The following is a 57671-nucleotide window of genomic DNA, read 5'->3' as shown; positions in this document are numbered from 1 at the left end:
TGCCCGCTCTCAAGCGTTTCTGCCTGCGCTTCGTGCCCGGCAGCCGACGCGACCACACGGCGGCCCTGGTCGACGAGATCCTGCTGCGCACCGGGCGCTACATGCTGGCCAACGTCGCCACGTCGGTCATCGCGGGGCTGGCCACGTTCATCTGGCTGGTGATCTGGGGCGTCCCCTATCCGGCGGCACTGGGGGTGTTCGTCGCCCTGATGGACCTGATCCCCGTGGTCGGCTCCACCATCGGCGGCATCGTCGTGTCGCTGGTGGCCCTGGTCGTCTCGCTGCCGGTGGCGATCGCGACCGCCGTGTTCTACGTCGTCTTCCGGCTCGCCGAGGACTATCTGATCCTGCCCCACGCCATGAAGTTCGCCATTCAGGTCCACCCCCTGGTCACCGTCCTCGCCGTGCTGGCCGGCGGCACCCTCGAAGGCATCATCGGCGCGCTGCTCGCGATCCCCGTCGCGGTGGCCGTCGGCCTGGTCCTCGAAGACGCCGTCTTCCCTCGGATCACCCGCCGCTGACTGCTCGGGGACCACGGGTGTCGCTGTCGGCAGCGGTTCCTTTCCTGCTCTGTCTCCGCCGGACATCCGTTCACGTGCGGCCGGTCGGACCGCCCGGCTGCCTTCCGCATGCGGAGCAGAGGGGGTACGCCCCTCCCTCCGCCATGTCTCGAACGCCGGCCCGGCCCGGTATACGGCGGGACGGCCCCGATGGCGTAGGCCGGGCCCCGCGGGTTACCCGGACAGCATGGCGAGACCGCATCTTCCGGGACGGAAAGCACGTCACGACGACGACAGATCACGGGAACGCGAGGTCCCGGGGCCGCAGGAAGTCGGCCCGAGCCCGGATGTGGAGCGTGAGGCACCGGACCGGCCTTCGAAACTGCCCCGGCGGGCCTGGGGTGCCGTGGTCAGAGGCACCCTGCGGGAGTTCCGGGACGACGAGTTGAGCGACCGCGCGGCGGCGCTGACGTACTACGGGGTGCTGTCGCTGTTCCCGGCGCTGCTGGTCCTGGTGTCCCTGGTGGGCATCGCGGGGAAGTCGGTCACCGGCACGCTCCTCGACAACCTCCAGCAGCTCGCTCCGGGCTCCGCGAGGGACATCATCACCCAGGCGGTACAGCAGTTGCAGCGCGATGCCGGCGTCGGCTCGGTCATGGCGGTCGTCGGCATCGCGCTGGCGGTGTGGTCGGCCTCCGGCTACGTGGCCGCCTTCATCCGCGCGGCGAACGCCGTCTACGACATGCCCGAAGGCCGCCCGGTGTGGAAGATCCTCCCCGTCCGCGTCGCCCTGACGGTCGTACTGATGGTCCTCGCGGTGATCAGCGCGCTGATCGTGGTCTTCACCGGAGGCCTGGCCCGGCAGGCCGGCACTGCCCTCGGGGTCGGCGACGCCGCGCTGGCGGTGTGGTCGGTCGCCAAATGGCCCGTGCTGGTCGTCCTCGTCACGGTGATGATCGCGATCCTGTACTGGGCCAGTCCCAACGCGAAGGTGAAGGGCTTCCGGTGGATCACGCCCGGCAGCTTCACCGCCCTGGTGATCTGGCTGGCCGCCTCCGCCGGATTCGCCTTCTACGTCGCCAACTTCGCCTCCTACAACAGGACTTACGGCGCCATGGCCGGCGTCATCGTCTTCCTCGTCTGGCTGTGGATCACCAACCTGGCGCTCCTGCTGGGCCTGGAGATCGACGCCGAGACGGTACGCCAGCGGGCCGTCGCGGGTGGCCTGCCGCCGGAGGCCGAGCCGTACACGCAGCCCCGCTCCACGCACACGTGGGACGAGGCGGACGTACGCAGGCTGAACGAGGAATGACGCGGGCAGGCGGGCGCCAAGAGGTCTCGGCCGCGGACGAGGACGCCGAGCCGTAGCGCCCGAACCACCAGGCCGTTCCCTGCCCTGAACTCGCGCGTTCTGGGTACTCGCGCGTGAGTCGGACAAGTCGGGAGCATGACGCGGCCCGGCCCGCAGGCAACCCCCAGGGAGGGGAGATGACCACCGTGTCGAACACAGAGCAGCACGTCGCGGACTCCGGCCGCAGTACGGACCGCTCAGGCCAGGAGCCGATGAGTGAGCTGGTGCAGCGGGCCTCGCAGCAGTTGACCGAGCTGGTGCGGGGCGAACTGCGGCTGGCGCAGGCCGAGTTGAAGGAGAAGGGCCGGCGCTACGGCAAAGGCGGCGGGCTGTTCGGCGGCGCGGGCGTCGTCGGCTTCCTGACGCTCCAGGCGCTGGTCGCCACCGCGATCGCCGCGCTGGCGGTGCCCCTGCCGGTGTGGGCGGCGGCGCTGATCGTCGCGGCGGTGCTGGGTGTGATCGCCGGGGTGCTGGCCCTGGGCGGGAAGAAGCAGGTCGGCCGGGCCGCGCCGCCCGTGCCCGAGCAGACGATCGACAGTGTGAAGGCCGACGTGGCCGAGATCAAGGAGAGTGCCCAGCGATGACCAAGCCGTCTCCCAACGAATCCACCCCCGCCGGCTCCGAAGAACTGCGGGAGCAGGTCGAACAGGTCCGGACCGAACTCGGTCAGACGGTCGAGGCGCTGGCGGCCAAGGCCGACGTCAAGGCGCGCGCCAAGGAAGAGGTCGCCCAGGCGAAGGAACAGGCCGCCGCGAAAGCCGGCGAGCTCAAGGAGCAGGCCTCCCTCAAGGCCGGCGAGCTCAAGGAGCAGGCCGTCGGCAAGGCCGACGAGATCAAGGGCCAGGCCACCGTCAAGGCCCGGGAACTGAAGGCGAAGGGCACCGGCCTGGCCCACCAGGCGCAGGACAGGCTGCCCGGCCCGGTCAGGGACAAAGCGGCCCGGGCTTCCGGGCAGGCCCGCGCCACCGCGGCCCAGGCCGGTCGCGTATGGCAGGAGAAAGCACCGGAGCCGGTGCGGCAGAAGACGGCTCAGGGAGCGCGGCTGGCGCGGGACAACCGCACCGCACTGCTGGCCGCGGCCGGTGTCGCCGTAGTGGTGTGGCTGTCCTACCGCCGGAGGGGGTGAACCGGGGTGAAGGCATCGAAGATCGCCTACAAGCCGGTCGGCCTGGCCCTCGGCGCCGTCAGCGGCATGGCCGCCGGAGCCGCGTTCAAGCAGGCGTGGAAAGTGCTCGGCAACGACGAGGACGCCCCGGACGCCACCGACGAGGAACGCTCCTGGGGTGAGGTGCTGCTCGCCGCCGCGCTGCAGGGCGCGATCTTCGCCGCGGTCAAGGCAACCGTCGACCGCGCCGGCGCCGCCACCACCCGCCGCCTGACCGGAACCTGGCCCGGCTGACGCCCGGCAGAGGGGAGCGGGAGGGCCGTACGACACGAAGGCCGGCCCCCGCCCCCGGATCAGCTGCCTCGGGCCACGGGCCTCCCGGAGCCGTGCCTTCCGCGGCCGGGCTCCTGGACCGCGCCTCCGCCGTGCGGTGCTCCGGCCACCACATGGGCGGACAGGCACCGGAAGCCCTTGTGCCACCTCCCAGGCCGGCTTCTTCGCGGACGAACCCGGGTGAGAACCGACTGTCGGTCACTCCCCGTCGGCGAAGACGCTGGAGTCGAGGCGTCCGCGGAGCTCGGCGGGGTCCCGGTACACCGCGTGGGCGCCGGCCGTCTCCAGGTCCGCGCGGGGGATCCCGCCGGACAGCACCGCCACCGGGAGCACTCCGTCCCGTACGGCGGCCTTCATGTCCCAGACCGTGTCGCCGACGAACACGGCCCGTCCGCTCGGGACGTCCGCGAGTTCCCTGGCCTGTTGGACGGGGTCGGGGGCGGGTTTGCCGTCGGCGACGTCGTCGGCGCTGGCCGCGCCGAGGATGACGTCGTCCGCGTCGATCGCGCGGCGCAGCGCGGCCAGTTCCGGGCCGCTCGCCGAGGTCGCCAGGACGATCGTCCAGCCACGGCCGGCCAGGGCGCGCAGCAGGTCGCCCGCCGCGTCCAGGGCCGGCAGCCGGTCGAAGTAGGTGGCGTAGAGGGCGTGGTGGGCGGCGACGAGCTGTTCGTCGTCCTCGGGGTCGCGGTCCTTGCCGAGGAGGTGTTCGATCAGGTCGTCGCTGCCGAGGCCCACGGCGCGGTGGATCTCCCGCATGGGGACGCGGTGACCGCTCTGCCTGAACGCCTCCCACCAGGTGACGACGTGGAGGTGGTTGGTGTCGACGAGGGTTCCGTCGACGTCGAAGATCGCGGCGCGTCTCGTGCTCATCCCGGTGTCCTCCCGCTCACAGTTCACGCAGGGCGGGCAGCAGCTTCTGCTCGGCCCATTCCAGGTACGGCTCCTGGTGGTCGCCGCCGATCTGGACGAGCGCGACCTCGGTGAACCCGGCCTCGGCGTAAGGGCGTACGGCCTCGACGACCGCCTCCACGTCGTCGCCGCAGGGAATCGACTCGGCGACGTCCTCGGGCCGTACGAACTGGGTGGCGCCCTCGAACGCGGCGGGTCCGGGCAGTTCGGAGTTGACCGGCCAGCCGCCGCCGAACCAGCGGAACTGGTCGTGGGCGCGGGCGATCGCCGCGTCGCGGTCGGGGTCGTAACAGATGGGCAGTTGGCCGACCTTGGGCTTGCCCGCGCCGCCGTACCGGTCGAACGCGGAGGTCAACTCCGGCCTGGGTTCGGTGGCGATGAGCAAGTCGGCGAGGCGGCCCGCGAGTTCGCACGAGCTGTCGCCGGAGACGGCGATGCCGATCGGGAGGGGGGTGTCGGGCAGGTCCCACAACTTGGCGTTCTCCACGTCGAAGTGGGCGCCGTGGTGGTTGACGTTCTCCCCGGCGAGGAGTGCGCGGATGATCTCCACGGCCTCCTCCAGCTTCGCAAGACGGACGTGCGCGGCGGGCCAACCGCCGCCCACCACATGCTCGTTGAGGTTCTCCCCCGAGCCGAGACCGAGGCGGAAGCGTCCCTCGGAGAGGAGTTGCACGGTCGCGGCCTTCTGGGCGACGACCGCCGGGTGATAGCGGGTCGTCGGGCAGGTCACGTACGTCATCAGGGGGATGCGGTCCGTGGCCTGTGCGGCGGCGCCGAGCACGCTCCACGCGTAGGGGGAGTGACCCTGGGACTCCAGCCACGGGAAGTAGTGGTCGGACGTGACGGAGAAGTCGAAGCCGGCCCGCTCGGCGCCGGCCACATGGTCCACCAGCTCCCGTGGACCGGTCTGCTCGGTCATCATCGTGTACCCGATCTTCACCATGGCGCTCATCTCCTCGCAGGTCACCTACGCGCATACGATCTTCACCGGGGCGGGTACCCCCTCATGACCTCCCGCACGGCCGAAGTTCCCCGCGACACCGTCCAAGGGGTCAGGAGTCGGAGGCGGCTCCGCCGGGCCGCCTCGGCGGTTCGGACCTGCGGTGACTGGTGTCGCACCACGGGTAGGTGCGGCTGCGCCGGCAGGTGCACAGGGCGACGCAGAACCGGTCGGACGACACGGTGGTGCCGTCCTCCAGCGTGACGTCGACCGGCCCTTCCACCAGGAGCGGCCCCGCGCGCCGGGCCACGATGCGGCAGCGCCGTTCACCGGGGTCGTACGTCACGTCATCGAGGTCGTACGCCACGGATGACCACCAGCTCTTCCTTCTCGGCGTCGTCCTCGATCAGGCCGCGGTCGTGCAGCCAGCCGCTGCGGGAACGCAGGACGGGACCGAAGGCGACACCGCGGCGTTCCACGATGCCGGCGCGCAGACCCGCCGCCCGCAACCGCCGCAGCGATTCCTCCGGGGAGCTCAGCGCGGACTGGACCACGAGCAGCGCCCCGCCGGCCCTCAGGAGTCCGGGCGCGTCCTGGCAGATCCGGTCCAGTACGAGACGGCCGTCGTGCCCCGCGTCCCAGGCCCGGGCCACGCCCCGCCGGGGGCACGCGCCGGTGGGGGCCGGCACGTACGGCGGGTTGGACAGGATGAGGTCGAAGGAGCGGCCCGACACGGGAGCCAGCAGGTCGCCGCGTCTGACCCGGATCGGGAGCCGGGCCAGCACCGCGTTGACCTTGGCGTTGAGAGCCGCTCGCCAGGAGATGTCGATCGCCGTGACGCGGGCGCCGAGCCGGGCCGCCGCCAGAGCGACGGCACCCGTTCCCGTGCCGACGTCGAGGACATCGGCCCGCGGGGGAAGGCGTTCGTCGCGCAGGAGCCGGACGAGCAGGTCGGTGTCGTCCTGCGGGGTGTAGACACCGGGCAGAGTGACCGTGGTCATCGGGCCTCGTCTCCGGTTCTCGCGGGTACCGGAGAACCTGTTCGTGGTCGGAACGCCGGCCGGGCAGGTACGCGCAGCGACGACTCCCCCGCCCGCCACGCACCGAGAAGGCGTTCGGCGAGTCGGTCTTCGAGATGGGTGGTGGCGTCCGCGCCGAAGGCGACATCGCCGTCGAGGTGCGGTTCCGCTTCGAGCAGACCCGCTACGACGTCCCGGCGGACGACCTGTTCGTGCACGGCGTCGGCCTCGACGTGCTCGTCGTAGAAGTGCTCGGCGGCCGGTCCCGCGCCGGTGCGCCGCATGGCCTGGGCGAGGCGCCGTGAACCCGGCGACGAGGTGATCTCGACGGCGGCGAAGTGTCCCACCAGGGCGCCTCGCAGGGCGCGGTGCAGGCCGAGGAGGGACATCAGGTTCACGGTGGCGAGAGCCTCGGCACCGGTCGCGTCGAGATAGTGCCCGTACGCGGTGTCCAGGTCCAGGTCGGTCATCAGCTCGGCGAACAGGCGGGCGTGCACGCGATCCGCGCGGCCTCCGCCGAACTCGTCGAACTCCACGGCCGCCATGCCCGCCTTCGCCCGTCCCCACAAGCGGGGCAGCACCCACGCGTGCGGGTCGGCTTCCCTGAGGTGGTAGAGCGAGCGCTGAGCGGCGTACTCACGCACCTGCCACAGTTCTCCCTCGTCCCGGAGGAAGTGGCTGACGCCGCAACCGTCGACGGGTTCGACGAGCAGTGCGTCCAGTGCCTCGTCGGCGTGCCGGTGCACGGTCGCCGCGTCCCGGAGGGTGTCGAGAAACGGCTGTTCCAGTGCCGCCCGGACCTTGAGCAGGTCGGGGTCCCATTCGCGGTCGGCGTGGACATCGGCGAACCCCCGGTAGTGCAGCTCGTAGCAGATGTACAGGGCGAGCTGGAGATCGTCTCCGAGCGGGGCGGCGGCAGACATCGCCCCGTCGTCCGGAAGGGGTCCCGCATTCCGCAGATATTCGATGACCGCCGCCGAGATCCGGCCACGAGCGGACGGCAGGGTCGGCTCTCGCGATGTGACATTCCTCGGCATGACGTCCATGCGCGGCGAGTACCCGTGATCCAGAAGCTCTCACGTGAGCTGTCGTGGGGCGTTCGGGGTGCGAGTTCTCCGGCGGGTCGAGTGCTCACCTCAGGGATCGGGCGACCGACGAACGCCCGCCGCGCCCGCCACCACAACTGCCGACGGCTGCCTTGTGGTTGGGGGCCTGTGACGTCCGCCGGGGAAGTGACCCGTATCGAGAAGGAGATACCCGGCGTCCGGATCGACATCGTGCCTGACGAGGGGCAACGCCTCTCGGACGTCGACCAGCAGGACAGTTACAGCTACGAGGCGGCGCTGGACATCGTCGATCGCCGACGACTTCACCTCACCGGCCGGCGCGGCGACATGGACCACACTGACCTGCGACACCGAGGAGTTCCACGTCAACGCCACGCTGGACGCCTACGAGGACGGTCGCCGCGTCGCCTCGCGCACCTGGAACGAGTCCGTCCCCGGGGACGCGTTGCAGACCGTGCCCGACGTCACCGCCCACCGGCCCGCGGAAGGCATCGGTCGGCTTTCGCGGGGCACTCGTCCCGTCATCAGCACCGAGGACTCCCGCGCCGGCCCGGAGCGGAGCGGTCCCGTGCCACAGCCCGGGAGAATGAGGTACTCACCGTGGAAAGCCGAAACAACCCCGACGATGTCGCGCTGACGTCGCACGAACGCCTCGCCCTGTGGCGGATCGAAGCGGATCTCAGCGAGGACCGGCGTCTGGCCCGGCGGATGCGCCACCCGGTGGCCCGGCCGTGGCTGCCCCTGTCGGTGGCCGCTCTGACGTGTGCGTCGCTGCTCCTCCTCGTCGTGGGCATCCTCAGCTCCAACTCCGTCGTCCTGTGGTGCCTCGCCGCGCTGTGGCCGACCACCCTCCTGCTGGCTTTCCGCATGCTGCGCCGTCCGGCCGGTGCCGAGGGCCGCACCAGGTCCTGGCCGTGAACTCCCCGCCGCCGCACGGTGGTTCGGGGCGACGGGTCCGGTTGCGCGACAGCGACATCCACCGGCCGGGCATCACCCGGATCCGCTGCGGGCGAGGGTTCCGCTACGTCGGTCCCGGCGGCCGCCCCATCACCGACGGGGCCGAGCGGCAACGCCTGCGCGACCTGGCCGTACCGCCCGCGTGGACGGACGTGTGGATCTGCCCTGAGCCCAACGGACACATCCAGGCGACCGGCACCGACGCCGCGGGACGTCGCCAGTACCTCTACCACCCGCGGTTCCGGGAGCGGCAGGAGGCGGCCAAGCACGACCACGTCCTCGAAGTGGCCCCCGCCCTGCCCCTGTTGCGGAAGCACACGGCCGAGGACCTCAAGGCCCGGGGACTGTGCCGGGACCGTGTGCCGGCCTGCGCGGCACGCCTGCTCGACCTGGGGTTCTTCCGGATCGGCAACGAGTCGTACCGCCGCGACAACGAGACGCACGGTCTCACCACGCTGCTCCGCGAGCACGCCTCGTGCCGCCGCGGCGAGGTGCGGTTCGCCTATCCGGCCAAGGGCGCGAAGGACGTGTCGCAGGCGCTGGCCGAGGAGTCCGTGTGCCGGGCCCTGCGCGCGCTGCTGCGCCGCCGTGACACCGGCGAACGCCTCTTCGCCTACTGGCAGTCCGGCGCCTGGCACGACGTGCGCGCGGACGATCTCAACGCCTATCTGCGCGAGCGCACGGACACCGACCTCACGGCCAAGGACTTCCGCACCTGGCACGCCACCGTCCTCGCGGCCGTCGCCCTCGCCGTGGCGGAACCCGTCGCCGCGGCATCCCGCACCGCCCGCGGACGCGCGGTGACGCACGCCGTCCGTGAGGTGGCCGGCTACCTGGGAAACACGCCGGCGGTCTGCCGCGCCTCGTACATCAATCCCCGGGTCGTCGAACTCTTCGAGGAGGGCCGGACCATCGCCCCGGCCCTCGACGACCTGGGCGCGGGCGTCCGCTTCGGCGAACCGGCCACGCAGGGTGCCGTGGAGGAAGCGGTGCTGAGGCTCCTGACGTAGCTTCGCGTATCCCGTCGTCACAGGGGCACCCGGCCGTCATGAACGCCACGGCAGAAATCAAGGGATCGTACTGGCTGGAGACCGCACCACCCGGCGAGCCCGCTCCCCCGCCGTCCCATGACCTCTCCGTCGACGTCGCGGTGGTCGGCGGCGGCATCGCGGGGCTGAGCGCGGCCTGGGAACTGGCCTGGCAGGGACGCGAGGTGGCCGTACTGGAGGCCGGACGGCTCGCCGCCGGGGTCACCGGCCGCACGACGGCCAAACTGACCGCCCTGCACACGCTGGTCTACGACCGTCTCCGCCGCACCCGCGGCCCCGAGGGCGCCCGGCTGTACGCGCGCTCGCAGTCCGCCGCGATCCGCCACGCCGCCGAGATCGTCGAGGAGCTGGGCATCGACTGCGAGTGGGAGGAGGCGGCGGCCCTCACCTACGCCGAGGACCTCCAGGGCGTGGCGGAACTGCGGGCGGAGGCGGAGGCGGCGCGCGAGGCGGGGCTGCCGGCCGACTTCGTCACGGAGACCGATCTGCCCTTTCCGGTGGCCGGCGCGGTCCGGGTGACGGGGCAGGCCCAGTTCCATCCCCGGAAGTACCTGCTGGCGCTCGCGGACGACCTGCGACGGCGCGGCGGTGCCGTGTACGAGGACACGCGGGTCGTGGGTCTCAACGAGGGCGAACCCTGCGTGCTGACGACCGACGCCGGGGTGTCGGTCCGCGCCGGCGAGGTCGTGATCGCCACGCACTACCCCGTGTTCGACCGCGCCCTGCTCTTCACCAGGCTCTCCCCCAGGCGAGAACTGGTGGTGGCCGGCACCGTCGACGAGGCGATCGCCCCGCGCGGCATGTACATCACGCCCGAGCAGGCCACCCGGTCGGTGCGCAGCGCACCGTACGGCGACGGCAAGCGCCTGCTGATCGTCACCGGGGAGCACTTCACCCCCGGTGCCGCCGACGTCGAGGAACGCTTCGCGCGACTGTCCGCCTGGGCCCAGGACCGCTTCCCGGGTCTCACGCTCACGCGCCGCTGGGCCACCCAGGACAACGACTCCACCGACTCCGTGCCCCTCGTCGGTCCGCTCCATGTCGGCAGCCGCCACACCTATGTGGCCACCGGGTTCGGCGGCTGGGGACTGAGCGGCGGCATCATGGCGGGCGGCCTGATCGGGGACCTCGTCGGCGGACGCGCGTGCGAGTGGAGCGGCCTCTACGATCCGCGCCGCCTGGCCTCCGTGATCCGCGAGGGCGGGTCCTTCCTGAAGCACCAGGCGCGCGTGGCCCGGCACTTCGTCGGTGACCGGCTGCCCCCGCTGACGGGCCCCGCACCGGAGGACATCCCTCGCGGCGAGGGTGCCGTGGTACGGACGGGCGGCCGGCAGTGCGCCGTTCACCGCGACGAGACCGGCCAGCTCCACGCGGTCTCGGCCCGCTGCACCCACCTGGGCTGCATCGTGGCCTTCAACCGCGCTGAACAGGCATGGGAGTGCCCGTGTCACGGTTCCCGCTTCGCCCCGGACGGACAGATCCTCCAGGGGCCCGCCGTCCGGCCGTTGGAGAAGCGCGACATCTGAACGGCGTGGAGGCGGTGCCGACACCGCCGGCCCGCATGGTTGCCCCACCGTGGGGAACCCGGCCGCCATGGCTGCGAACCAGGCCGAGGCCCCGATTCTCGAAGCGCTCGCCCGCTACGCGGACGCGGACGAACTGGGATTCACTCCCCCGGGCCACAAACGGGCACGCGGCGCGGACCCCCGTGCCCGCGCGGTCCTGGGTGACGCCGTCTTCTACGGTGACGTCCTGGCCAACGGCGGCCTGGACGACCGGCTCACCCGGGGCCGCGTGCTGGAGCGGGCCGAGAACCTCATGGCCGACGCGGTGCACGCGGACCACACGTTCTTCTCGACCTGCGGCAGCTCCCTGTCGGTGAAGGCCGCCATGCTGGCGGTCACCTGCCCCGGCCACCGGCTCCTCGTCGGACGTGACGCCCACAAGTCGGTGGTGGCCGGGCTCATCCTCTCCGGTGTCGAGCCCGTGTGGGTGGAACCCCAGTGGGACACCTCCCGCCACCTCGCCCATCCCCCCTCGGCGGCGGCCTACGCCAAGGCGTTCGCGGAGCATCCGGACGCGGACGGTGCCCTGGTCACCAGCCCCACCCCGTACGGAGCCGCCGCCGACCTCACAGGCATCGCCGACGTCTGCCACCGGCTCGGCAAGCCCCTCGTCGTGGACGAGGCATGGGGAGCGCACCTCCCCTTCCACGACGACCTGCCGTCATGGGCCATGGACGCCGGCGCCGACATCTGTGTGACCAGCATCCACAAGATGGGCAGCGGCCTGGAACAGGGCTCGGTGTTCCACCTCCAGGGCGACCTCGTCGACCCCGCCGAACTGGCCTCGCGGGCCGACCTCCTCGGCACGACCAGTCCGAACGTCCTGATCTACGCCGGCATCGACGCCTGGCGCCGGCAGATGGTCCAGCACGGTCGTCAACTCCTCGGCCGGGCACTGGAGTTGGCGGCCCGCACCCGCACGGCCGTCGAAGCGATCGACGGCTTCCACGTCAACGACGCGAAGGACTTCCGCGGCCCCGGTCTCGCCCACGGCTTCGACCCGCTCCCGCTCGTCATGGACATCGGCGAACTGGGCACCACCGGCTACCGCGCCGCCGACTGGCTGCGGACCCACCACCACATCGACGCCCACCTGTTCGACCACCGCCGTATCAGCGCACAGCTCACCCACGCCGACGACGAGCAGACCACCGGCCGCCTCCTGACGGCCCTGCGCGACCTGGCCGGCCACGCCGCCGAACTGCGGGACGCACCCCGGGTCGCCGTCCCGTCACCCGCCGGACTGCGGATGGACCAGGCCCGTCCGCCCCGGGACGCCTACTTCGCCCGGCACGCGAAGGTCCCCGCGGCGGAAGCCGTCGGCAGGATCGCCGCCGAGATGATCACCCCCTACCCGCCCGGCATCCCCGTGGCCCTGCCCGGCGAACGCCTCACCGAGCCCGTACTGACCTACCTGGTCACCGGGGTCGAGGCCGGCATGTTCCTGCCGGACGCGGCCGACCAGCGGCTGAAGACCGTACGGGTCGTCGAGGCCTGACCCGCGCGCGGTTCAAGGACGAAAGGACCCGACACCCTTGCGTAGCGATGCCTCGTCCGGGGTACCCGGGCTCGGGCCAGAGTCCGGCCGAGAGAGGGAGAGCGCCGTGAGCGACCACCGTCCGGGGAGTCATGGGGACGGCGAAGCGCGGGAGACCCAGCCCGTGCCGAGGGACATGCCCGACCAGCAGGCGGGTGCCGACGGGGACCCCTGGGAGCCCGACGGCGACGCGCCGGAGCCGGCTGAGGGCGAGGGCCCGGAAGCCCCCGACGAAGAGATCCCCGACACGGACGAGGCCGGAACGGGCCGGCGCGGCTCTCCGCAGTCCGGCAGCCCCCGGCCGGAGCACCCGGTGCCCGACGAACCGTCCGGCTGACGCTCCGCGCGCCGTACCCGCCCCAGTGGGCGAATCTGGAAGTGACGACCACCACGCGACGCCGTAGACCCCAGCTGCCGGGAGGAGACGACCATGGGGGTACGCACCTGGATCAGTGACTGGCCCGCCTTCCGCCAACTGACCGGATCAGACCCGCTGGGCCGGGGCCGGGCCGCCATGTCGGCGCGCACCGAGCAGCTCAGGCCGCGCACGGACACCGCCGACCGGGTGGTCGGTTCCGTGTGCCCCTACTGCGCGGTGGGCTGCGGCCAGCAGCTCTACGTCAAGGACGACAAGGTCGTCCAGATCGAGGGCGACCCGGACTCGCCCGTCAGCCGTGGCCGCCTCTGCCCCAAGGGCTCCGCCACGCTCCAGCTCACCACCGGCCCGGCCCGCCGCCACGAGGTGCTGTACCGGCGGCCGTACGCCACCGACTGGGAGTCCCTCGACCTGGAGACCGCCATGGACATGGTGGCCGACCGGGTGGTCGAGACCCGGCGCCGGACCTGGGAGTGGGAGTCGGACGGGCTGCGCACCGCGCGCACCCTCGGCATCGCCAGCCTCGGCGGCGCGACGCTCGACAACGAGGAGAACTACCTCATCAAGAAGCTGCTGACCGGCCTCGGCGTGGTCCAGGTGGAGAACCAGGCCCGGGTCTGCCACAGCTCCACGGTCGCCGGGCTCGGCACCTCCTTCGGGCGGGGCGGTGCCACGACCTTCATGCAGGACCTCCAGCACGCCGACTGCATCGTCATCCAGGGCTCGAACTTCGCCGAGGCGCATCCCGTCGGCTTCCAGTGGGTGATGGAGGCGAAGGCGCGCGGCGCCCGGATCATCCACGTCGACCCGCGCTTCACCCGCACCAGCGCGCTGGCCGACCTGCACGTCCCGATCCGGGCCGGCAGCGACATCGCGTTCCTCGGCGGGATCATCAACCACGTCCTGACCGAGGAGAAGGACTTCCGCGAGTACGTCCTCGCCTACACCAACGCCGCCACCCTAGTGAGCGAGGACTTCCGCGACACCGAGGACCTCGACGGCGTCTTCTCCGGCCTGGACGAGGACAAGCACCACTACGACCCCTCCAGCTGGCAGTACGAGGGCGTCGATGTGCAGCAGCCCACCGGCGAGGTCGACGAGCAGTACGAGGAGCGCGTCCACAGCTCCGCCGGGCCCGAGGCACATGGCTCGGGCGGAGCGCGCACCGGACACCGGGCCCCCCGCGACGAGACGTTGCGGCACCCGCGCTGCGTCTACCAGATCCTCAAGCGCCACTACGCCCGTTACACCCCGGAGTTGGTGGAGGACGTCTGCGGGATACCGCGCGCGACGTTCCTCCAGGTGTGCGAGGCCCTGACCGCCAACTCGGGCCGCGAGCGGACGAGCGCGTTCGCGTACGCCGTCGGCTGGACCCAGCACTCGGTCGGCGCCCAGTACATCCGCGCCGCGAGCGTGCTCCAGCTGCTGCTCGGCAACATCGGCCGCCCCGGCGGCGGCATCCAGGCCCTGCGCGGCCACGCCTCCATCCAGGGCTCCAGCGACATCCCCACCCTCTTCAACCTGCTGCCCGGCTACCTCCCCATGCCGCACGCCCACGCACACGAGGACCTGGACGCCTTCATCGAGGCCAGCCGCACCGACAAGGGCTTCTGGGGCACCATGCGGGCCTACTTCGTGAGCCTCCTCAAGGCGTACTACGGCGACGCGGCCACCGCCGCCAACGACTTCTGCTTCGACCACCTGCCGCGCCTGACCGGCTCCCACTCCACGTACGACACGGTCATGGCCCAGCTGGACGGCGTGTGCAAGGGCTACTTCCTGATGGGCGAGAACCCCGCCGTCGGCTCCGCCAACACCCGGCTCCAGCGGCTCGGCATGGCCAACCTGGAGTGGCTCGTCGTCCGCGACTTCTCCCTCATCGAGTCGGCGACCTGGTGGCAGGACGGCCCGGAGATCGAGACCGGCGAGCTGCGCACCGAGGACATCGGCACCGAGGTGTTCTTCTTCCCGGCCGCCTCCCACACCGAGAAGAACGGCTCCTTCACCAACACCAACCGCTGGCTCCAGTGGCACCACGCGGCCGTCGAACCCGAGGGCGACGCCCGCAGCGACCTGTGGTTCATGTACCACCTGGGCCGCCGCATCAAGGAGCGGCTGGCCGCCTCGACCGACCCGATGGACCGGCCCGTACAGGACCTGACCTGGGACTACCCGGTGGACGGCCCGCTGCGCGAGCCGGTCGCCGCCGCCGTGCTCGCCGAGATCAACGGCCACGGCCCGGACGGGGCACCCCTCTCGGCGTACACCGAGCTCAAGGACGACGGCTCGACGCGGTGCGGCTGCTGGATCTACTGCGGGGTGTACGCGGACGGCGTCAACCAGGCCGCTCGCCGCAAGCCCGGCAGCGAACAGGACTGGGTGGCCGCCGAGTGGGCCTGGGCCTGGCCCGCCAACCGGCGCATCCTCTACAACCGGGCGTCGGCCGCCCCGGACGGCACACCGTGGAGCGAGCGCAAGGCCTACGTGTGGTGGGACGAGGCCGAGGGGAAGTGGACCGGCTACGACGTCCCGGACTTCGTGCCCGACCGCGCCCCCGGCTTCGTACCGGACGAGGACGCGACCGGGCCCGACGCGCTGCGCGGCGACGACCCGTTCATCATGCAGGCCGACGGCAAGGGCTGGCTGTACGCGCCCGCGGGACTGGAGGACGGCCCGCTCCCGACGCACTACGAACCGCAGGACTCGCCCTTCCCCAACGCCCTCCACCCCTCCACACCACGTTCTCCCGTACGCCAGTTGCTGCCCCGCGAGGGCAACCGCTACCACCCGAGCGGCGACGAGAAGGGCGCCGAGGTCTTCCCCTACGTCGTCACCACACACCGCCTCACCGAGCACTTCACGGCGGGCGGCATGAGCCGCTGGTCGCCCTATCTCTCCGAGCTCCAGCCGGAGTTCTTCTGCGAGGTCTCCCCTCAACTGGCCGCCGAACGCGGCCTGGAGCACATGGGCTGGGCCACGATCGTCACGGCCCGCAACGCGATCGAGGCCCGCGTCATGGTCACCGCGCGGATCACCCCGTTGACCGTGCACGGCCGGACGGTCCACCAGATCGGGCTGCCGTTCCACTGGGGTCCCAACGGCGTGGCCACCGGCGACGCGGCCAACGAACTCGTCGCCATCGCCCTCGATCCCAACGCCCACATCCAGGAGGACAAGGCGCTGACGGCCGACATCCGCCCGGGGCGCCGGCCGCGCGGCCCCGACCTGCCGAAGCTGGTCGCCGAGTACCGCGGGCGCGCGGGCATCACCGCCAACACGGGGACGGAGAGCCGGAAATGACGGAGCGTCACCTTCTGAGCGGTACGGAACCCGACCCCGCGCGCGACGCCGGGCACCCCGAACCCCCGCCCCGCGTCGGCTTCTTCACCGACACCTCCGTCTGCATCGGCTGCAAGGCCTGCGAGGTGGCGTGCAAGGAGTGGAACGCCATCCCGGAGGACGGCCTCTCCCTCACGGGCATGAGCTACGACAACACGCAGGGGCTCGGTGCCTCCACCTGGCGCCATGTCGCCTTCATCGAACAGCAGAAACCGCACGTCCCGGAGCCGGACGGGCGGACCCAACTCCACCTGGTGGAGGCCGAGTCCGAGACGCCCGCCGAGGCTGCCGAGCCCGGGGAACTGCGCTGGCTGATGTCGTCGGACGTGTGCAAGCACTGCACCCACGCGGCCTGCCTGGACGTCTGCCCCACCGGCTCCCTCTTCCGCACCGAGTTCGGCACGGTCGTCGTCCAGGAGGACATCTGCAACGGCTGCGGCTACTGCGTGCCCGCCTGCCCGTACGGCGTCATCGAGCAACGCCCCGACGACGGCCGGGCGTTCAAGTGCACGATGTGCTACGACCGGCTCGGCGCCGGGCAGGAACCCGCCTGCGCCAAGGCCTGCCCCACGGAGTCCATCCAGTTCGGCCCGCTGGACGAACTGCGCGAACGCGCCGCGTTGCGCGTGGACCAGTTGCACGAGGCGGGCGTGGAGGGCGCCCGGCTCTACGGCCACGAGCCCGACGACGGGGTCGGCGGCGACGGCGCGTTCTTCCTGCTCCTCGACGAACCCGAGGTCTACGGTCTGCCGCCGAACCCGGTCGTCACCACCCGCGACCTCCCCACCATGTGGAAACACGCCGGTGCCGCCGCCCTCTCGCTGGTCGGCGGCTTCGCCCTCTCCTTCGCACTGCCCGCCCTCCGGGGAAGGAAGGGACCACGATGACGGGAACCGAGCGGAACGAGCGGCGCCGTTCCCATGGGCGCGGTGGGCGTCGCGGTCGTCGCGGGGAGCAACTCATGGTCCCCCGCGCCGAGTTCGAGTCGTACTACGGCCGCCCGGTCATCAAGGCACCGTCCTGGGCCGCCCGGGACATCGCCGGGTACTTCTTCCTCGGCGGGCTGGCCGGTGCGGGGTCCGTGCTCGCGGCCGGGGCCCAGCTCACGGGACGTACGACCACCGCCACGGCGATGAAGGTGTCCTCGCTCGTCGCGGTCTCGCTGTCCGCCGCCGCGCTCGTGCACGACCTCGGGGTACCGAGCAGGTTCCCGAACATGCTGCGGGTCCTCAAGCCGACCTCGCCGATGAGCGTGGGCTCGTGGCTGCTCGCCGGCTACGGTCCGGCGGCCGGCGCGGCTGCCGTCAGCGCCGTCACCGGGCGGCTGCCCCGGGCGGGCGCGGCGGCGACCGCGGCGGCTGCCCTGCTGGGCCCGGCGGTGGCCTCGTACACGGCCGTCCTGGCGGCGGACACCGCCGTCCCGGCCTGGCACGGCGCACACCGCGAACTCCCCTACCTGTTCGCCGCGTCCGCGACGGCTGCCGCCTCCGGCATGGCCCTGGTCCTCGGCCCGTCACCCGAGTCGGGGCCCGCCCGCCGCGCCGCGGTGCTGGCCGCCGGGGCCGAGGAGGTGGCCACCCGGGCGGCCGAGCGGCGCCTGGGCATGGTCGCCGAGACCTACCACCAGGGCCGGGCCGGAACCCTGCTGCGGACCGCCCGCGTGCTCACCGCCTCGGGTGCCACGACCGCACTGCTCCTCGGCCGCCGCAGTCGCTCGGCGGCCGTCGTCGCAGGTCTCGCCCTTCTCGCGGGCTCGGCGTGCACGCGCTTCGGCATCTTCGCGGCCGGAGTCGCCTCGGCGGAGGACCCGACATACACCGTGGTGCCCCAACGGGCCGACGACCCGCCCGACAAGGGCTCTGGCACCGGCCCGCCCGAGTAGCAACCATGTACCTGAAGGACGACGACACAGGACCGGGATTCGTGACCTCGGAGAAAACGATGACTTCAGACACCCGTTCGGGACACGGTGGGCAACATGACGGCCCGACAGAGCCCTCCGTGCCCGCGGAGGCCATGGAAGAGATCGTGGAACTGCGGGAAGAGGTGGGCCAGTTGAAGGAGGCCGTCACCTCGCACGCCACGGTGGACCAGGCCATCGGCATGATGGTCGCCCTCGGCCGTGTCACGCCGGACGAGGGGTGGGCCGTGCTGCGCGAGGTCTCCCAGCTCACCAACATCAAGCTGCGCAACATCGCGGAACTGATCCTCATCTGGGGGCGCAACGGGGACCTCCCGTCCGACGTCCGGGTTCCGCTGGAAGAGGCCCTCGACAGGTACGGGCCCACCCAGATTCCCGGAACTCCGCCCCCACCGTGATCCGCGGTCGCTGTTTGCGGCGGGCCCAGCCCGGTAGTCGGAAGAGAGGCGGACACCTGTCCAACCGCTCCCGGGAGGGTTCGGCAGTGAGCCCGCCACCGGCCGCCCTCGGGAGAAGTCCCACAGGGCGGCCGGCCCTTCAGGGGCGCGGGGCTGTGACATCAGCGGCTCCGCCGCGGGGCGCGACCAGCCACGACGGCGCCGCAGCCGAACAACAACCCATCCCGGCACTCCAGCGGAGCGCCTACGCGACGTCGGCCAGCACGCGTTCGCGCACCTGGGCGCAGGAGGTGCTGATCAGCCGCGAGACGTGCATCTGGGAGACACCCAGCTGCTCCGCTATGCGGCTCTGCGTCATGCCCCGGAAGAAGCGGAGGTAGAGGATGGTCCGCTCACGCTCGGGCAGCGTCCGCAGGGCGGGCTTGACCCCCTCGCGGTCGACGACCAGGTCGAACCCGGTGTCCCGCTCCCCGAGCACGCCCGCGAGCGTCATGCCGGGGTCCTCCCCCGGCGTCTCGGCGTCCAGGGAGAGCGCGGCGAAGCTGTCCAGCGCTTCCAGACCTGCGCGTACGTCCTCCTCGCTCAGCTGCGTGTACTCGGCGATCTCCGCGATGCCCGGGCGCCGGTCGGGGCCCGTCGCGGACAGGTCCCGCAGGGCGACGCGCACCCTGTTGCGGAGTTCCTGGACCCGGCGCGGGACGTGCAGGGCCCACATGTGGTCGCGGAAGTGGCGCTTGATCTCGCCGGTGACGGTCGGCACGGCGTAACTCTCAAAGGCGTGGCCGCGCTCGGGGTCGTAGCCGTCGACGGCCTTGACGAGGCCGAGTGCGGCGACCTGGCACAGGTCCTCGAAGTCCTCGCCCTTTCCCCGGTAGCGGCCGGCGATGCGTTCCGCCATGGGCAGCCACGCCCGGACGATCTCGTCGCGCACCACGTCCCGTTCGGGTCCGTCGGGCAGGTGCGAGAGGCGGGCGAAGGCGGCCCCGGTGTGCGGAGCGTCGTCGTGCGGATGGCGCTTCCTGGTGACGGTGTCCATGGTGCTCACAACTCCCTCACGGGGGTTCGACTGGACGGTCCCCATGGGAGCGAGCACGTGCTGGACAGGTGGAACACACCCGCAATCCGGCGTAGGCCGGCTCCCACGGACGTGCCTCCTGTCCGAAGCACTCCTATGCCGCCTTCCCGCACAGAGGCCCCCGAAACAGGTTCACGCACACGATCACACGGAGCCAGAAAAGGCCGACAAATCGTGACGAAAGGCGTGATGGCGACGGTCGGGAAGCTGAGGTTCGGCCGCGCGGCACGCCGGAGCGGACGGGACGCCGGAGCGGGCGGGACGCCGGAGCGGGCGGGCCCGTGGGGCTGCGGATCGCTTCTCGCCGTATCGGGCGGGGCAGGCTCCGCAGCCCCACTCCCCTTGACCACCCAGCACCGGCCGGGTCCCCCTTGCCACACGCTTCAAACGCGGCGCGCGATCAAGTCCCCGCAGTCACCTGGCGGATTCGGAATCACGCTCACGCGGCCGTACGGTCCGCGACCGCTGCGGCTGCCCGTCACGCTGGTCGTCGTGCCGCGCGAGGGCGGACAGCAGCGCTTCGACCGTCATCCCCGCCTCGGCCGGATGCCGCAGGATGGTCCCCGGCTGGATCCGATACGCGTTGGTCCGGCCCTCCCGCGTATGGGTCAGGTAGCCGTCCTCCTCCAGATCCGAAATGATCTTCTGGACGGCCCTCTCGGTGAGCCTGCAGCGCGCGGCGATGTCACGGATGCGGATGCGGTGATCCTCGGCGATCGTGGCCAGCACCCGGGCATGGCTGGTGAGAAACGTCCATCCTGTGTGCGTCTCGGATACTTCACCCATGAACCCCAGCCTAGGGCGTAGCATTCGCGTATTCAAAGGCGCGAAATAGATTTCCTGCATCTCTTGACGTGTTTCACGCGTCGGACAAAACTTGTAGCGGCAGAGGACAGGCGAACGCTTCGGGAGCGACTGCCATGTCAGAACACGACTTCTCCGCTCCACCCATGAGCAGCGGCCGGACTGCCTGCGCAACGACGCGTGCCCTGGCCGCGGTTGCCCCGTCGGCCTTCCTGGAGATCGTGACGCACCCGGCCGGAACCCGGCCGGTCGTGACGGTCTCCGGAGAGATCGACATCGACACGGAACAGACCCTGCATCAGGCCCTCCGCCGGGCACTGGCCCGGTCGCCCGCAGGCGTGGACCTCGACCTGACCGGAGTCGGTTTCTGCGACTGTTCCGGCCTCAACGTCCTGCTGCGCGCCCGCCGCACCGCCCTGGCGGACGGCAAGACACTCGGCGTGCGGGCTCTCAGTCCGTGGGTCGAGAGACTGCTCGCCCTCACCGACACGTCGTCGCTGTTCACCCACGCGCGTGCGCCCGTCAACGGGGTGGTCAACGGCTGGCACGGACATCGCGAACGTTCCGCCGCGACGCACGACCTGATGGAGGAGAACGGCGTGTCCGACGAGGCCGAGGAGCTGCGCACCGAAGTCGTGCAGCTCAAGCGCGCGATGCTCACCCGGCCGGTCATCGACCTGGCCCGCGGCGTCCTGATGGCCTCCTTCGGCATCGGCCCCGAGGACGCCTGGAACGTCCTGGTCGACGTCTCCCAGCACACCAACACCAAACTCCACCAGCTCGCCGAGGAACTCGTCGACTCGGTCAACGGGCCGCCGCTGCCCGACCGCCTGCACCAGCGGATCACCACGGCGATCGCCGAGATGTCACGCCCGGCGTAGGACGCGGCGCAGGACGGACGTTTCCCGCCACGTTCCACGGCCACCCGGAGGACGGACGATCCACCAGCCGTGAGGAGAGCGCCATGACGGAGTTCGGTTACTTCCTGTCCTGTGAGGAACACGGTCCCGCCGCGTTGGTGGAACAGGCCAGGATGGCGGAACAGGCCGGGTTCACGTCGTTGTGGATCTCGGACCACTACCACCCCTGGAACGACGCCCAGGGGCAGAGCCCGTTCGTCTGGTCGGTGATCGGCGCCCTCTCGCAGGCCGTCTCCCTGCCCGTGCAGACCGCCGTGACCTGCCCCCTCATCCGTATGCACCCGGCCGTCGTCGCCCAGGCCGCGGCCACCAGCGCCGTACAGCTGGACGGCCGCTTCCGGCTGGGCATCGGCAGCGGCGAGGCGCTCAACGAGCACATCCTCGGTGACGCCTGGCCCGAGGCCGACGTACGCCTGGAGATGCTGGAGGAAGCCGTCCACGTGATGCGGGAGCTGTTCACCGGGGAACAGATCAGCCACCGCGGCAAGCACTACACGGTGGAGAACGCCCGCCTGTACACGGTCCCCGGCCAACCGGTGCCCATCGACGTCTCCGCCTTCGGCCCGCACGCCGCCGAGGTCGCCGGCCGCATCGGGGACGGATTCATCACCATGGCACCGGAGGCCCCCGCCATCGAACGGTTCCGGCGCAGCGGCGGCGGCACCAAGCCCGTCTCCGCGGGACTCAAGGTCTGCTGGGCGACCGACAAGGACGAAGCCGTCCGTACGGCACACCACCTCTGGGCCAACGAACAGCTCCCCGGCGAACTCGCCCAACTCCTGCCCACCCCACGCCACTTCGAGCAGGCCTCGCAGCTCGTCGGCCCCGAGCGCATCGAAGCGAGTCTCGCCTGCGGCGACGACCCGGACGCCCACGTGGAGGCGGTCAAGGAGTACGTCGACGCCGGCTTCGACACCGTCTACGTCAACCAGATCGGACCGGACCAGCAGGGCTTCTTCGACTTCTACCGCACCAAGGTGCTGCCCCGGCTCGGCGACTGACGAGCCTCTGCGAGCACGTTACGGGGCCTCGTGAAAGGGAACCCGTGGATCGATTCAGGAGAGGAGCGACGCGATGCCGGCAGGATCGAGCAAGAAGAGGGAACGACAGTACGAGCACGTGAAGGAGAGCGCCGAGCAGCGGGGCGAGTCCACCCGCCGGGCGAAGGAGATCGCGGCCCGTACGGTGAACAAGGAGCGCGCCCGCTCCGGAGAGTCGAAGACCGCGAGCAAGACCTCCACGCGTGACCCGAAGTCCGCCTCCCAGCGCGGCGGGCAGCGCTCGCACAGCGGCGCTGAAGGGCCCACGAAGGACCAGCTCTACGCCGAGGCGAAGAAGCGCAACATCCACGGCCGCTCCTCCATGGACAAGGGGCAGTTGCGGAAGGCCCTCGGCCGCTGATCACGACGCCCGGCCAGCGGCGACGTCTCCCGGCGGCGTCCCCGCCCCTCTCCACAGGGCGCGCGGACGCCGTCGCCGACGCAGGGTGGAAGGCATGGCACAGAGCGCACTCATCGTCATCGACATGATCAACACGTACGACCACGACGACGCCGCCCTGCTGATCCCCTCGGTGGAAGAGTCCCTGCCCGCCGTGACCAGGCTGCTGCACCGCGCGCGCGAACTCGACGCCCCCGTCATCTACGTCAACGACAACTTCGGGCAGTGGCGGTCCCACCACGGCGAACTCCTGGAGACGGCCCTGAAGGGACCGCACGCCGACCTCGTCCGGCCCGTCGCACCCGACGACGCCTCGCTCTTCGTCGTCAAGGCACGGCACTCCGCCTTCTACGAGACGCCGCTCGGCTATCTGCTGACCCAGCAGGGTGTCGACCACATCGTGCTGTGCGGGCAGGTCGCCGAGCAGTGTGTGCTGTACTCGGCGCTCGACGCCCACATCCGGCATCTGAGGGTGACGGTGGCCCGCGACGCCGTGGCCCATATCCACCCGGATCTGGCCGAGGCCGCCCTGCGGATGATGGAACGCAACATGGGGGCGCGTATCTCCACCGCGGAGGACGTCCGGTTCTGATCCGCGCCGCCTCGTAGGCGCCCTACCGGAGCCCCCTGCGCCGTAGCACCGCTCCCACCCCCATCGTCACCGCTCCCGTCACGCCGGCCAGCACGAGCCCGGGGTGTCGTGCGAGGGCCGCCTGGGCCGAGCGGGGGTGGGACCTCTCGTCGAAGGTGCCGTGTGCTCCGTAGTCGTGTTCCGGGGCTTCGTCCGCCGGGTGCCAGAGGTTGGGCTCGCGGGTGCCGGGTGCGCCGGCGTCGGTCTGTTGTGACGCGTAGCCGGTGCGGGCGAGGTAGCGGTCCAGCAGGGCGGGTGCCAGTTTGTTGGTGAGGACAGTCGCGGCGGTGGACGCGCCCACGTAGTACTGCTTGCGGCGCGGATGGTCCGCCGCGTTGACCACGGCCCGGGCGGCCACCTCCGGCTGGTAGATGGGCGGTACGGGCTGGGGGTGCTTCGGCAGCCGGGACAACACCCAGGAGAACTGCGGGGTGTTGACGGCCGGCATCTGCACCACGGTGATGTGCACGTGACTGTGCCGGTGCATGAGTTCCGTGCGCACGCTCGACGTGAAGCCGTTGACGGCGTGCTTGGCACCGCAGTAGGCGGACTGAAGCGGGATGGCCCGGTCACCGAGGGCCGAGCCGACCTGCACGATCACGCCGGCGTCCCGGGGGATCATGCGCCGGAGCGCGACCCGGGTGCCGTTCACGAAGCCCAGATAGCTGACCTCGGTGATCCGCTTGTACTCGTCGGGCTCGATCTCCGTGAACGGCGCGAACACCGACGTGAAGGCGTTGTTGACCCAGACGTCGATCGGCCCGAAGGCCTCCTCGGCGGCCACGGCCGCGGCCTCGACCTGTGCCGGGTCGGCCACGTCGGTCGGCACCGCGAGGGCGAGGCCGCCCCTGTCCTCCACGTCGGCCACGGCCGCGTCGAGTCCCGCCCTGCCCCGTGCGAGGAGCACGACGTTGGCGCCCCGCTCGGCGAAGAGCCGTGCGGTGGCCCGGCCGATGCCGGCGCTGGCGCCGGTGATGACGACGGTCTGCTGGTTCATGCTCGTCCTGTTCGTCTCGGAGGTCGTGAGGGGAAGACTGGACTTCACTGGCCTTCACTGGGCTTCAGACGGGTGGGGCATGGGCGAGGGTGGCCGCGGATTCGAGCAGGAGGGCGTGGACGAAGGCCTGCGGAAGATTGCCGCGGAGTTGCCGTTGGGCGATGTCGTACTCCTCGGAGTACAGGCCCGCCGCCCCGCACGCGTGCCGGTTGCGTTCGAACCAGCGGTAGGCCTCCACCTCGCGTCCCTGGTGGTGTTCGGCCAGTGCCGTCACGAAGCCGCAGAGCAGGAAGGCGCCTTCCGCCTCTTCCAGTGGGCGTTCGTCGTGCCGGAAGCGGTAGGCGTAGTGGTCGCGGGTGAGGTTCTCGGTGTAGGCGTGGAGGGTGGCACGGGTGCGCGGGTCGTCGGCCGGGAGCAGTCCGCGTACCGGGGGCAGCAGCAGGGCCGCGTCCAATCCCGGGTCGTCCGGGGCGCGTTGCCAGTGTCCGCCGGAGTGCGTCGCGTGTGCCGTGGTGTGCGTGAGGATGGTGTCGGCCAGCCCGTTCCACTCGCTCTCGCGGGCGGCGTCCGGTGCCACGTCGGCGATCCGCCGCAGCCCAGCGGCGCAGATCAGACGGCTGTGTGTCCAGGCACGGTCGTCCAACTCCCAGATGCCCGCGTCCGGTTCGCTCCAGCGGGCCGCGATGGCGGCCACGGCGATCCCGGCGGCCCGCAGGCCGTCCCGGTCGAGCCGGTCACGGCGCGCGGCGGCGGCGAACAGCAGCAACGCCTCGCCGAATACGTCGAGTTGGAACTGGCGGTTGACGTGGTTCCCGATCCGGTCGAAGCCGCCGGGATAGCCCGGCAGTTCGAGCGTGCGCTGGTCGGGAACAGGCCCGCCGTCGACCGTGTACGCCGGTCTCAGTTTGGGCCCGTCCTCGTGCAGACGGGCGCCGACGAAGCGAACTGCCTCGTCCAGCAAGGGGTGTTGACCGGCCGCGGCCACCGCCTGGCCCGCGAAGCACTGGTCGCGGATCCACGCGTAGCGATAGTCGTAGTTGCGCCCTTCCTCGGAACGCTCCGGGAGACTGGTCGTCGCCGCGGCGACCATGCCTCCGTCGCCGCTGGTCATGCCGCGCAGGACGGCATACGCCTGCCGTGCGTCGCGGGCGGCGACGGTGTCGTCCAGGGCGGGCACGGCGTCGGACCAGGCGTGTTCGGTCCTGGACCACAGGTCGGACGGCTCGGGGAGGTCGTCGCCCGGCAGCCGAGGCGCGCCGAGTTCGAGGACCAGGTCGTGCTGTTGTCCCTCGTCCAACGCCAGGTCGAGGGTGAACCGCGCGCCCGTGGAGCCGACTTCGGAGAGTGCGGCGTCGCCGCCGCCGGTCCAGCGCAGGTGCGGGTCGCCCACCCGTGCCGTCCACACACCACCGTCGTCGCGTCGCGCCTCACGCAGGGGCCGCGTGCCGTACCCGGCCAGCGGGTGCAGGACCACCCGGACCCGGGCCGGTCCCTCCGTCGCCCGCACGCGGCGCAGCAGGACCAGCCGCCCCGGCTCCCCCGGAAAGGCCAGCGCCTCGCGGCACTCCACGATCCCGTCCTCGGTGATCCAGCGGCTGCGCCAGATCAGGGAGCCCTCTTCGTAGTGTCCACCGGGCACGAAGCGGCCCCTCGGTGTGACGGCGTAGAGACCGGCTCCGCCGATCAGGGTGGAGAAGACCGCGTCGCTGTGCCAGCGGGGTGCGCACAGCCAGCAGATCTCCCCGCGCGGGCCGACCAGCGCCCCGCGCTCGCCGTCGGCGAGGAAGGCGTAGTCATGCAGCGCCTGCGGCGGATACGCGTCGTGCTCGACGGATTCCGGTGTGTTCGGCGTCCTCGGCGTCCTCGGCGTGCTCATCGTGGCTCCGTTCCTGTCCCGGCCTATCCGGTCCGGTACTTCTCCGCCCGCTCGACGCGGAGGGTCAGACCGTGGCCGGGTGCGCCGTCGGCACCCGGGTGGATGCTGCCGCCCCGGGGGTCGAGGGTGCCGTCGAAGAAGAGGTCCTCGATGCTGGTGTGGTCGTGGAACCACTCCAGATGGCGCAGGTTGGGGATCGCGGCAGCCGCGTGGGCGTGGACGTGCGGGGCGCAGTGGCCGGAGAGTTCCAGTCCGGCGGCTTCCGCGAGGGCCGCCGCGCGCAGCCAGACGGTGATTCCGCCGCAGCGGGTGGCGTCGGCCTGGAGGCAGTCCACGGCTCCGGCGCCGAGCAGGTGGCCGAAGTAGGCGAGGGTGTAGCCGTACTCCCCGGCGGTCACCTCTGCCCCGACGGCGGTCCGGATCTGTGCCAGCCCGGCCAAGTCGTCGGAGGAGACGGGCTCTTCGAACCACGTCACGCCCTGCTCGTCGAGGTGCCGGGCCATCCTGACCGCCTGTTTGCGGGTGTAGCCGCCGTTGGCGTCGACGTAGAGTTCCGGCGCGTCGCCGATGCTCCGGCGGGCCCGCGCGATCCGTTCCCGGTCCCGCCGCTCGGCCCGGCCCCAGGACTCCCCGATCTTGATCTTTACCCGGGGGATGTCCAACTCCTCGGTCCAGCCGCGCAGTTGACGGTCCAACTGGTGCTCGTCGTACGTCGTGAAGCCGCCGCTGCCGTAGACGGGCACGTCGGTGCGGCTCGCGCCGAGCAGTCGGGTCAGGGGCAGGTCGAGGAGGCGCGCCTTCAGGTCCCACAGGGCGATGTCGACGGCCGAGACGGCGCCGGCGATCAGACCGGGGCGGCCGGCGTTGCGGACGGTCCGGTTCATCGCCTCGTTGGCGGCGGGCACGTCCCAGACACTCAACCCCGTTACGACGTCGGCGAGTTGCTCCTCGACGGCATGGGCGGTCGCCGCCGCGCCGTATGTGTACCCGAGCCCCGTGGCGCCGCCCCCGCCGACCTGGACCACGATCATGGTGGTCGAGTCCCAGGCCAGCGTGCCGTCGCCCTCGGGCGCGTCGGTGGGGACGGTGTAGACGGCGGTCTCGACGCGGTCCACGAGGGGATCGTCACCACCGCCGGCGGTGTGCGAGGCCGTGTGCGGGGTCATCACTCCTCCGGCTTGTCCTGGCGCTGTTTGCCGCCGGGGAGCATCTCCTGCACCTTCGCCTTCAGGCCCTGGCGGATCATGCCGGTCCGGTCGCTGTCGCCCTTGATGACGGCGGAGGCCGCGGCCTCGATCTGGTCGAGACTGGCGTGCGGCGGGATCGGCGGTACGGCGGGATCGGTCCGGAAGTCGATGACGAACGGCCGGTCGGCGCCGAGCGCCCGCTGCCAGGCCTCCTCCACCTCCCCCGGCTTCTCCACCCGCACCCCGCCGAGGCCGATCGAGCGGGCGAAGTCGGCGTACGGCACGTCCGGGATCGCCTGGGAGGGCAGGAACTGCGGGGCGCCGGACATGGCGCGCATCTCCCACGTCACCTGGTTGAGGTCCTGGTTGTTGAGGACGGCGATGATCAGCCGCGGGTCCTCCCACTCGGGCCAGTACTTGGCGGCGGTGATGAGTTCGGCCATGCCGTTCATCTGCATCGCCCCGTCCCCGACGATCGCCAGCGCCGGGCGGCCGGGGTGGGCGAACTTGGCACCGATGACGTACGGCACCCCGGGCCCCATGGTGGCGAGCGTGCCGGAGAGCGAGCCGCGCATGTTTCCGCGCATCCGCAGGTGCCGTGCGTACCAGTTGGCGGCGGAGCCGGAGTCGGCGGCCAGGATCACGTCGTCGGGCAGCAGGGCGTCCAGGCTGTGCACGACGTACTCGGGGTTGATCGGGTCCGCGTCGACGGCCGCGCGCCGTTCCATGACCTCCCACCAGCGGGCCGTGTTCTTCTCGATCTCCTGGCGCCACTTGCCGTGCTTCTTCCGGTTCAGCCGCGGCAGCAGGGCCTTGAGCGTCTCCTTCGCGTCACCGACGAGGTTGACCTCGAAGGGATAGCGCAGCCCGATCATGAACGGGTCGATGTCGATCTGGACGGCGCGGGCCTTGCCGAACTCCGGCAGGAACTGGGTGTACGGGAAGCTGGAGCCGATGACGAGCAGCGTGTCGCACTCCCGCATCAGTTCGTAGGACGGCCGGGTACCGAGCAGGCCGATCGAGCCGGTCACGTACGGCAGATCGTCCGGCAGGGCGTCCTTGCCCAGCAGCGCCTTGGCCACCCCGGCGCCGAGCACGTCGGCGATCTCCTCCACCTCCGCCCGGGCACCGCGCGCGCCCTGACCGACCAGGATCGCGACCTTCTCGCCCGCGTCGAGGATCTCGGCGGCGCGCGCGAGGTCCGGAGCCGCCGGGACCGGCGCGGAGTGCGTCAGGCCGAGGCTGGACGGCACCATCTTGAAGGCGTGGGTCGGTGCCGAGTAGTCGAGTTCCTGTACGTCGGCGGGGATGATGACGGCGGTCACGGTGCGCTTGGCGTAGGCGGTGCGCATCGCGCGGTCGATGACGTTGGGCAGTTGCTCGGGGACGGTCACCATCTCGCAGTACTCGGAGGCCACGTCCTTGTAGAGGCTCAGCAGGTCGACCTCCTGCTGGTAACTGCCGCCCATGGCACTGCGGTTGGTCTGCCCGACGATCGCCACGACGGGGACGTGGTCGAGCTTCGCGTCGTAGAGCCCGTTGAGGAGATGGATCGCGCCGGGGCCCGAAGTCGCCGCGCAGACACCGACCTTGCCCGAGAACTTGGCGTAGCCGACGGCTTCGAACGCGGACATCTCCTCGTGCCGCGACTGCACGAACTTCGGCTTGTTGTCGGATCGGCCCCAGGCGGCGAGCAGGCCGTTGATGCCGTCGCCGGCGTAGGCGAAGACGTGGTCGACGTCCCATTCGCGGAGCCGCTGGAGTACGTAGTCGGACACCTTGGTGGACACGGGAGTTCCTCTCATCTCATCGCGCTGGTTGCCTGGTACGGAGCCGCCGGGTCCCGGCGGCCGCCGCTGCCCCGAGCGCGGCGGCGACCGCACCCCCGGCCAGCAGCCGCCCGTCCCGGGCGGAACCCTCGGGCCGGTCGGCGAGTTTCTCGGGGTGGTCGGCGGGCAGGTGGTTGCCCTCCATGGCGAGCGCCATCGCCTCGGCCAGGTGCAGGGCGCGCCTGCCGGTGTCGCCCTGTTCGATCTGCGTACGGCAGCTGAAACCGTCGGCGAGGACCAGCGCGCCGGGGGCGGTCTCGCGTACGGCGGGCAGCACTCCTTGCTCGGCCACCGTCATGGACAGGTCGTAATGGCCTTGTTCGAAGCCGAAGTTGCCGGCCAGGCCGCAGCAACCGGCGTCCAGGACACGGGCGTCGATGCCGGCGCGCCGCATCAGTTCGCGGTCGGCGTCGTCCTTCGTGACCGCGTGCTGGTGGCAGTGGGTCTGTACGGTCGCCGGCCTGGTGAGCCGCGGGGGCTGCCAGTCGTCCGGGGCGTGGTTGAGCAGCTGCTCGGCGAAGGTGCGGAACTGTCCGGCGAGCCGTCGCACGTCCTGGTCCTCGGGCAGCAGCTCGGGGGCGTCGGCGCGGAAGACGGCCGTACAGGACGGTTCGAGGCCGATGACGGGGGTGCCGGCCTCCAGCCAGGGCCGCAGGACGTCGAGCGTGCGGCGCAACACCCGCTCGGCGGTGGCGAGTTGGCCGGTGGTGATCCAGGTGAGGCCGCAGCACACGGACCGGGTGGGGACGGCGACCTTGAATCCGGCGTCCTCCAGGACCCGGACCGCGGACTTCGCGACGTTCGGGTGGAAGTAGGTGCTGAACGTGTCCGGCCACAGCAGGACGGCGCGCGGGTCGGCCGGGTCGGGGTCGGGAGTCCCGCGCGTCTGCCACCACTCGACGAAGGACTCCTCGGCGAAGACCGGCGCTTCGCGCTCGACCGCCACCCCTGCGAGGCGCTTGCCGAGGCGGGCGATGCCGGGCGCGCCGAGGGCGGCGTTGACCAGGCGCGGTGCCATGCGCGAGAGCCGCGCCCACACCGGCAGCCAGCCCATGGAGTAGTGCGCCGCCGGGCGCAGCCGCCCCTCGTAGTGGTGGGAGAGGAACTCGGCTTTGTAGGTGGCCATGTCGACCCCGACCGGGCAGTCGGACTTGCAGCCCTTGCAGGCCAGGCACAGGTCCAGGGCGTCGCGGACCTCGGTGGAACGCCAGCCGTCCGTGACGGCCGAGTCCGCGTGTCCGTCGAGCATCTCGAACAGCAGCCGGGCCCGTCCCCGGGTGGAGTGCTCCTCCTCGCCGGTCGCCCGGTAGGAGGGGCACATCACGCCGCCTTCGTGCGTACGGCAGTTGCCGATGCCGACGCAGCGCAGGACCGCGCGGTCGAAGGAGTGGTCGTCGTCCGGGTAGCTGAAGTGCGTGTCATGGCTGTCGGGGTGCCACAGGGGTCCCAGGCGCAGGTTCTCGTCGACGCGGTACGGGTCGACTCGGTGGGGGCCGACTCGGTGGGGCCCGACGACCTTGCCGGGGTTCATCCGGTTGTCCGGGTCGAACAGCGCCTTCACCTGCCCGAACGCGGCCACCACGTCCTCCCCGAACATCCGGGGCAGCAGCTCGCCCCGCGCCTGTCCGTCGCCGTGCTCACCGGAGAGCGAACCGCCGTAGGAGGCAACGAGATCCGCGGCCCGGAAGAGGAACTCCCGGAAGCTCGTGACCCCTTCGGCGGTGGTGAGTTCGAAGGGGATACGGGTGTGTACGCAGCCCTGCCCGAAGTGCCCGTACAGGGAAGGGTGGTTGTAGCCGAAGTCGGCGAACAGCTTCTTCAGGTCGCGCAGATAGTCGCCGAGCACCTCGGGCGCCACGGCCGAGTCCTCCCAGCCCTCCCAGGTCTCCCGGCCGTCCGGCGGACGTGCGGTGACCCCGAGTCCTGCCTCGCGGGCCTTGAGCATCTTGCGTTCGCGCGCCGGGTCGTCGGAGAACGCCACCGTCGGATCGTCCTCGCCGCGCCCGAGGGCGCGGATCAACTGCCGCCCCTGCTCGTCGACTTCGTCCTGGCTGTCCCCGGTGAACTGGACCAGGAGCCAGCTCTCGCCGTCCGGAAGCTCGTCCAACGAGTCGAGATAGGCGCCCTCTTCGCGCATCAGCTGGGCCATCCGCCCGTCCAGGGCCTCCAGTTGGGTCGGCGTGCTGTGCTTCAGCAGCCGGGGCACGTCGTCGGCGGCCGTGCAGATGTCGTCGTAGCCGAGGACGAGGAGGGCTTCGTACGGCGGAACCGGCACGAGGTCGAGTTCGGCGCGCAGGACGGTGACGAGGGTGCCCTCGCTGCCGACGAGCGCGCGGGCCACGTCGAAGCCGTTCTCGGGCAGCAGCGAGTCCAGGTTGTATCCGGAGACCCGGCGCGGGATACGAGGGAAGCCGCGCCGCACGTCCGCCATGGTGCGGTCGATGATCTGCCGCAGCCCCTGGTGGATCTCGGCGACCCGGCCGCCCGCGGCGATGATCTCGGCGTACTCGGCGTCGGAGGTGGGGCCGACCCAGCAGCGGGTGCCGTCGTAGGTCAGGATCTCCAGACGCCGGACGTTGTCCACGGTCTTGCCGTACGCCTGAGCCGATCCGCCGCACGAGTTGTTGCCGATCATGCCGCCGAGCGAGCAGTGGCTGTGCGTCGACGGCTTGGGGCCGAACTGGAGGCGGTGGTCGGCGAGTTGGCGGTTGAGTTCGTCCAGCACGATGCCGGGTTCGACCACGCAGGTACGCCGCTCGGCATCGACGGACAGCAGCCGGTGACAGTACTTCGTCCAGTCGATGACGACAGCGGTGTTGGTGCACTGGCCGCCCAGGCTCGTCCCGCCGCCCCGGGACAGCACCGGCGCCCCGAACCCGGCGCACACCGCGACCGCTTCGGCGCCGGCGTCGATCGTGCGCGGGACGACGACGCCGATCGGGACCTGCCGGTAGTTCGAGCCGTCCGTGGCGTAGGCGCCCCGGCTGCCCGCGTCGAACCGCACCTCGCCGTCCACACGCGCGCGGAGCGCCTGCTCCAGGGCACGCGTGTCCAGCTCCGGCTCCGATCCACGTGCCTCGGTCACCGGAAGGCCTTCCTGGCCTTGGCGAACTCGGTGAGGAGTGTTCCGCAGAACGCCTTCAGGTCGTCGGGCCTGCGGCTGGTGACCAGCGTGTTGAGGCCGCGGTCGCAGACGTGTACCTGTTCGTCGACCCAGGTCCCGCCCGCGTTGCGGATGTCCGTGCGCAGGCTCGGCCACGAGGTCAGCGTGCGGCCGGAGACCACGCCCGCCTCCACCAGCGTCCACGGAGCGTGACAGATCGCCGCGACCGGACGGCCCCGGTCGAAGAAGTCCCGTACGAACGACACGGCGTCCTCGTCGGTGCGCAGCAGGTCGGGGTTGGCGACGCCACCGGGGAGGACCAGGCCGTCGAACGTCCCGGCCGACGCCTCACCGGCCACCAGCTGGACAGGGAACACGTCCCCCTTGTCCAGATGGTTGAACGCCTGGATCTGTCCTGGTTCCGTCGACACGAGGGCGGTCTCGTGGCCCTGGTCGGTGACCGCCTGCCACGGCTCGGTCAGTTCGATCTGCTCGACGCCTTCGGGCGCCATCAGGAATGCGATGCGCATGGTGGTCAACCTCCATGTGTGGCGTGCCATGTGGTCTCGTCCTGGGCCGGCTTCCTCCGTGTCCGGGCCGCCCTGCGGCAGCGCAGCAGCTCCTCTCCGTACGGCAGCAGCACGCACGCGCCGATCCCTGCGGCGATGCCCGCGAGATAGCCGCGCGACAACGGTCGCCGGCGCGGCACGAACCGCCAGGCGTCCGGGTCCGAACGCCCGCCGTTCAGAAGGGACTTGACCTGATCGCTGTGCAGGCACATCAGGGAGGTGAGCGCGGCGAAGGGCAGGGATTCGAGGAAGCTGTGGATGTGCTGCTCGATCGGCTTGACCTCGCGCTCGCTGCGCACCGCGGTGCGTACGTCCCACAGCGCGGTCGCCTCGTGGACCGCGGCGCCGCCCAACTGCACCGCGAGGAGCAGGGGGTTGACCTCGTAGCGCAGGGTCAGCGCGACGGGGATGCCGACCTCGGTCATCATCAGCGCGTGGATCAGGGACTCCTTCGTCCCGGCGGTGTCCTCGATCCGGGTCCGCCGGTGCATCACCCAGTCGGCCAGACCCGGCACGAACCAGCCGGGAAGAAGCCCGTACAGGAGATAGCGGGTGGTCGCGTCGCCGACGTCGTCTCCCGGACGCGGTGCGGCGAGGGTGCGGAGCGAGGTCACACGGTTCTCCTCGGCGTCGGAACGTTCGGGTCGGGGGCCGGACGGGCAGCGGTGTCCGGCCCTTCGGATCTTCAGGGCTCCCGCGTACCCGTGGACCGGCCGCCCACACGGAGGTTTGTCCCCGCGCAACGAGGACACCCGCGATATCGCCCCGCGCACCTTCCCGGAGAAGGCATGTCATGGCGCGCCGACACCCGACGGCGGAGACGCGATGCTTGGATGACGTAAAGCAAACAACCGATCACACAGGGTGAGTTGGTCTCGTCGACGGAGGTGTCAGGTGAACCGGCGTACGACACTCCTCGGTGTGGCCGAGGCGCTGGCATGGTGGGCCGTTCTCACCCTGCTGTGGCTGGTCTTCATCAGCGCGGTGGACACACTGGAACTCGTCGTGGGCGCGTCCGCCGCGCTGATCGGCGCGTTCGCCGCGTGGGGTGCGCGCCGGGCGGTGAGCGGGTGGTGAACGGCTGGACCGTCACCGCGACGGCCGCCCTCGCCGCGGGAGCCGGGTCCGCGCTCTGGGGCGTCGCCACGGGCCCGCTGCGGCGGAGGGTCGTGGCACAGAACCTGTCCACCTCGCTGGCCTGCCCCGCGCTGCTGCTCCTGTCCGAGGGCTACGGCCGCCCGTCGTACGTCGATCTCGCGCTGCTGCTGGCCCTGTTGGGCCCGGTCGGCACCCTCGTCTTCGCGCGCCTGCTCGCGGAGGACCTGGCGGAGGATCCGCCGCGCGCGTGGGGGCTCACGTACGCGGTCGCCGCGTTCGGTGCCGCCGTCGTGATCGCCGTGTGCGTGGCCACCGGCCCCAGCCGCGCACTGGTCAAACTCCTGGTCGTCGGCGCCCTGTTGACCGGCGGGAACCTCACCGCGTCCCGCGCCCTGTCCGGCGGATTCGCGGAGGGCCGGCGTGGATGACCCGCTGATCGTCGTGGCGCTGCTGCTGGTCGCCGCGACCGCGACGACCGCCGTCGCCACTCGTGATCCCTCGCGGCAGGCGCTCGTCCTGGCCGTCCTCGGGACGGTCCTGGCGGTCCTGTTCACCGTGCTCCAGGCCCCCGACGTGGCGCTCTCCCAACTGGCCGTGGGCTCCGCCCTCACTCCCCTGCTGATCATGCTGTCCGTGCGCAAGGTCCGACGGCCGCAGCGGAAGCAGGAGACGGAACGATGACCCGGCGGACGCGGCTGATCGTCGCGGCCCTCGGCGCCACCGGCCTCGCGGCCCTCCTCGTCGCCGCCTGCTTCGACCTGCCGGGCTTCGGCGGGGACCAGCACCCCTACGGGGACCGGGCCGTACGTGCCTCCCTAGCCCGGCACACCGCGAACACGATCGCCTCCGTCAACTTCGACCAGCGCGCCTTCGACACCCTCGGCGAGATGAGCATCCTCTTCGCGTCCGTCCTCGGCACCGCCGTCCTGCTGCGCCAGACCCGCGACGAACACCGCGCCGCACCCGAACCCGAGCACGTCGCCCGCCCCGTACGCCGGTACGCCCTCCTCGTCCTCCCCGTCGCCGTCGTCACCGGCCTCTACGTGATCGCCCACGGCCAGCTCAGTCCCGGCGGCGGCTTCCAGGGCGGTGTCGTCGTGGCCACCGCCCTCCATCTGCTCTACCTCGGCGCCGACTACCGCGCCCTGGAACGCATCCGCCCGGTCGGCTCCTACGAGATCGCCGACGCCCTCGCGGCCTCCGCCTACCTCGTCCTGGGCCTCGCCGGACTCGTCGCCGGCACCGCGTTCCTCGCCGACTTCCTTCCCTACGGCACCTTCAACACCCTGTCCTCGGGCGGCACCGTCCCCCTCCTGAACGCGGCCATCGGCATGGAGGTCGCCTGCGCGGTCGTCGTCCTGCTCGCCCGTTTCCTGGACCAGGCCGTGGAGATCGAGAAGGGCGGCGAGAAGTGATGTCCGTGTTCCCGTACCTCGTCGCCGCCTGGGTGTTCCTCGTCGGCTGCTACGGACTGGTCACCAGCCGGAACCTCATCCACGCCGTGGGCTGCCTCGCGGTGTGCCAGTCCTCCACCTACGTCCTGCTGCTGGCCGTCGGCTACCGCGACGGCGCCACGGCCCCCGTCTTCTCCGACCTGAAACCCGGCTCCCACCCCGTCGTCGACCCGGTCGTCCAGGCCCTCGCCCTCACCGACGTGGTGGTGGGCGCCACGGTGACCGCCGTGCTGCTCGCCCTCGTCCTGCAGATCTCCAAGCTCCACGGCACGGTCGACCCGGACGAACTCTCGGAGCTGCGCGGCTGATGCACCACCTGCTACCGGTCCTCGTCGCCGTCCCCCTGCTCGGAGCCACCCTCCTCGTCGCCACCGGACGCCACCTCTCCCGGGCCGCCGCCGAGACGGTGGGCTGCGTCGTCGCCGCGGGCACGGCGGGACTCGCGATCGTGCTCCTCCTCAACTCCGCACCGCCCATGACCGAATGGGTCGGCGGCTGGACCCCCAAGGGCGGCGAGAGCGTCGGGATCGTCCTCGTCGGAGACGGCCCCGGACTCGGCATGGCCGCGCTCGCCTCACTGCTGACGGTGGCGGCGCTGGCGTACTCCTGGCACTACTTCGACGAACCGCCCCGCCGCCACGCGGGCTCCTTCCCCGCCCTGATGCTGCTCTTCCAGGGCGGCATGTGCGGCTTCGCGATCGCGGGGGACCTGTTCGACGCCTTCGTCTTCTTCGAGTTGATGGGCGTCGTCGCGTACGCCCTGACGGGTCATCGCGTCGAGGAACCGAAGGCCGTCCAGGGCGCGTTGTCCTTCGGAGTCCTCAACTCCCTCGGCGCGTACGCCATGTTGATGGGCATCGGCCTGCTGTACGCGCGCACCGGCGAACTCGCCATGACGAAGATCGGCCAGGGCCTCGACCGGCACGGCGGCCCCGACGCCCTCACCCTCGCGGCCTTCGCACTGGTCCTGACCGGCCTGCTGGTGAAGGCCGCGGCAGTCCCCTTCCACTTCTGGCTGCCGGACGCACACGCGGTCGCGCCCACCCCCGTGTGCATGCTGCTGTCGGGCGTGATGGTCGAACTCGGCGCCTACGGCGCCTGGCGGGCCTACCGGACGGTCTTCTCCGGCCCGGGCGGCATCCCGGCCTCCGACCTGGAACGCGCCCTCGTCGTCCTCGGTGTACTGACGGGCCTGGTCGGCGCGGTCATGTGCTGGTACCAGCGGCACATCAAACGGCTGCTGGCGTACTCCACGGTCGCCCACATGGGGCTCTTCCTCATCGGAATCGGCAGCCTCAGCCCCGAGGCCGACGACGGAGTCGCCCTGTACATCCTGGGCCACGCCGGTGTGAAGGCCGCCCTGTTCGCCTGCACCGGTGTCCTCCTCGACCGGTACGGGTCGGTCGACGAACACGCCCTGCACGGACGCGCCCGCGAACTGCGCGCGGTGGCCGTCCTGTACGTCGTCGGAGCGTTGAGCCTCGCCGGTCTGCCGCCCTTCGGCACCGGCCTCGGGAAAGCGGTGCTGGAGGAGGCGGTCGGCGGCCCGCTGACCGTGCTCTTCGTCGCCGTATCGGCGGTGACCGCGGGCGCGGTGCTCCGGGTCGCCGCACGGGTGTTCCTGGGCCTCGGCCCCCGGCCCGGCGACGAGTCGTCGTACGAAACCACCGGCACCGACGAGGAACCGGAAACCCGCAACCGGCTGAGCCGAGTGCCGGACACCATGACCACGGTCCCCGCCGTCCTCCTCGCCGCGTCCCTCGCCGCGGGCGCGGTACCCGGCTTCGCCACCGCCGTCGGACACGCCGTGTCCGGCGGAGCCGCCCCCTCGCCGCACTGGACCCCGGCCGGCGCACTCCTCGGCCTCACCTCGACCCTGCTGGCCGTCGCCCTGGCCGCGCTCGCCGTGACCCGCCCGAAACCGCTCGGCGCCCGGTCGTGGACGGCTCCGCTACGGCGGTTGCAGTCCGGGCACATCGGCGACTACGTGGCGTGGATGCTGATGGGCACGACGCTGCTGGCGGCACTGGCCCTGCCGGGCATCCTCAGCGGCTGAGCCGACCGGGAAGCGGTGCTGGTCCTGACAGTGGTCAGGACGCGGATCGTGCCGTGCGCCGGGACAGTCCCGCGCACCGCCGAGTGCCCGATGCCGTTGCGGGTACCCGTTGTCCGCATTCACCCAAGCCCGTAGATCCTGGAGGTCTTCATGTTCCGCGCCATCGCAGATGTGCTCCGCGGTATCGGCAGCGCGATCGCCACCGTCGTGACGCTGCCGTTCAGGGCACTCGCCCGGCTGTTCGGCGGGGCGTCGCGTTCCGCGCACTGACGACCGCCTGGCGGATTGCTGGAAGCTGGGGGTAAATCTAACCACTCTCACACGCCGTGACTGGTTAGAAGAGACCCCAGCCTACGGAGGACCGAGCGCGAGACCCCGCCGATCTGCCGCGTAGCCGGGAGCCACGTACCGTGACCGATCTCGATCCGTTCACCGACCTGCTCGACTGTCCGATGTACGTCGTCACCGCCGAGGCGGCCGGGGAGAGGTCCGGCTGCCTGGTCGGATTCGGTTCGCAGTGCTCCATCCGGCCCGCCCGGTTCGTGGTCTGGCTGTCCAGGATCAATCACACCTACCGGGTCGCCGAGCGCGCCGAGCGGCTGACGGTCCATCTGCTCCGCCGCGACCAGGACCGGCTGGCCCGGCTCTTCGGCGGCGAGACCGGCGACCGTACGGACAAGTTCGCCGACGTCCCGTGGCATCCGGGACCGGGCGGGTCCGTGATCCTCGACGAGGCACCCGCATGGTTCGTCGGTCGCGTGGAGAGCCGGATCGACGGCGGCGACCACGTCGGTTTCCTCCTCGCTCCGGAGACGGCGCAGAACCCCGCAGGCGACCTGCCCCCTCTGCTGTCCCTGAACAACGCACGTGGCATCACCCCGGGCCACCCGGTGAACTGACCGTCAGGACCCGCGAAGCACCGGTTGCCGCCCCGGGGCCCTACGCGTCGGCCCTCCACGGAAGGGTGCGGTCGAGGACGCAGACCAGGAGCAGGGTCAGGAGCAGGAGCAGGAGCAGGCTAATGCCCATCATGATCCAGGCGATCGAGCCGACGTAGCCGAAGGTACGCAACAGCCCGGAGGCGGTGCCGAGTTGCTCCGGCGGCGCCTGGGCGTACAGCGCGGTCTGATCGCCCGCGGCGACGAAGCCCACCACCAGGCCGAAGAAGACGGCGATGATCACGCCCCAGCCGATCCAGGCCGACGCGCCGAGTACGAGCACCCCGGCCGAGCCGGTCACGCAGGCGATGACGAGCCCGCGGACCAGGTTGCGTCGCGCGACGGGAGAGACGACCAGACCGGAGACCAGCGTCATCGGGAGCAGCAGCAGGCCGGCTGATCGGCGTCGGCCAGGGCTTCCGCCCCGACAGACCCTGAGATTCCGCCGGCCCTACATCGACCTCGACAACGGGCTCCTCCACCCCAGGTGGCAGCTCCAACGGCTCGGACTGCGTCAAGCACGCGAGCATCTGCCCCGAGCGAAAAGGCGGCGGCCTGGCCTTCACCCGCCCCAAGACGAAGAAGAGCACGTCCCCGTCAGCCGCCACACCACCGGCACGACCTTCAACGAACTCCCTGGACGCAACGATGCCCCCCCGACCGGCATGGTCGACGGGGCATCACTGGTGTGGCGTCGGAATGCGTCAGCCGACGTAGCCGGCGACGTCCGCGATCACGTTGGTCGTGCTGTTGGTGTAGAAGTCCACCTTGCCGTCGGAGCCGACCGGGGCGATCACCTGGTTGGAGATCGTCTTGCCCTGCACCCAGTTCAGGTTGGAGGCCGTCGGGCGACTGCCGCCGTCGGCGAAGGCGGTGAGGTAGCCGCTGCCTGTGGTACCGGTGACGGTGACGGTGAGTACGACTGCCTTGACGCCGGCCGGGATGCCGTCGGCGCCGGAGATCTGCAGGGCCAGGGTCTTGCCCGAGCCCAGGGCGGCCGTCTTGCGGGTGTCCAGGAGGCGCAGCGGGGTGACCGTGTCGAAGGTCGAGCCGCTGGTGGAGAAGTAGCCGGAGACATCGGCGATGACGTGGCTGGTGCCGTGGACATAGATGCTGACGTTGCCGTCGCTTGCGATCGGCACGACCACGAGGTTGGGGATGGTGGTCCCGGTGGCCGACCAGTTGACGTTGGAGGCGGTCGGGCGGGTGGCGCCTTCGGGGTAGGCCTCCAGGTAACCGCCACCGACGGTCTGGGTCGCCGTCAGGTTGAGCACCACGGAGGTGGCGCCGGTCGGTACGCCGCCGTGACCGCGGACCTTGAGGCTGACCACCGCGTTGGAGATCTTGGTGTTGGTGGAGATGCCGACCTTGGAGCGGGTGTCCAGCAGGCGGGCCGGGGCCAGCGCTGTGTACTTCGAGCCGGTGGTGCCGCTGGTGTAGTAGCCCTGGACATCGGCGATCAGGTGGGTGGTGCTGTTGGTGGAGAGGTCCACCACTCCGTCACCGGCCACCTTGACGGTCGCCGAGGCCGCGACGGTCTGGCTCGCGCCGGTCCAGTTGAGGTTGCTGGTCGACGGCTTGGTGGTGCCGTCGGCCCAGGCCGTCACCGAACCCGCGCCGGTGGTGCCGGTGACCGTGAGGTTGAGCACGACACCGGTGACGCCGCTGCTCGGGATCCCTTCGACGCCCTCGACCTTGACCGGGGCGGTGCCGCCCGCGACCAGAGGCTTGGTGGTCGGGATGGAACTGAGGCCCCAGCCGGTGCCGTTGCGGGTGTCCAGCAGGCGCTTGGGGCTGCTGAGCGGGTGGAAGGTGGAGGTGCCCGTGGCCGCCGTCCCCTTGGCCGCGCACAGTGCGGTGGTCAGGCCGGCCTCCTTGGGCGAGCCCAGGCCGGTGACCTCGTCGTAGCCGGCCGCAGACGTGAAGCCGGTGGCGTACGTGGAGTTGTTGCCGCTGGTGACGTCCCAGAAGTTCGTCGGGTAGCCGCTCCGGGCGGCCTTGTAGAGGGCGTTGTTGAGGAAGCCGACCTGGCCGTTGGCCTGGCAGGCCGTGCCGGCGTTGGCCTGGACGATCGCGGCGGCCCAGGTCGGGGCCGCGCCGCTGGTGCCGCCGATGATGGCGGGGAGGGGGCTGGAGGACTGGCTGTTGTCCTGGAGGTAGATCGGGTAGCCGGTGTGCGGGTCCGCCAGGGCGGAGACATCCGGAACGGCACGCTTGGCGGTGGTGGCGACACCGCCCTGGTAGACGACGGGAGCCCAGCGCGAGGAGACGCCGCCACCGGTACCGCCGGTGTCGTTGTTCCACGTCGTCTGGGTCGCACTGCTGCCCGAACCGGTCATCGTCGTACCGCCGACGCCGGTGACATAGGGCTGGCTCGCGGGGTCGTCGACGGCCTTGGCGGTGGAGCCGGTGGCGCGGTAGCAGTCGCTGGAGCCGTCGTCGCCCGAGGCGGCGACCACGCTCTGGCCCTGCGTGGCGGCCTCCGCGAAGATGGTGTTCTCGGCGTTCGCGGTCGCGCTGCTCTCGACCGCCTCGCACTCACCCCAACTGGTGGAGATGACCTGCGCCTGGTCGTCGGTGACCATCCGCTGGTAGACGTCGAGCACGTTCTGGTCGGTCGCGGACGTGGCGTCCGGGCCCTGGTAGTCGATGATGCTCGCGCCGGGCACCAGACCGATCAGGTCGTCGATGTCGAGCGCCGACTCCACGCCGACCGATCCGTCGGTGGCCGGTGCGCCGGCGCCTGACGTCGTATCGACGTACACGGTGGAGACCGAGGTGCTGGTGCCGACGCAGGACTGGTACGCGGCGATACTGCCGGCGTCGACGTTCTCCAGCTCGAACACTGCCACGGTCTGCCCCGCACCCACGGTGGCGGAGCTGGTCATCCCGTAGGTACCGGCCAGCTTGCCGGGGCTGTAGTAGTCGGTGCCGTCGGCGAGGCCCGAGCCGGTGAAGTCGGCGCAGAGCGCCGGGCTGTACGCGTTGGCGGTCACCGTGCGCGAGCTGCGTCCGGAGACGGTGGCGGAGCCGGTCCTGCTCGCGCGACGCGCCGCAGTGTGGTGGCCGGCGACGGTGTTGACGCTGCTCAGGCCGACGACCCCGGTCACCGACGCCGCTACGTCCGCGGGCAAGGAGGGGGCCGACGTGTTGAGGTAGTCGGTGGTGCCGTCCTTGAGCCGGACGTTCCGGAAGCCGGTGGCGAAAGCGTGGGACGCCTGTGCGGCGGTGGCGGTGACCGGTATGGACAGGCCGTCCGGGCTGACCTCGCCGGGAGTGAGACCGGCCGCCTTCAACGCCCGTGAGACCCCGGCGATGGTGGCCCGCGTAGGACCGAAGACCGAGGCGAAGTGCCCCTTGGCCAGGTAGTGGTGGTACTGGGCGTTCCCTGGTGTGGACACCGCGGTGACGAAGTCCGCCAACGACTGCGGGTCACGCGGGGCCAGGTTCACACTGAGGTGCAGCGTGGTTCCCGACGCGGTCGCGCCGGTCACCGTCGCACCCGCCGGAACACGCGGCGCGGTCCCTATTCGCTTGGGTGCGTCCGATCCGGGCGTTCCCCCTTGTGCGACCGCGCCGTTGGCGGTCGCGGTGACAACGGTGAGGGCGACGGCAGCGGTGGACGCCGCCATGATCACCCTGGCCCGTCTGCCGGTCTTGACTGCCGCATGTCCGGGACGTCCCGGCGCGGCGTGGGCCTTCTTGGCCATGCAGAAATCTCCTAGAAACTGACGCACCATCACACTTGTGGCCGTGACGATGGTCGAAGCGTCACTCGGCCCGGCGGGCGCATCCGTGTCACCAGGCGCGCAGGAGCTATCCCTCTTAACCGAAGTGTTCGCATTTCTTATCAGGACACGACAGTTACTGTCTCTGTTCGCCCGGGAACCATGAGCGGATCTTTACGCCACCACCGCAGGGCGAGCGCGCACCACGTCGTCGCATGCCGTCCGCGCTCCCCCGCCCTCGTGCCAGTCCGCCGGACGAGCAGCGGTTCCAGCCAGCCAGCGACTGTGCCGAGTTGGCCGAGAGCAGGAAACAGTCGCTGAGGACCCATTGCGGAACGCCTCTTTCGGGACGCTGCTTTGCGCGGCCGAGGCGGGCCTTCCAGCGCCATGTGCGCATTGGGGCCCCGATGACGTCCCGCCAGGTGGTGTATCGAATCAAGGCACCGGAATCCGCAGGCCAGGGACGGTTGCCGCGCCTGATCGGTTGTCCAACTCGCGCTACCGGGACGCTTCGTGGGCTGACGCCCCCACGCGGATCGGCATGGGTCTCGAACCGGAACGCGTAGCGCTTGATCCCCTGCACCACGTCGCGGGACAGGCCTTGGCTCCCGCTCACACCGTACGAACACACAGCGGCAAGGCAGCCGTTGTCCGGCACCGGCCACGGGCTCGGTCGGCACGGACAACCACGACTTCTCGCCTCGGTCGATTTCCGGGTTCCACGCCTGGAAGTTCTGGTTCGGCCGGACGCTGGCACGCCGGGGGCATCGCGCCGTTTCGACGAGGCGGCAACGCCCCAGGCGGACTCCGCCGCTGGCTGCCATCGTGGCGGCTGCTGCTCGGGGGCTTTCCGCTGTCCGTCGGCAGCCTGTACGGGCTCTTCGCCTACGTGTACGCACAGGTCGGCATACCGGACGAGAACACGGCGGTGCAGCAGGAGGCCAACGTCTACTACTGGGCCGACGGCAGCCAGATGACAGCCGCAGGGGCGGTGAACCGGCAGATCGTGCCGCTGTCCCAGATACCTGTTTCGATGCGGAGCGCGGTGATGGCGGGTCTGGTGACCTCGGCCCACGCATCCTTCGTTCAACTGGGCAAAGCCATGGGCTGGGTGCCGATCCGAAACGCGGCCGTCAAGGCAGGGCTGCTGCAAAGCAGCATGGCCCCCTGGAGCAGACCTTCCCGATAGGCACCTCGACACCCAGCACCATCCGATTGGCCGACGCCTACTCGACCTTCGCCAACGGAAGCGAGCAGAACGATCCGTACTCGGTGTCCCGGATCCTCAGACACGGCAAGCCGGTCGGCGGGCTCGATCGCCCGCAATCCCGCGCCGCGTTCGATCCGACGGTGGCCGAGGGCGTCAACAAAGTGCTGCAGGTCGTGGCCCACCAGAACCGCACCCAGTCCATCGTCCCCGGCTCCGCGTCTGTCGCCACCGGCGCCGACGACCTGACCAAGTCGGCCTGGTTCGTGGGCTACACGAAGGACCAGTCCACCGCGATCGCCCTCTTCCGCAACAAGCCCGGCCAGCCCAAGCTCCTCCCCCTCACGGACGTGGGCGGCACCGGTTCCATCCGCGGCAACGTCTTCCCGCCTCGGATCTGGGCCCGTTTCGTGGGCTTCACCGGCAACTTCGACCTGAACCGCACGATGCCCGCGGAACGAAACCCGGCCACAGAGGCCGGAACGACGACGCAGCCGTCCGATCCGTCCGAGGACCAGATCACGACGGAGCAGAAGAGCGAACCGGGCGAGCGGGCGTCATCAACACCGAAAGCCACTCCCACAGCGTTGGACCGGTCCGGGCCGACCAGCAAGCCGCTGGCCGACGGTTCGCCCTCGTCGGCCACTTCGAGCGACCGGCAGAAGGCCGCGCAGTCACAGGGCAGCGACCAGTAGGGCCTGGTCGGGTTCACTCGCCGGTGGCGTGTTCCCTTGGTCGTATGTGCTGTTGAGCAGGTGTGACAGCTGAGGACCTGGCTGCGGTCCGGTGTGATCCTGAGGACTTCGCGGCGAAGTGTCCGAGCCGTTCGCGAGGCCGGATCAGCGGCGGTGGGGCGGGGCCTGTCCGCAGGGACTGCGTGCTCGCGCCCGTGATCAACGCCGAAACCGATCGGTAGCGGCCTGACGGGCGCATTTCAGCCGCCGACCAAGGGAAAGCGACAGGAACCTGAGGGAGTGTCACGCACGCCAGTCCACCGGTTGTCCACCGAAACCGACTACGCATGCCTGGTTCGCCCCTCCCAGAGGAGCAAAAGCCCAGCTCAGAGAGTCAGGCCGCCCATGCGGTCACGGAAGCCACACCGCCGACCTACGCATTACGATGCACAGACCGACAGTGCCCGATTTGTCAAGATTCCAAGGTCACCCGAAACAAGAAACCCCAGGTCAAAAGCCTGACCCGGGGTTTCCCATGGAGCCCCCTGTCGGATTCGAACCGACGACCTACGCATTACAAGACCACGAGCGATCAGGCTGTGTGGTGCCGCGTCGTGCTGCCCTGTGACGTTTTTCCTGATCAGAGCAGGTGCGACAGGTTGACCCGTACCGGCACGTGATGCACGGTCCAAAGGCGTCTGTCCACCGGCTGTCCACCGAAAGGGTTCCCACCGGCCCACCAAGAAGACCGGGGCTGAGATCCCAACGACGCTATCCGCGGGTCACGGAGCCGAGCGAAGGCCGCTATAGGAACTCCACAAACACCCCTTCTCTGGGGTTTCAGTACCATGTCCCCCTGCTCAGGTGCCCGACCGTGTAACAGCGAGGGAGTCCGCGCCAGTTGGTGCTCAGGTCAACATTTCCGACGAGGTCAGCTCCCGTCGGATCTCATCCTTCGCCACATTTCAAGCTGAGATTGGAAAGGGGGCAGTGGATCAGGATCTTCCGGGTTCCCGGCTGCGCGTCCGAGTTGAACCCGCAGGAAAGCATCTGATCGCTGGCCAAGTGTTCACCGGCGGACTTCGCCGCCGCTGAATAAATGATACTCACCCCAATCTGCCTACCATGACTGAATGAAACCAGGCCAGACGGATTGTTCGGCCGACCCCACTCGCGGATCAAGCCTGACGGCAAATTCGAGAAAGTCTTCGAGCAGGTCGTACTGCTCGATATCGAACCTCAGGGCCTTCACCTCTTTCCAGGTCCAGTACCAACGCCACGACGTCTCGACGAAATGGGCAACCGATGAGCTGACGAAGGAATCCGGAAATTCACCATTCTCCGAAAATCCCCAGACCTCGCCGACCTGCAACAGGGCACCTATTTCCAATCCAGCGAAAATTCCGAGCCCGTAGAACTCTCTGCTCCGCCTTTCGAGTTCCGGCGAGACACCCTCCTGAAAGTTTGGAACAAGGCGACACTCCTCAATCAGCGGAACTCCACAACGCACCAGGGAATACTTGTCGGCCTCAGCCAGACTCCAGCTGTCAATATCCTCACTTTGCGCAACGACCTGATCATCTTCCGCGATGAGAAGGTCGAGCGACCGGGAAAGATATTCCGCCACTGCCTCGCGATGTTCACTCATCACAGCATTCACCTTCACCCGTCACTTCAACGCCCCACTCCACGACGCACACCTGCGGCCGATCTGGTTCCACTACCTCCGCCACTCGACCGCGACCAAAAGTAACCGCCAGCAGCCCAGAAAGGCCCACCAATATTTCTTGGTGGGCCTTTCTATACAAGACGAGTCGAACAGCATCGAGAACCTTCAGGACCCGACGACGCCATGAGTGCCAAAAGGGAAGCTACCCCAGGTCACTCCGGATCTCAGCGCCTCGCAACCAATGACTAAGGCAACGAATCCTGCCAACCGACCCCACGGCGCACCATGACTCGCTTGCACACAACGAAGCCTTTATGGGTAGCGTCTGAGACCTCAAGATTCATGAACCCGCGTTCGTAACGATCTGGCGCTTGCAGGAAGCTATCCATCTCCGACGCATCGGCCGCAACCGCCACCGTGAGTTCTTTATAACCGGACGCGAGCTTCATTCCGATCACAGAGGTGAAGATGACATCTACGTAATGATCGTAACTTTCACTGGAGCGCCCGCGCAGGACGAGCATTCGATGCGACTTACTGTACGACCATAGCTGGAAAGGGTGCTCCAAGCACAGCGGTAGCGATTCATTTCCTTCTGGCATCTCTCGAACACCTTCCACCCTGCTAAGGCTGCGCGAACGGATTACTGCCGTTGGCCCACTGAACGCGCGCCTGCACCTCGGGGGGAGCAGCCTTTATCATTGCCAGCTCCCAGGCAGTCAAATTTGACGCGTACGGGTTTTTTAGGTTTGCAGTCTTGGCCCACTCGGCAGGGTCTTCGATCCCATCGAGATTGAAATGGATAATTGTTTTGCTATCAGGCTTCAGTGCGGCCCTGACAACAGATTCAAAGTCTTCCCAGTGCTCGAAGTACTCCGCACCCTTCCCCTCAGCAAAATCATGCAGGGCATAATCGTTTGAATCGGTCCTCGACAACCCCAACGCGATGGCCGTGGGGCAGCCCTTCGCATTGTGAACCAGTACCGGGGTGTCCCCTGCAACCACATAGTAGGTGTGCAACTGCTCGACTGTCAGGTTGTACATGTCGGCAGCACCACTGAGATCCCGTACGTCAACGACGCGAACGTTCGGTCCCATGACCCCGCTGAGCGCGTGCCCCGCATGCAACTCACCGGCCGACACCCACGCCTTGGCCGTGTCATCCCAGAAGGGGTGGTGGTCAGTGGTGTGAATTACTCTCTCGCGGCCGTTGCCCGTGCGGATCCGCACGTCTACGAGATCGTTGTCCAGATGGACAAGGCGTGCCGAAACAATCCTAGCCCCAATGTGCTTTCCGGTCTCAGGGTCTGCTGCCTCGACCTTGTCACCCGGCTTGATCTTCCCGATGGGCTTCTCTTTGCCGCCCTTCATCAGAACTTTGGTGGAAGGTGTGAAGCTGCAGGCTGCCCTTGCGGCTTTGGTCAGGGCGCGCAGGAATCTTGCTGAGCCGATTTCGACTCCGGCGACATCCCAAGAGTTAGCCGAATACCCATAGACCTGGCACTCACCCTCGTTGCCCAAAGTGCAGCGAATTCCGGGGATAATGAGCGTGAGGTCGCCGAGCGCGGAGAGCAGTTCCTTGCCGAGGTGCTTGTCCGCGTCAATTTCTGCCTGGGTATAGCAGACGTCGTTTTTCGGGCTCGGGTCGACGGGGTTGCCGAAGCAGCGGTTGGGGTTGAAGAAGTAGTCGTAGACCTTCTTGAGCTTCTTCTTCTGGTCCTTGGTAATGCCAGGGTTAGTGTTTACACCCCTGTCGATCGGGCGGTCGTGGCAGTAGGGATCGTTGGCGCTGGGGCACCAGGCGCCGTCGCCGCGGGCGTTCCCGTGGACGTCGCAGTTGTCGGACCGGCCGTTGCGGCAGTAGTAGAGGCCGCTGGGGTCGCTGTATGTGACCGGGCTGCTGTTGCTGTAGCTGTAGCCGTTGATCTGTTGCGGTTTGGCGAGGTCCATGACCGGGTCGACGGAGAGGAACCGGCCGGTGGCGGTGTCGTAGGTGCGGGCGCCGAGTTGGGTGAGGCCTGTGGAGTCGTCGACGGTGCCGCCTACGAAGCCCTTCTCGCCCGGCCAGCTGGTGGGAGTCTTGCCGCGGGCCGCGCCGAACGGTGTGGCGCGGCGCTGCTGCATCGTCAGATCGGTGGAATTGACGGCGAGTTGGGCAGTGCCGTTCTGGTCACCGATGAGGAACGAGAGCTTGTTGTCGTCGGTCCGGATGGCCTGGTTGCCGCTGCCCAGGTCGTAGTAGCGCGTGGCCTTGGCGGCCGTGGCGCCCTTGGCGAGGGTGAGTTCGGTGTTGCCCAGGTAGAGGGTCGTGGCGGCGTCGGTGCGGCGCAGCAGTCGGTTACCGTCGGCGTCGTAGACGTAGGAGGTCGTCTTGGTGCCTCCGCTGCCGTCCGGTTCCGTGACCTTGGCGAGGTGGCCCTCGTCGTCCCACACGAGGGTCTGCTTGTCGCCGCCGACGGTGCGGGTCTCGGTGTTGCCCGCGTTGTCGTAGGTGTAACTGTCGGTCGAGATGCCGTTCGGGCCGGTGGTGGCGACCGTGGTGAGGGTGTGCGGCTGGGCCGACTTGGGTGCGGGGTAGGTGTACTTGTGCTGGACGTCCTTGGTGCTGTCGCCGGTCGCGTCGTGCTCGGTCTCACTGGTGCGGTTGCCGGTGACGTCGTACCCGAAGGACTGCCAGTAGGGGGCCGGGCCGCCGAGGACCGATCCGCTGGGGCTGCTCGCGCAGGTGGCGGTCGACTGAGCCCACGCCTCGGTCATACGGCCCAGGTAGTCGTAGATGTAGCACTGGTTGTCGGTGCCGTCGCGGGAGACGTCCTTGACTGAGGTGATGTTGCCGGCCTCGTCGTAGCCGTACGTGGCGGATTTGTCTGTACCCGTGGCTGTCTCGCGGGTGACGTTGGAGTTCTCCAGGCGCTGGGTGCCCCACTGGTACTTGTTGTTGACCTGGGTCTTCTTCGCGCCGGCCGCCTGATAGATGTACTGCATCGGCTTGCCGGTGTAGCTGTACGCAGTGTCGGTGATGTAAGTGAGACCACCGGTGCCAGTGAGCGTCTTGGGGCGCATCACGTCGTCGTACGTCGGTGTCATGACCTCGGAGACGAGGCTTCCGGCCGCCGGGTAGCTCGACGACAGGATGGTGCCGTCGAGGTTGTACCTGGTGTTCGTCTGGTACGAGCCGGCGAGTTTCTCCTCCCCTGTGACGGAGGGGATCGTGGTGGTGGTGCGGTTGGGCCGGTACAGGGTGTCGTAGAGGCTGTAGGTGGTGGTGTAGGCACTACCGCTGGCGCCGCCGACGTAGCGGGTGGCTGAGGCGAGTTGGCCTTCGAAGCCCGTGGGGTCCCACACGTGCTTGGTCAGCAGCGGTCCGGAGGCGTCGCCGTCGTGCGTCTCGATCTCGCGGCCCAGGCCGTCGTAGACATGGGTGATCGTCTTGCCGCGGGTGTCGGTGGTGGAGATCAGCTGGTTGCGGTCGTCGTAGTGGGAGCTGGAGTCTCCCCCCTTGAAGTCGGGGTCGTGAGCGCTGGTCTGGTTGCCACGCTGGTCGTAGCCGTAGCTCCAGGTGTTGCCCGCCGCGTCGGTGACTCCGATGACCTTGCCGGAAGGGTTGTAGTCGTAGTGCGTGGTGTCCGCCGCGCCCGTGGGAGTGGCGGCGTGGTACTGGAGCAGGTCGGTCGTGTTCCCACGTGCGTCGGTGATGGTGGTCGTGGGTGTGGCGCCCTGGGGCGGGGTGACTGTGGTGCGGTCACCGCCGTAGCTGGTGAGGGCGGTGGACAGCACCGTGCCGCCGTCGCCGTTGCCCGCGACCTGCTGGGTCTTGATGGTGCGGCCCAGGCCGTCGTAGGTGTTCCAGGTCTGGGTCTCCACCGAGAGGGCGTCGTCCAGCCCGAGCAGACCCGTGGAGGGGGCGCTGGTGTTGTAGTACGGAGCGAACTGCTTTGCCGTCAGGCCGCGTTCGTCGTAGAACGTATCGGCGATCAGGCGCCCGCCGTCCGGACCGGGGTCCTGTGTCTGACGGGCGCGGAGGAAGCCGTCGAAGAGGACGTAGCCGGTCCGCTGAGTCCCGTCGTTCTTGAGGGTCTTGGTGCCGACCGCCACCGGTCCGGTGCCGTCGATGGTGTAGGTGTACTCGTAGTTCGGGGTGTCGTTGTTGGCCTGGGACCGGTTGGGCAGCCACACCTTCAGGTTGCGGCCGAGCGCGTCGTACGTCGTGTCGGTGCGCTTGTTGTTGGTGTCGAGCACCGTGGTCGGCAGCCCGCGTACGGTGTCGTAGGTGGTGGTCGTGGTCTGCGCGGATGCCGCTACGGACGTGGCAGGTGGTGAGGTGACCGTGGACGTCGTGGGCAAGCCCGTGGTTGGGCTGTAGACAGTGGTCGTGGTGCGGCCGTCGGTCCGGTTGGTGCGCGACGGGGCGGTGGTCTCCGTGGCGGTGACCGTTCCGGTGATGTCGGTGGTGGTCAGTGCCCGCCCGTAGGCGTCGTAGGTGGCGCCGGACTCCGTGTATGTGGCCGTCTTGCCGTCATGCGACTTCAGCGTCGCCACGTGGGTGGCGTCGCCCTTGGTGGGGGCGGCCCCGTAGTCCTGACCGTCATAGGCGCTGCGGTTGTCGGAGATGACCTGCTTGGACCGGTCCGGCGTGCCGTCGCAGGCCACGGCGACGGTCTCGGTCCGGGAGGGTTTGTCGAGGATCCAGTCGGTGGTGTTGTCGACGTAGGTGGTGCGGGTGCACTGGTTGTCGGCCGAGGTGGAGTCGTCGCCGAAGTCGTCGGTCTGCGTGATGCGGCCGGCGACGTTCTCGAATGTGTTCGTCTTGTACGTCTGCCGCCACTTGGCTCCGACGCCGCCGTCGAGCGAGGTCCAGGAGCGGGTGGATTTGGTGCCGGTGAGGTTGGCGGTCTCGGCTCCCCACGAGCGGATTCGCCTGGCCGTCTCGTAGTGCCAGGGAGTGCTGACCGTCTTGCTCAGGACGAGGCCACTGGGGCCGCTGTAGGCCTCGGTCTTGTACTCGAAACCGGCCGCCGAGTCGTGGTCGGTGATGGTGCCGCCGTTGTCGTCGGAGACGGTGACGGTGCGGGTGCCTCCGCTGCTGTCGGCCTTGTCGCCGTCCATGCCGCGCAGGTAGTAGTGGTCGGTTTGGGACTTCATGCCGACCGGGTCCTGGCCGCCCGTCTGCACCCGCACATGGGCGTAGCCGCGCCAGGTGGACCAGGTCTTGTACTTTTCCTTGGTCAGCCCGTCATCGTCGTCGAAGTGCCAGGCCGCGCCGCCCAGATAGGAGTAGCGGGTGACCATGTCCGGGGACGACTTGGTGCGGTCGGTCTGGGTGACCGCCTCGACGACGTACTTGTTGAACCACTGCTTGGTCGGGTCGACGGCGCCTTCCCTGGTGAAGTACACGGGGTAGCAGCGCGTGGTGTTGGTCTCCGGAGTGGGGAGACTGGCCGCGTCGCAGGCCGCGGTGGAGTAGGTCACGTCCGTCTGGCCGCCGGACTCGTCCGAGATCGTCGACAGCCGCTCCTTGATGAACGGCGCGGTGTCGTCCCCGGCGATGTCTAGGCGGTTGGCCCGTTGGTCGTAGGCGAAGGTCACCTTTGGCAGGGTGATGTTGGGGGTCGTGGACTTCCCTGTGTGCTGGACGGAGTCCAACAGCATTTGGTAGTCGATGTCCGCCATGCCCCAGCGGTGGTTGAGGGTCCAGGTGTCGACGGGCGCATAGGTGCCGCTCGACTGCAGGACCTCGGTGGTCACGGCCGTGAGCCGCTTGCGGGTCCAGAAGCTCGGCGAGTAGGACTTCGTGCAGTCCACGTCTGACTTGCAGTTCAGGTCCCAGGGCGTGTCGTACCAGTAGAAGGACTTGTCGTCGATGGTGGCGGCATCGCAGGTCACACCGGTCTGGGGCAGGCACCGCTCAAGAGAGGTGAAGTCCACCTTGGCCAGCGGCTTCGTACCGTACATCGCTGAGGATTTCAGCCCGTATTCGATTCGGTCGAGGTATCCGCCGCGGTCGTAGACCGTCTCGTCGGACGGCTTGAGGTTGCGGGCGTAGTAGTTGGTCTCCTTGCCGTAGTAGTAGGCCATCGCGTTGCCGTGCGGGTCGACGACGTAGTCGAGGTTCCAGCGCCACGCCTGCTGGCACCACGAGGCGGCGAATGTCGCAGCGTGGCAGGGTTCGTCGGCATCATCGCCATAGACCGGCACGGTCCAGGTCGAGTCGGTGGTGTCGTCCCCGCTCGCCCAGCCGGGAAGCTTGTTGTAGCCGAAGTAGTAACGGGTGCCGTCGGTGGTGGTGACACGCCAGTACTCGTCGTTGTGGGCGCCGTTGGAGCGCACGTTGGTGTCGGAGCCGTAGATGCGGTCGATCTTCGTGCCGTCGTCGCCCTTGAGCCTGAACGAGTCGGTGCCGGTCGCGATCAGCTCGCCGGAGTGCCCGTTGAAGGACATCGTGGCGTTGTCGTAGGCCCAGCACACATCGCCCGGCTTGGTCCCGTCGGCGTTCTTGATCCCGTCGTCGGCGCACGGCTTGTAGCTGCGTTCGATGGACCCCGACCACAGGTTGAAGCCGTCACCCGCCCAGGACGCCTGATTATTGGTGTTAGCCGTGCGGCCGTCGATGCCGCTGGACGAGTAGGAGAGGCCGACCGTCGGCGCGAGCTTCCCCGGTACACCCGGCACCGGCATGTTGTAGGACCAGGAGAAATCACCGGTGTTCAGGTTGGTCTGCCATGCGGAAGAGGCCGACAGCTGGCTGGCTTTGTAGTCGCCGTGATCGCTGGAGGTGCCCGTGGTCGCCGCGAGGACCATAGGCGCCGCCGCGGCACCGCTCGTGCTCGGCATGGAAAGCGCGTCGGCGGTGAGGGTGTGTGTGCTGGTGTCGTTGGCGGTGGTGACCGGTGTGGCGGTGGAACACCCCTTGCTGCCCGGACTGGTCGCCGCGCAGGCCGGCAGGCGTACGAGCTTGAAGCGGGCCGCATACGCGCCGCCGTATGCCTGGGCGAAGGAGGAGTAGTCGACGCTGACGCCGGTCGTGTCGCCGACCGCGCCCTGGTGTGGCTGAACGGTGAACAGCAGGCCGTCGACGCCTGCCTGCTTCGCGGTCTTCGCGTCCAGGACTCGCACCGTGGCTTCGCCCGACCAGGGGTGAGAGTCAGTTTTCTTGTCCTTGGCCGAGGCCGACTTGCTCTTGGACTGTGTGGGAGCGGTCAGTGAGATCGGCAGGTCACCGGCCGCGGCGGTGGACTTGGCATCGGGTGCAAGGGTCACAGCGGCCGAACCGGCTTCCGCCCAGGCGTGCTTGGGTGCCTTCTTCGGCACGCGAGGCTCGCCGTCGGTCTTGCGGGGCAGCATCTCCACCCCGTGACCGGACACCGGCTTCTCGGACACCGGCACCGGTGCCAGGTTGCTTGCCGCAGCGCTCTCGGCAACCGTCGCCTGCAGCAGCGTGCCGACCAGGACGGTCGAAACCGTCAGCGCGATTCTGCGGCGTATCTGTCTGCTGACCTTCGCTGTCATGTCTGTTCGCCTCACTGTGTCCATCCCCTGCCGCGCATGCCACACGGACCCCGCCCGGCGGGGTTCCCACTGAAGAAAGAGACCTTGCTCGTGCTCTGCTGACCGCTGGTGACCAGAGAGGGACGGGATCAGCCCCAGCTACGGCGATCCCATCCCGGTCAGGTCACGGGCCAGGAATGGTGCCGATGTCGGCCCCGTTGGCCAGCTGCGCGATCTGGGTGTCGCTCGCCGCGCCCTGAAAGACCCACACGTCGTCGATCGCGCCGCTCCAGTACTCACCCCAGCTACTGGCACCGGTCTTGGCCCGGCCGAGTTGGAGGCCCTTCGTCGCGGCGAAGGGCAGCACCGACGAGTTCCACGACACCGCTTCGGTGCAGGTGGGAGTGTTGGGCACTCCGTCATCGTCGTCATCCGCGCACAGAGTCGTCCTCAGTAGCCCATCGACGTACAGCCGCAACTGCCCTGCGTATGCGTCGTAGACGACCGCCAGATGGTTCCAGGAGTTGGTGTTCTGGAAGTTGGTGTGTTCCGCCGTGGACTTGGCCGCGGTGAGAGTGTCGGAGTCGGCCATCTCCAGTTGCCACCGGCCCGCGTTCGCCGGATCCGTGGCATCGGGGACGTAACGCACCACGAATCCGTTGGCGTTGGCCCCGGCCATGCTCATCACTGTCACCGTCTTGGTGGGGCGGCTCGGTGCGGTCACCCATGCCGAGGCGGTGAAGCTGGCACTGGTGTCGATCGGCGAGGCCAACGTGGACGCGTAGCTCTTGCTGGTGCCTTTCAACAGCAGCCCGCCGTCTCCGACCATGCTGCTGTTGCCCGTGGCGTCGATGCTCGCCTCGTCGCTGAGTGTCAGCGGATGGGAGGTGTGGTCCTCGCGGACGAGGTCGTCCGCGCTGGTGGCCGGGGCCCCGGAGAAGGTGTCCAGCTTCCAGCGGCCCTCGACCGTCGGCCGGCTGTCGAACATCTCCGCGATCTCGGGAGCAGAGAGGGCACGGTCGTACAGCTGCACGTCCGAGATCTGGCCCGGGAAGAAGCTGGCCGGAGCGCCGCTGAAACTGCTCGCTCCGATCTGCAAAGGACCGCTGCCGTAGAACGGCGCGCTGAACTTCGTGGTGGCCACCCACTTGCCCTGCACATACAGCCGCAGGTCATCGCTGACCGCATCGTAGGAACCAACCACCTGGGTCCACTCCCCGCCCGGGGCCTTGTTGGGATCGCCCTGAGCTGCCCGCACAGGCGTGCCGCTCGTGCTGTCCTGCGAGTACTGGTTGAACGTCCAGCCGTAGGTGGGCGAGTAGTACAACTCGAAGCCGGGCATTACCGTGCTCGTCTGAGCCACGATCACCGCACCGTGGGTGGGCTTGGTCTTGGACAGTTTCGCCCAGGCCGCCACCGAGAAACTGCCCTGGTTGTTCACCGCCGGGCCAGGAGTGGCGGCATAGTCGTCCACACCGTCCAGACTCAGTGCCGCGCCGGCCCGTCCCGCCCCGCCCGGTTTGGCGCCTCCCTTGAACACCGCCGGGTTCACGTCCGCGTGACCTGTCACCTGGGCGGTCGCATTGCCGTCGCTTCCGGTGGCCGGCTCGTTCAACGGGAACACCGCACGCGCCGGGCGGCCGTTGCCGATCGGTTTCTTGTTGTAGAGGCTGGTCACCTCGGCCGACGACAGAGGCTTGTCGAAGATGCGTACATCGTCGATCGTCCCGGGGAAGAAATTAGTCGCCGTACCGCCGAGACTGGCGGCGCCGATCTGCAATCCTCGCCGCGCGTCCCACGGCGTGGAGTAGGACGCAGTACCCGCAAGGGCCCCATTCACATACAGCGACAGCAGATCAGAGCCCGAGGAGTAGGTGCCGGCCAGATGCACCCACTCACCGGCTTTCACTCCGCCCGCCGCCGACTGCATCACCCGTACCGGTGTCGCCGTCGTGGTGTCGGCCGAGTACTGGTTGAACACCCACCGGTCGTAGCTCTTGGAGTAATACAGCTCGAAGCCAGGGGCGTTGTTGCCCGGCTGTGTCGCGATCACCGCGGCGCCGTCCGGCATCTTGTCCAGCTTCACCCATGCGGCCACGGAGAAACTGCCGGACGTGTCCACCGTCGGAATGTCCGAGACCAGATAGTCGTCGACTCCGTCCAGCGACACCGCAGTGCCGTCGACACCTGCCGCGCCGAGTACCGCGCCGCCCTTGACATCGAGGGTCCGCTGCCCGGCGGTGCCCTCGGCCTGCGTCGCACCGGATGCCTCGTCCAGCTTCCACTGGGCCCGGGCCGGCTGGCCCGACTTCACCCGGAACATGTAGCGCGTCGGCTCACTGCCGTTGCCCGCCGCGTCAAATGCCTGTGCGTAAAGGAAGTTCGTACCCGAACGAGTGGGGCGGAAGCTGACGGTCTTCGCCGCCCCGCCTGACGTCGTCACCTCATTGTCCGAGGATGGCTCCTCATTCACCCCGAACTGATACTTGACCACATCCGTGTCAGCCGCATCGATGGTGAACGTGCCGTAGCGACCCACCCCGTCGTACACCGGATCGTCCGGGTTGCTGTCATCCGCCGCCGGATAGTCCCCGGAAGTGAGTGACGGTCCGGCGGGCACACTCGTGTCCCAGACGAAGTAGCAGCCTGTCGCCGACCCCGCCGCCGACCAAGGCGAGTAGCTGTAGGCCTTGCCTTCGTCGTAGTCCCTGACCCTGGCAAACCAGGCCAGTGTGGTGTTCTTCGGGATCTTCTTGGCGGAAGTGATCTGCTCGACCAGTTTGGTGCTGAAATCCGAAGCGGACTTCTTCGGACCGATCAACGCCGAGGTCCACTGAGCCTTGAACCCACTGCCCGCGTCCCACCACAGCTGGAACTGCACACTCACCTGATCGCCGTCAGGGTCCGTCACATCGTTCGCTGTGATCGTCGGCAGCGACCGGATCCGGACCTTGCTGTCCGGCTTCCTGCAGGTGGCCCCCGGGTTCATGGTCAGCTGCTTCATAGTCAGCTGCTTGGGCGACTGGTTGTACTTCACCCGTAGATACGCGTCGTCCGAGAACCGCTTCCAGCTGTACTTGTCGCCCTCGTCCGACGCCGGAGCCCGCAGGCCGAATGACGTGTACGCCGAATCCTGCGAGGCGGCGTACTTCACCCCGTCGGTCGCGTCGAGCTCGACATCTCCGGACGGGCAGCTCGCGCTGCCACCTTTGGCGACGTTCTTCGAATCCAGCAGGTCGAGCCAGTTGTCGGCCGAGCTGTTCCAGGTCGTACCCGAGTCGAACGACTTCGTCCGCCACAGCTGCACCGCACGCGCGTCGCACGAACCCGACCAGGTCTCATGCCCCACAAAGGTCGCAGAAATGATCGACTTGCCCGCGAACCGAGAGGTCGGGAACTTGAAGAACAGTCGCTTCACGTCGTACGGCGCGCAGTAGTCCCAGCCGCAATACCCCACACCCGCGTCCGAGTCGCCGTTGAACCGCCACTGCGGCTCGGACGCCCAGTACCGCGACACCATCGTCCACTCCCCGGCCTTGGGAGTGTAGGTCTGCGGGTCGATATAGACGGGGAACGTCGTCCCCGGATCCGTCAGCATCCCCTGGTCCGGAGTCAGCCGAAGCTCGCTGTCGTCCGAGGCCACGTCGACGCCGATCGGCGCCACCTTCGCGGCGTCCCCGGGACCGGCCTTGGCATCTCCTGCCACGGAACCGGCCGCTGCGGCGGCAGTCTTTTCGGTGGCCGGCCTTTGCACCACCTGTGTCTGGGTGCCAGAAGCCTCCGCCGAGTCCCACATGACGGGCTTGGCCGCCTGGAAAACGACGCCGCCCGCTGCCTGATCCAGCGCTTCCAGGCCGCCGGAAGCGGTCTCCTGCAGGTCAAGGCCCGGAGAATCGACGCCCAGCTTCAACTCGGCCAACGCCGGGTTCTTCGCCGCGTCGGCGGTCTTCACCACCAGCAGCTCGCTGAATCCGTCGGTGACCGAACGGACCTTCAAGTCCACATCCGGCAACACATTCGCGTAGGTGGCGGTATCCCCGTCCAATGTCGGCGATGGCAACGATGTCGGCCACGAGAAGGACAGCTTCCGCCCCGCCCTGTCCAACGTCACCAGAGGATCCGATCCCCCCTTGGAGAAGGACAGCCCCACCGCGGCGGCAGTGGGCACCACGCTGCCGTCACTCCGCTTCGACAGAGTGTTGTCGATCACCTTCCACGCGCCGTCCACGCGGGTACGCACCGGCTTCAGGTGCTGCACAGCCTCCAACTGCCCGTCCGGAGTCGCGTATACCTCACCGGACTCGCTCCGCAGCGAAGTGACCTCGACATTCGCGCCACTGGCTTCCGCAGCACCCTCAGCCGCGGACAAGGACGCCGCCGACTTCGTCTCAGCCGCCCCCGTCGCAGCAGCCAACTGCTCCGCTGCATGAGCTGGGCTACTGGCCCCCATCGACGGCACAACACCCGCAACGACCGCCGCCGCGATTACAGCGATCAGCGTTCGGCCGCCGCCACGCGCTCTCCAAGACGCACTCATGTCCCCCGCCCTCCCCGACCTCACAGAG

The 57671-nt window shown here is 69.5% G+C and carries 49 protein-coding genes (1 of these 49 running past the window's edge); 28 read left to right on the top strand and 21 right to left on the bottom strand.

What is annotated here, in order from left to right:
• The 5 genes from AC31A1_RS04215 to AC31A1_RS04195 all read left to right on the top strand — a co-directional run.
• Positions 1–521: the final stretch of an AI-2E family transporter gene (locus tag AC31A1_RS04215; RefSeq protein WP_489651886.1), read on the top strand. It extends 601 nt beyond the left edge of the window; only the last 521 of its 1122 coding nucleotides appear in the window; its start codon lies beyond the left edge, outside the window; it ends in the stop codon at positions 519–521.
• A gap of 226 nt (positions 522–747) precedes the next feature.
• The gene (locus AC31A1_RS04210) at positions 748–1812 is read left to right on the top strand and encodes a YihY/virulence factor BrkB family protein (protein WP_489651885.1); all 1065 of its coding nucleotides are present in this window, start codon (positions 748–750) and stop codon (positions 1810–1812) included.
• 251 nt (positions 1813–2063) lie between these two features.
• Positions 2064–2435: a phage holin family protein gene (locus tag AC31A1_RS04205; RefSeq protein ID WP_489651894.1), complete on the top strand. Its 372-nt coding sequence runs from the start codon at positions 2064–2066 to the stop codon at positions 2433–2435.
• Positions 2432–2977, top strand: a complete 546-nt coding sequence (locus tag AC31A1_RS04200; RefSeq protein WP_489651884.1) for a DUF3618 domain-containing protein — start codon at positions 2432–2434, stop codon at positions 2975–2977. The genes AC31A1_RS04205 and AC31A1_RS04200 overlap by 4 nt, the downstream gene beginning before the upstream one ends.
• Positions 2978–2983: 6 nt before the next feature.
• Positions 2984–3250, top strand: coding sequence for a DUF4235 domain-containing protein (locus AC31A1_RS04195; protein ID WP_489651883.1), 267 nt, complete (start codon positions 2984–2986; stop codon positions 3248–3250).
• A gap of 237 nt (positions 3251–3487) precedes the next feature.
• On the opposite strand, the gene AC31A1_RS04190 is transcribed toward AC31A1_RS04195, so the two are convergent.
• The 6 genes from AC31A1_RS04190 to AC31A1_RS04165 all read right to left on the bottom strand — a co-directional run bounded on the left by AC31A1_RS04190 (position 3488) and on the right by AC31A1_RS04165 (position 7599).
• Entirely contained in the window at positions 3488–4159 is a 672-nt protein-coding gene (locus AC31A1_RS04190; RefSeq protein ID WP_489651882.1) for an HAD family hydrolase, read from the bottom strand.
• A gap of 16 nt (positions 4160–4175) precedes the next feature.
• Positions 4176–5141 carry an LLM class F420-dependent oxidoreductase gene (locus AC31A1_RS04185; RefSeq protein ID WP_489651881.1) on the bottom strand — a complete coding sequence of 322 codons (966 nt, stop codon included), beginning with the start codon at positions 5139–5141 and terminating at the stop codon, positions 4176–4178.
• A gap of 109 nt (positions 5142–5250) precedes the next feature.
• Positions 5251–5505, bottom strand: coding sequence for a CDGSH iron-sulfur domain-containing protein (locus AC31A1_RS04180; protein WP_489651880.1), 255 nt, complete (start codon positions 5503–5505; stop codon positions 5251–5253).
• A complete protein-coding gene (locus tag AC31A1_RS04175; RefSeq protein ID WP_489651879.1) occupies positions 5486–6139 on the bottom strand; it encodes a HemK2/MTQ2 family protein methyltransferase in 654 nt (217 codons plus the stop codon). Before AC31A1_RS04175 ends, AC31A1_RS04180 begins: the two co-directional genes overlap by 20 nt.
• The gene (locus tag AC31A1_RS04170) at positions 6136–7194 is read right to left on the bottom strand and encodes an iron-containing redox enzyme family protein (protein WP_489651878.1); all 1059 of its coding nucleotides are present in this window, start codon (positions 7192–7194) and stop codon (positions 6136–6138) included. The genes AC31A1_RS04175 and AC31A1_RS04170 overlap by 4 nt, the downstream gene beginning before the upstream one ends.
• 99 nt (positions 7195–7293) lie before the next feature.
• Positions 7294–7599: a hypothetical protein gene (locus AC31A1_RS04165; RefSeq protein WP_489651897.1), complete on the bottom strand. Its 306-nt coding sequence runs from the start codon at positions 7597–7599 to the stop codon at positions 7294–7296.
• Positions 7600–7824: 225 nt separating this feature from the next.
• On the opposite strand from AC31A1_RS04165, the gene AC31A1_RS04160 reads away from it, so the two are divergent.
• From AC31A1_RS04160 to AC31A1_RS04120, 9 genes are all read left to right on the top strand, one after another.
• Positions 7825–8142 (top strand): DUF3040 domain-containing protein, encoded by a 318-nt coding sequence (locus AC31A1_RS04160; protein WP_489651893.1) that lies wholly within the window; start codon positions 7825–7827, stop codon positions 8140–8142.
• The gene (locus AC31A1_RS04155) at positions 8133–9191 is read left to right on the top strand and encodes a DNA topoisomerase IB (protein ID WP_489651892.1); all 1059 of its coding nucleotides are present in this window, start codon (positions 8133–8135) and stop codon (positions 9189–9191) included. The genes AC31A1_RS04160 and AC31A1_RS04155 overlap by 10 nt, the downstream gene beginning before the upstream one ends.
• A 38-nt stretch (positions 9192–9229) precedes the next feature.
• Entirely contained in the window at positions 9230–10756 is a 1527-nt protein-coding gene (locus tag AC31A1_RS04150; protein WP_489651877.1) for an FAD-dependent oxidoreductase, read from the top strand.
• A 67-nt stretch (positions 10757–10823) separates the two neighbouring features.
• Positions 10824–12293, top strand: a complete 1470-nt coding sequence (locus AC31A1_RS04145) for an aminotransferase class I/II-fold pyridoxal phosphate-dependent enzyme (protein WP_489651876.1) — start codon at positions 10824–10826, stop codon at positions 12291–12293.
• 106 nt (positions 12294–12399) lie between these two features.
• Positions 12400–12669 carry a hypothetical protein gene (locus AC31A1_RS04140; protein ID WP_489651875.1) on the top strand — a complete coding sequence of 90 codons (270 nt, stop codon included), beginning with the start codon at positions 12400–12402 and terminating at the stop codon, positions 12667–12669.
• A 93-nt stretch (positions 12670–12762) separates the two neighbouring features.
• Positions 12763–16008: a formate dehydrogenase gene (gene fdh, locus AC31A1_RS04135; protein ID WP_489651874.1), complete on the top strand. Its 3246-nt coding sequence runs from the start codon at positions 12763–12765 to the stop codon at positions 16006–16008.
• The gene (locus tag AC31A1_RS04130; protein ID WP_489651873.1) at positions 16005–16934 is read left to right on the top strand and encodes a 4Fe-4S dicluster domain-containing protein; all 930 of its coding nucleotides are present in this window, start codon (positions 16005–16007) and stop codon (positions 16932–16934) included. The genes fdh and AC31A1_RS04130 overlap by 4 nt, the downstream gene beginning before the upstream one ends.
• Before the next feature lie 74 nt (positions 16935–17008).
• Positions 17009–17929 (top strand): NrfD/PsrC family molybdoenzyme membrane anchor subunit, encoded by a 921-nt coding sequence (nrfD, locus tag AC31A1_RS04125; RefSeq protein ID WP_489651872.1) that lies wholly within the window; start codon positions 17009–17011, stop codon positions 17927–17929.
• Between the two features lie 134 nt (positions 17930–18063).
• Positions 18064–18366 carry an ANTAR domain-containing protein gene (locus tag AC31A1_RS04120; protein WP_489651871.1) on the top strand — a complete coding sequence of 101 codons (303 nt, stop codon included), beginning with the start codon at positions 18064–18066 and terminating at the stop codon, positions 18364–18366.
• Between the two features lie 244 nt (positions 18367–18610).
• Here AC31A1_RS04120 and AC31A1_RS04115 read toward each other — a convergent pair whose 3' ends face one another.
• Positions 18611–19402 carry a SigB/SigF/SigG family RNA polymerase sigma factor gene (locus AC31A1_RS04115; protein ID WP_489651870.1) on the bottom strand — a complete coding sequence of 264 codons (792 nt, stop codon included), beginning with the start codon at positions 19400–19402 and terminating at the stop codon, positions 18611–18613.
• A 453-nt stretch (positions 19403–19855) separates the two neighbouring features.
• A complete protein-coding gene (locus AC31A1_RS04110; protein WP_489651869.1) occupies positions 19856–20227 on the bottom strand; it encodes a helix-turn-helix transcriptional regulator in 372 nt (123 codons plus the stop codon).
• Between the two features lie 134 nt (positions 20228–20361).
• Here AC31A1_RS04110 and AC31A1_RS04105 point away from each other — a divergent pair, with 134 nt between their 5' ends.
• From AC31A1_RS04105 to AC31A1_RS04090, 4 genes are all read left to right on the top strand, one after another.
• Positions 20362–21126 (top strand): anti-sigma factor antagonist, encoded by a 765-nt coding sequence (locus AC31A1_RS04105; protein ID WP_489651868.1) that lies wholly within the window; start codon positions 20362–20364, stop codon positions 21124–21126.
• A gap of 83 nt (positions 21127–21209) precedes the next feature.
• Positions 21210–22166 (top strand): LLM class F420-dependent oxidoreductase, encoded by a 957-nt coding sequence (locus tag AC31A1_RS04100; protein WP_489651867.1) that lies wholly within the window; start codon positions 21210–21212, stop codon positions 22164–22166.
• 73 nt (positions 22167–22239) lie between these two features.
• Positions 22240–22566: a plasmid stabilization protein gene (locus AC31A1_RS04095; protein WP_489651866.1), complete on the top strand. Its 327-nt coding sequence runs from the start codon at positions 22240–22242 to the stop codon at positions 22564–22566.
• A 94-nt stretch (positions 22567–22660) separates the two neighbouring features.
• A complete protein-coding gene (locus AC31A1_RS04090) occupies positions 22661–23197 on the top strand; it encodes a cysteine hydrolase family protein (protein WP_489651865.1) in 537 nt (178 codons plus the stop codon).
• Positions 23198–23219: 22 nt separating this feature from the next.
• Here the strand turns inward: AC31A1_RS04090 and AC31A1_RS04085 are convergent, their stop codons facing one another.
• From AC31A1_RS04085 to AC31A1_RS04055, 7 genes are all read right to left on the bottom strand, one after another.
• On the bottom strand, positions 23220–24233 hold the full coding sequence (locus AC31A1_RS04085) for an SDR family oxidoreductase (RefSeq protein ID WP_489651864.1): 1014 nt from the start codon (positions 24231–24233) through the stop codon (positions 23220–23222).
• A 64-nt stretch (positions 24234–24297) separates the two neighbouring features.
• Positions 24298–26109 carry a glycoside hydrolase family 15 protein gene (locus AC31A1_RS04080; protein WP_489651863.1) on the bottom strand — a complete coding sequence of 604 codons (1812 nt, stop codon included), beginning with the start codon at positions 26107–26109 and terminating at the stop codon, positions 24298–24300.
• 23 nt (positions 26110–26132) lie between these two features.
• Entirely contained in the window at positions 26133–27275 is a 1143-nt protein-coding gene (locus AC31A1_RS04075; RefSeq protein WP_489651862.1) for an enolase C-terminal domain-like protein, read from the bottom strand.
• Complete coding sequence (locus tag AC31A1_RS04070) at positions 27275–29101, bottom strand: thiamine pyrophosphate-requiring protein (RefSeq protein ID WP_489651861.1); 1827 nt, start codon at positions 29099–29101, stop codon at positions 27275–27277. The genes AC31A1_RS04075 and AC31A1_RS04070 overlap by 1 nt, the downstream gene beginning before the upstream one ends.
• 1 nt (position 29102) lies before the next feature.
• On the bottom strand, positions 29103–32210 hold the full coding sequence (locus AC31A1_RS04065; RefSeq protein ID WP_489651860.1) for an FAD-binding and (Fe-S)-binding domain-containing protein: 3108 nt from the start codon (positions 32208–32210) through the stop codon (positions 29103–29105).
• On the bottom strand, positions 32207–32758 hold the full coding sequence (locus AC31A1_RS04060; protein ID WP_489651859.1) for a type 1 glutamine amidotransferase domain-containing protein: 552 nt from the start codon (positions 32756–32758) through the stop codon (positions 32207–32209). The genes AC31A1_RS04065 and AC31A1_RS04060 overlap by 4 nt, the downstream gene beginning before the upstream one ends.
• A gap of 5 nt (positions 32759–32763) precedes the next feature.
• Positions 32764–33411, bottom strand: a complete 648-nt coding sequence (locus AC31A1_RS04055) for a diguanylate cyclase (RefSeq protein WP_489651858.1) — start codon at positions 33409–33411, stop codon at positions 32764–32766.
• Between the two features lie 280 nt (positions 33412–33691).
• Between AC31A1_RS04055 and AC31A1_RS04050 the strand changes: the two genes are divergently transcribed.
• The 8 genes from AC31A1_RS04050 to AC31A1_RS04015 all read left to right on the top strand — a co-directional run bounded on the left by AC31A1_RS04050 (position 33692) and on the right by AC31A1_RS04015 (position 38304).
• On the top strand, positions 33692–33874 hold the full coding sequence (locus tag AC31A1_RS04050) for a hypothetical protein (RefSeq protein ID WP_489651857.1): 183 nt from the start codon (positions 33692–33694) through the stop codon (positions 33872–33874).
• Entirely contained in the window at positions 33871–34323 is a 453-nt protein-coding gene (locus tag AC31A1_RS04045) for an MrpF/PhaF family protein (RefSeq protein ID WP_489651856.1), read from the top strand. Before AC31A1_RS04050 ends, AC31A1_RS04045 begins: the two co-directional genes overlap by 4 nt.
• The gene (locus AC31A1_RS04040) at positions 34316–34576 is read left to right on the top strand and encodes a Na(+)/H(+) antiporter subunit B (RefSeq protein WP_489651855.1); all 261 of its coding nucleotides are present in this window, start codon (positions 34316–34318) and stop codon (positions 34574–34576) included. Before AC31A1_RS04045 ends, AC31A1_RS04040 begins: the two co-directional genes overlap by 8 nt.
• Positions 34573–35310: an MnhB domain-containing protein gene (locus AC31A1_RS04035; RefSeq protein ID WP_489651854.1), complete on the top strand. Its 738-nt coding sequence runs from the start codon at positions 34573–34575 to the stop codon at positions 35308–35310. The genes AC31A1_RS04040 and AC31A1_RS04035 overlap by 4 nt, the downstream gene beginning before the upstream one ends.
• Positions 35310–35657, top strand: coding sequence for a sodium:proton antiporter (locus AC31A1_RS04030; protein ID WP_489651853.1), 348 nt, complete (start codon positions 35310–35312; stop codon positions 35655–35657). The genes AC31A1_RS04035 and AC31A1_RS04030 overlap by 1 nt, the downstream gene beginning before the upstream one ends.
• Positions 35657–37405, top strand: coding sequence for a complex I subunit 5 family protein (locus AC31A1_RS04025; RefSeq protein WP_489651852.1), 1749 nt, complete (start codon positions 35657–35659; stop codon positions 37403–37405). The genes AC31A1_RS04030 and AC31A1_RS04025 overlap by 1 nt, the downstream gene beginning before the upstream one ends.
• Before the next feature lie 150 nt (positions 37406–37555).
• Positions 37556–37675: an LPFR motif small protein gene (locus AC31A1_RS04020; protein ID WP_268817735.1), complete on the top strand. Its 120-nt coding sequence runs from the start codon at positions 37556–37558 to the stop codon at positions 37673–37675.
• Between the two features lie 140 nt (positions 37676–37815).
• Positions 37816–38304: a flavin reductase family protein gene (locus AC31A1_RS04015; RefSeq protein WP_489651851.1), complete on the top strand. Its 489-nt coding sequence runs from the start codon at positions 37816–37818 to the stop codon at positions 38302–38304.
• Positions 38305–38344: 40 nt separating this feature from the next.
• On the opposite strand, the gene AC31A1_RS04010 is transcribed toward AC31A1_RS04015, so the two are convergent.
• Together AC31A1_RS04010 and AC31A1_RS04005 are read right to left on the bottom strand one after the other, a co-directional pair.
• Positions 38345–38719: a hypothetical protein gene (locus tag AC31A1_RS04010; RefSeq protein ID WP_489651850.1), complete on the bottom strand. Its 375-nt coding sequence runs from the start codon at positions 38717–38719 to the stop codon at positions 38345–38347.
• Positions 38720–39047: 328 nt separating this feature from the next.
• Complete coding sequence (locus tag AC31A1_RS04005; RefSeq protein WP_489651849.1) at positions 39048–42053, bottom strand: protease pro-enzyme activation domain-containing protein; 3006 nt, start codon at positions 42051–42053, stop codon at positions 39048–39050.
• A gap of 907 nt (positions 42054–42960) precedes the next feature.
• On the opposite strand from AC31A1_RS04005, the gene AC31A1_RS04000 reads away from it, so the two are divergent.
• Both AC31A1_RS04000 and AC31A1_RS03995 read left to right on the top strand, forming a co-directional pair.
• Positions 42961–43260, top strand: coding sequence for a hypothetical protein (locus AC31A1_RS04000; RefSeq protein WP_489651896.1), 300 nt, complete (start codon positions 42961–42963; stop codon positions 43258–43260).
• Entirely contained in the window at positions 43149–43973 is an 825-nt protein-coding gene (locus AC31A1_RS03995; RefSeq protein WP_489651891.1) for a penicillin-binding transpeptidase domain-containing protein, read from the top strand. The genes AC31A1_RS04000 and AC31A1_RS03995 overlap by 112 nt, the downstream gene beginning before the upstream one ends.
• Before the next feature lie 1099 nt (positions 43974–45072).
• On the opposite strand, the gene AC31A1_RS03990 is transcribed toward AC31A1_RS03995, so the two are convergent.
• The 4 genes from AC31A1_RS03990 to AC31A1_RS03975 all read right to left on the bottom strand — a co-directional run bounded on the left by AC31A1_RS03990 (position 45073) and on the right by AC31A1_RS03975 (position 57364).
• Positions 45073–45600, bottom strand: a complete 528-nt coding sequence (locus AC31A1_RS03990) for an SUKH-4 family immunity protein (RefSeq protein WP_489651848.1) — start codon at positions 45598–45600, stop codon at positions 45073–45075.
• Between the two features lie 266 nt (positions 45601–45866).
• A complete protein-coding gene (locus tag AC31A1_RS03985; protein ID WP_489651847.1) occupies positions 45867–46223 on the bottom strand; it encodes a hypothetical protein in 357 nt (118 codons plus the stop codon).
• Positions 46224–46245: 22 nt separating this feature from the next.
• Positions 46246–53127 (bottom strand): polymorphic toxin-type HINT domain-containing protein, encoded by a 6882-nt coding sequence (locus tag AC31A1_RS03980; RefSeq protein ID WP_489651846.1) that lies wholly within the window; start codon positions 53125–53127, stop codon positions 46246–46248.
• Positions 53128–53290: 163 nt separating this feature from the next.
• Positions 53291–57364: a LamG-like jellyroll fold domain-containing protein gene (locus tag AC31A1_RS03975; protein WP_489651845.1), complete on the bottom strand. Its 4074-nt coding sequence runs from the start codon at positions 57362–57364 to the stop codon at positions 53291–53293.
• Positions 57365–57671: the final 307 nt, after the last annotated feature.

The sequence above is a fragment of the Streptomyces sp. P5F9 genome (genome assembly GCF_057961495.1).
The sequence above is the reverse complement of the archived record's forward strand: the minus strand, read 5'-3'. Positions and strand labels throughout refer to the sequence as shown.

Coding starts and splice junctions, on each gene's coding strand:
- AC31A1_RS04210 (WP_489651885.1), top strand. CDS start 748: ATGGCGAGACCGCATCTTCCGGGACGGAAAGCACGTCACGACGACGAC.
- AC31A1_RS04205 (WP_489651894.1), top strand. CDS start 2,064: ATGAGTGAGCTGGTGCAGCGGGCCTCGCAGCAGTTGACCGAGCTGGTG.
- AC31A1_RS04200 (WP_489651884.1), top strand. CDS start 2,432: ATGACCAAGCCGTCTCCCAACGAATCCACCCCCGCCGGCTCCGAAGAA.
- AC31A1_RS04190 (WP_489651882.1), bottom strand. CDS start 4,159: ATGAGCACGAGACGCGCCGCGATCTTCGACGTCGACGGAACCCTCGTC.
- AC31A1_RS04185 (WP_489651881.1), bottom strand. CDS start 5,141: ATGGTGAAGATCGGGTACACGATGATGACCGAGCAGACCGGTCCACGG.
- AC31A1_RS04175 (WP_489651879.1), bottom strand. CDS start 6,139: ATGACCACGGTCACTCTGCCCGGTGTCTACACCCCGCAGGACGACACC.
- AC31A1_RS04170 (WP_489651878.1), bottom strand. CDS start 7,194: ATGCCGAGGAATGTCACATCGCGAGAGCCGACCCTGCCGTCCGCTCGT.
- AC31A1_RS04150 (WP_489651877.1), top strand. CDS start 9,230: ATGAACGCCACGGCAGAAATCAAGGGATCGTACTGGCTGGAGACCGCA.
- AC31A1_RS04145 (WP_489651876.1), top strand. CDS start 10,824: ATGGCTGCGAACCAGGCCGAGGCCCCGATTCTCGAAGCGCTCGCCCGC.
- fdh (WP_489651874.1), top strand. CDS start 12,763: ATGGGGGTACGCACCTGGATCAGTGACTGGCCCGCCTTCCGCCAACTG.
- AC31A1_RS04130 (WP_489651873.1), top strand. CDS start 16,005: ATGACGGAGCGTCACCTTCTGAGCGGTACGGAACCCGACCCCGCGCGC.
- nrfD (WP_489651872.1), top strand. CDS start 17,009: ATGGTCCCCCGCGCCGAGTTCGAGTCGTACTACGGCCGCCCGGTCATC.
- AC31A1_RS04120 (WP_489651871.1), top strand. CDS start 18,064: ATGGAAGAGATCGTGGAACTGCGGGAAGAGGTGGGCCAGTTGAAGGAG.
- AC31A1_RS04115 (WP_489651870.1), bottom strand. CDS start 19,402: ATGGACACCGTCACCAGGAAGCGCCATCCGCACGACGACGCTCCGCAC.
- AC31A1_RS04110 (WP_489651869.1), bottom strand. CDS start 20,227: ATGGGTGAAGTATCCGAGACGCACACAGGATGGACGTTTCTCACCAGC.
- AC31A1_RS04105 (WP_489651868.1), top strand. CDS start 20,362: ATGTCAGAACACGACTTCTCCGCTCCACCCATGAGCAGCGGCCGGACT.
- AC31A1_RS04100 (WP_489651867.1), top strand. CDS start 21,210: ATGACGGAGTTCGGTTACTTCCTGTCCTGTGAGGAACACGGTCCCGCC.
- AC31A1_RS04095 (WP_489651866.1), top strand. CDS start 22,240: ATGCCGGCAGGATCGAGCAAGAAGAGGGAACGACAGTACGAGCACGTG.
- AC31A1_RS04090 (WP_489651865.1), top strand. CDS start 22,661: ATGGCACAGAGCGCACTCATCGTCATCGACATGATCAACACGTACGAC.
- AC31A1_RS04085 (WP_489651864.1), bottom strand. CDS start 24,233: ATGAACCAGCAGACCGTCGTCATCACCGGCGCCAGCGCCGGCATCGGC.
- AC31A1_RS04080 (WP_489651863.1), bottom strand. CDS start 26,109: ATGAGCACGCCGAGGACGCCGAGGACGCCGAACACACCGGAATCCGTC.
- AC31A1_RS04075 (WP_489651862.1), bottom strand. CDS start 27,275: ATGACCCCGCACACGGCCTCGCACACCGCCGGCGGTGGTGACGATCCC.
- AC31A1_RS04070 (WP_489651861.1), bottom strand. CDS start 29,101: ATGAGAGGAACTCCCGTGTCCACCAAGGTGTCCGACTACGTACTCCAG.
- AC31A1_RS04060 (WP_489651859.1), bottom strand. CDS start 32,758: ATGCGCATCGCATTCCTGATGGCGCCCGAAGGCGTCGAGCAGATCGAA.
- AC31A1_RS04035 (WP_489651854.1), top strand. CDS start 34,573: ATGACCCGGCGGACGCGGCTGATCGTCGCGGCCCTCGGCGCCACCGGC.
- AC31A1_RS04030 (WP_489651853.1), top strand. CDS start 35,310: ATGTCCGTGTTCCCGTACCTCGTCGCCGCCTGGGTGTTCCTCGTCGGC.
- AC31A1_RS04025 (WP_489651852.1), top strand. CDS start 35,657: ATGCACCACCTGCTACCGGTCCTCGTCGCCGTCCCCCTGCTCGGAGCC.
- AC31A1_RS04020 (WP_268817735.1), top strand. CDS start 37,556: ATGTTCCGCGCCATCGCAGATGTGCTCCGCGGTATCGGCAGCGCGATC.
- AC31A1_RS04010 (WP_489651850.1), bottom strand. CDS start 38,719: ATGACGCTGGTCTCCGGTCTGGTCGTCTCTCCCGTCGCGCGACGCAAC.
- AC31A1_RS04005 (WP_489651849.1), bottom strand. CDS start 42,053: ATGGCCAAGAAGGCCCACGCCGCGCCGGGACGTCCCGGACATGCGGCA.
- AC31A1_RS03990 (WP_489651848.1), bottom strand. CDS start 45,600: ATGAGTGAACATCGCGAGGCAGTGGCGGAATATCTTTCCCGGTCGCTC.
- AC31A1_RS03985 (WP_489651847.1), bottom strand. CDS start 46,223: ATGCCAGAAGGAAATGAATCGCTACCGCTGTGCTTGGAGCACCCTTTC.
- AC31A1_RS03980 (WP_489651846.1), bottom strand. CDS start 53,127: ATGACAGCGAAGGTCAGCAGACAGATACGCCGCAGAATCGCGCTGACG.